This is a genomic window from Sorangium sp. So ce363 (assembly GCF_051520435.1).
In the GTDB taxonomy this organism is placed as follows: domain Bacteria; phylum Myxococcota_A; class Polyangia; order Polyangiales; family Polyangiaceae; genus Sorangium; species Sorangium cellulosum_B.
This window is the reverse complement of the sequence record NZ_CP150333.1, coordinates 11,974,637-12,032,307: the sequence shown is the minus strand read 5'-3', so window position 1 is coordinate 12,032,307 and position 57,671 is coordinate 11,974,637. Positions and strand designations below refer to the sequence as shown.

At 70.3% G+C, this 57,671-nt stretch carries 34 protein-coding genes (1 of these 34 cut by a window edge); 24 read left to right on the top strand and 10 right to left on the bottom strand.

The features are described from left to right. Positions 1-562 precede the first annotated feature (562 nt). From WMF12_RS45205 to WMF12_RS45170, 8 genes are all read left to right on the top strand, one after another. On the top strand, positions 563-1,861 hold the full coding sequence (locus WMF12_RS45205) for a ketopantoate reductase family protein (protein ID WP_437854958.1): 1,299 nt from the start codon (positions 563-565) through the stop codon (positions 1,859-1,861). 217 nt (positions 1,862-2,078) lie between these two features. After that, complete coding sequence (locus WMF12_RS45200; RefSeq protein ID WP_437854956.1) at positions 2,079-3,998, top strand: hypothetical protein; 1,920 nt, start codon at positions 2,079-2,081, stop codon at positions 3,996-3,998. 2 nt (positions 3,999-4,000) lie between these two features. Continuing rightward, on the top strand, positions 4,001-5,827 hold the full coding sequence (locus WMF12_RS45195) for an acetyltransferase (RefSeq protein WP_437854954.1): 1,827 nt from the start codon (positions 4,001-4,003) through the stop codon (positions 5,825-5,827). Between the two features lie 30 nt (positions 5,828-5,857). Further along, positions 5,858-7,345 (top strand): OmpP1/FadL family transporter, encoded by a 1,488-nt coding sequence (locus WMF12_RS45190; RefSeq protein WP_437854953.1) that lies wholly within the window; start codon positions 5,858-5,860, stop codon positions 7,343-7,345. Between the two features lie 99 nt (positions 7,346-7,444). Further along, positions 7,445-11,317: a protein kinase domain-containing protein gene (locus tag WMF12_RS45185; RefSeq protein ID WP_437854951.1), complete on the top strand. Its 3,873-nt coding sequence runs from the start codon at positions 7,445-7,447 to the stop codon at positions 11,315-11,317. A 459-nt stretch (positions 11,318-11,776) separates the two neighbouring features. Next, on the top strand, positions 11,777-12,058 hold the full coding sequence (locus WMF12_RS45180; protein WP_437854949.1) for a hypothetical protein: 282 nt from the start codon (positions 11,777-11,779) through the stop codon (positions 12,056-12,058). Between the two features lie 193 nt (positions 12,059-12,251). Then, positions 12,252-15,323, top strand: a complete 3,072-nt coding sequence (locus tag WMF12_RS45175) for a tetratricopeptide repeat protein (protein ID WP_437854947.1) — start codon at positions 12,252-12,254, stop codon at positions 15,321-15,323. Between the two features lie 252 nt (positions 15,324-15,575). Next, on the top strand, positions 15,576-18,443 hold the full coding sequence (locus WMF12_RS45170; RefSeq protein ID WP_437854945.1) for a kelch repeat-containing protein: 2,868 nt from the start codon (positions 15,576-15,578) through the stop codon (positions 18,441-18,443). 226 nt (positions 18,444-18,669) lie between these two features. Here the strand turns inward: WMF12_RS45170 and WMF12_RS45165 are convergent, their stop codons facing one another. Beyond that, positions 18,670-20,199, bottom strand: a complete 1,530-nt coding sequence (locus tag WMF12_RS45165; protein WP_437854942.1) for a sigma-54-dependent Fis family transcriptional regulator — start codon at positions 20,197-20,199, stop codon at positions 18,670-18,672. A gap of 732 nt (positions 20,200-20,931) precedes the next feature. Here WMF12_RS45165 and WMF12_RS45160 point away from each other — a divergent pair. Continuing rightward, positions 20,932-22,098 (top strand): hypothetical protein, encoded by a 1,167-nt coding sequence (locus WMF12_RS45160; protein WP_437854938.1) that lies wholly within the window; start codon positions 20,932-20,934, stop codon positions 22,096-22,098. A gap of 196 nt (positions 22,099-22,294) precedes the next feature. On the opposite strand, the gene WMF12_RS45155 is transcribed toward WMF12_RS45160, so the two are convergent. After that, positions 22,295-23,746 carry a peptidoglycan-binding domain-containing protein gene (locus WMF12_RS45155; RefSeq protein ID WP_437854936.1) on the bottom strand — a complete coding sequence of 484 codons (1,452 nt, stop codon included), beginning with the start codon at positions 23,744-23,746 and terminating at the stop codon, positions 22,295-22,297. 509 nt (positions 23,747-24,255) lie between these two features. Between WMF12_RS45155 and WMF12_RS45150 the strand changes: the two genes are divergently transcribed. Continuing rightward, entirely contained in the window at positions 24,256-25,356 is a 1,101-nt protein-coding gene (locus tag WMF12_RS45150) for an LLM class flavin-dependent oxidoreductase (protein WP_437854934.1), read from the top strand. A gap of 185 nt (positions 25,357-25,541) precedes the next feature. Here WMF12_RS45150 and WMF12_RS45145 read toward each other — a convergent pair whose 3' ends face one another. Beyond that, complete coding sequence (locus WMF12_RS45145; RefSeq protein ID WP_437854931.1) at positions 25,542-27,185, bottom strand: ATP-binding protein; 1,644 nt, start codon at positions 27,183-27,185, stop codon at positions 25,542-25,544. Between the two features lie 263 nt (positions 27,186-27,448). On the opposite strand from WMF12_RS45145, the gene WMF12_RS45140 reads away from it, so the two are divergent. From WMF12_RS45140 to WMF12_RS45120, 5 genes are all read left to right on the top strand, one after another. Next, positions 27,449-28,039 (top strand): Uma2 family endonuclease, encoded by a 591-nt coding sequence (locus WMF12_RS45140; protein WP_437854928.1) that lies wholly within the window; start codon positions 27,449-27,451, stop codon positions 28,037-28,039. Between the two features lie 210 nt (positions 28,040-28,249). Then, a complete protein-coding gene (locus WMF12_RS45135) occupies positions 28,250-29,944 on the top strand; it encodes an endo-1,4-beta-xylanase (protein ID WP_437854927.1) in 1,695 nt (564 codons plus the stop codon). Positions 29,945-30,193: 249 nt separating this feature from the next. Then, the gene (locus tag WMF12_RS45130) at positions 30,194-30,958 is read left to right on the top strand and encodes an ABC transporter ATP-binding protein (protein ID WP_012241252.1); all 765 of its coding nucleotides are present in this window, start codon (positions 30,194-30,196) and stop codon (positions 30,956-30,958) included. After that, entirely contained in the window at positions 30,959-33,079 is a 2,121-nt protein-coding gene (locus WMF12_RS45125; RefSeq protein ID WP_437854923.1) for an FtsX-like permease family protein, read from the top strand. Between the two features lie 534 nt (positions 33,080-33,613). Then, complete coding sequence (locus WMF12_RS45120) at positions 33,614-35,395, top strand: right-handed parallel beta-helix repeat-containing protein (RefSeq protein WP_437854920.1); 1,782 nt, start codon at positions 33,614-33,616, stop codon at positions 35,393-35,395. Positions 35,396-35,424: 29 nt separating this feature from the next. Here the strand turns inward: WMF12_RS45120 and WMF12_RS45115 are convergent, their stop codons facing one another. Beyond that, positions 35,425-36,099, bottom strand: coding sequence for an RNA polymerase sigma factor (locus WMF12_RS45115; protein ID WP_437854918.1), 675 nt, complete (start codon positions 36,097-36,099; stop codon positions 35,425-35,427). 514 nt (positions 36,100-36,613) lie between these two features. Here WMF12_RS45115 and WMF12_RS45110 point away from each other — a divergent pair. The 3 genes from WMF12_RS45110 (at position 36,614) to WMF12_RS45100 (ending at position 43,046) form a co-directional block, all read left to right on the top strand. Beyond that, positions 36,614-38,560 (top strand): YgiQ family radical SAM protein, encoded by a 1,947-nt coding sequence (locus tag WMF12_RS45110; RefSeq protein ID WP_437854917.1) that lies wholly within the window; start codon positions 36,614-36,616, stop codon positions 38,558-38,560. Beyond that, complete coding sequence (locus WMF12_RS45105; RefSeq protein ID WP_437854915.1) at positions 38,535-39,764, top strand: aminotransferase class V-fold PLP-dependent enzyme; 1,230 nt, start codon at positions 38,535-38,537, stop codon at positions 39,762-39,764. Before WMF12_RS45110 ends, WMF12_RS45105 begins: the two co-directional genes overlap by 26 nt. 573 nt (positions 39,765-40,337) lie before the next feature. Beyond that, positions 40,338-43,046: an FG-GAP repeat protein gene (locus WMF12_RS45100; protein ID WP_437854913.1), complete on the top strand. Its 2,709-nt coding sequence runs from the start codon at positions 40,338-40,340 to the stop codon at positions 43,044-43,046. 288 nt (positions 43,047-43,334) lie between these two features. Here WMF12_RS45100 and WMF12_RS45095 read toward each other — a convergent pair whose 3' ends face one another. The 3 genes from WMF12_RS45095 to WMF12_RS45085 all read right to left on the bottom strand — a co-directional run bounded on the left by WMF12_RS45095 (position 43,335) and on the right by WMF12_RS45085 (position 46,472). Continuing rightward, complete coding sequence (locus tag WMF12_RS45095; protein ID WP_437854910.1) at positions 43,335-44,630, bottom strand: PAS domain-containing protein; 1,296 nt, start codon at positions 44,628-44,630, stop codon at positions 43,335-43,337. 342 nt (positions 44,631-44,972) lie between these two features. Beyond that, on the bottom strand, positions 44,973-45,554 hold the full coding sequence (locus WMF12_RS45090; protein WP_437547506.1) for a hypothetical protein: 582 nt from the start codon (positions 45,552-45,554) through the stop codon (positions 44,973-44,975). Between the two features lie 39 nt (positions 45,555-45,593). Then, on the bottom strand, positions 45,594-46,472 hold the full coding sequence (locus WMF12_RS45085; RefSeq protein WP_437854908.1) for a hypothetical protein: 879 nt from the start codon (positions 46,470-46,472) through the stop codon (positions 45,594-45,596). 92 nt (positions 46,473-46,564) lie between these two features. Here WMF12_RS45085 and WMF12_RS45080 point away from each other — a divergent pair, with 92 nt between their 5' ends. From WMF12_RS45080 to WMF12_RS45065, 4 genes are all read left to right on the top strand, one after another. After that, positions 46,565-48,430 (top strand): bifunctional homocysteine S-methyltransferase/methylenetetrahydrofolate reductase, encoded by a 1,866-nt coding sequence (locus tag WMF12_RS45080; protein ID WP_437742910.1) that lies wholly within the window; start codon positions 46,565-46,567, stop codon positions 48,428-48,430. 75 nt (positions 48,431-48,505) lie between these two features. Continuing rightward, positions 48,506-51,169, top strand: a complete 2,664-nt coding sequence (locus tag WMF12_RS45075; RefSeq protein ID WP_437854905.1) for a M1 family aminopeptidase — start codon at positions 48,506-48,508, stop codon at positions 51,167-51,169. Positions 51,170-51,213: 44 nt separating this feature from the next. Beyond that, on the top strand, positions 51,214-52,002 hold the full coding sequence (locus WMF12_RS45070) for an enoyl-CoA hydratase-related protein (protein WP_437854903.1): 789 nt from the start codon (positions 51,214-51,216) through the stop codon (positions 52,000-52,002). A 113-nt stretch (positions 52,003-52,115) separates the two neighbouring features. After that, on the top strand, positions 52,116-52,991 hold the full coding sequence (locus WMF12_RS45065) for a hypothetical protein (RefSeq protein ID WP_437854901.1): 876 nt from the start codon (positions 52,116-52,118) through the stop codon (positions 52,989-52,991). Here WMF12_RS45065 and WMF12_RS45060 read toward each other — a convergent pair. Further along, positions 52,954-53,277 carry a hypothetical protein gene (locus tag WMF12_RS45060; RefSeq protein ID WP_437854899.1) on the bottom strand — a complete coding sequence of 108 codons (324 nt, stop codon included), beginning with the start codon at positions 53,275-53,277 and terminating at the stop codon, positions 52,954-52,956. The two genes, WMF12_RS45065 and WMF12_RS45060, sit on opposite strands and share 38 nt — an antisense overlap. Positions 53,278-53,333: 56 nt before the next feature. Next, entirely contained in the window at positions 53,334-54,485 is a 1,152-nt protein-coding gene (locus WMF12_RS45055) for an FAD:protein FMN transferase (protein WP_437854897.1), read from the bottom strand. 159 nt (positions 54,486-54,644) lie between these two features. Here WMF12_RS45055 and WMF12_RS45050 point away from each other — a divergent pair, with 159 nt between their 5' ends. Next, complete coding sequence (locus tag WMF12_RS45050) at positions 54,645-55,832, top strand: amidohydrolase (RefSeq protein WP_437854895.1); 1,188 nt, start codon at positions 54,645-54,647, stop codon at positions 55,830-55,832. A 6-nt stretch (positions 55,833-55,838) separates the two neighbouring features. Here WMF12_RS45050 and WMF12_RS45045 read toward each other — a convergent pair whose 3' ends face one another. Continuing rightward, entirely contained in the window at positions 55,839-56,423 is a 585-nt protein-coding gene (locus WMF12_RS45045) for a hypothetical protein (RefSeq protein ID WP_437742903.1), read from the bottom strand. A gap of 227 nt (positions 56,424-56,650) precedes the next feature. On the opposite strand from WMF12_RS45045, the gene hemE reads away from it, so the two are divergent. Beyond that, positions 56,651-57,671 carry the 5' portion of a uroporphyrinogen decarboxylase gene (hemE, locus tag WMF12_RS45040; protein WP_437547498.1) on the top strand. It continues 29 nt past the right edge of the window, so the window shows 1,021 of its 1,050 coding nt (coding positions 1-1,021); it begins with the start codon at positions 56,651-56,653; its stop codon lies off the right edge, out of view.

Here is a 57,671-nt window from a genome sequence, read left to right as displayed (position 1 = left end):
TTCGCGCCATCCCGCCGGGAAAGGAGGGCAAAGCGGTCGAGAATGTCAAGGGCGAATCGTCACGCTCACCTCAGATGACAGAAGGTTCCTTATGCTATTCGCCTCACTCCTGAAAAAGCGCCGTTGTATCAACAATTTATCCACGCATCGAAATGACCGCTTCCACGCCGCAGCCAGCCTGCAGGGCGTCCGGGAGCCGTTCATCTCGGCGCGCTGCTCACCGCGCTGATCGGCTCGGGTGTGGAGTTCATCGCGATCTCTCGACCCTGATCTTCGTGAAGGCGAAGGCTGGTCGTCGTAAGGACCAGATGGTCGCGCCGGTCCTGAGCACCACGCTTGATTGAGGAGCGGCGAGAGAGATCGAAGATGTCGTTCCGAGATCCCGGATTCCCCGTCTACGTCCGAAGACCCCGCCTGAACTGCGGGCTACTTGCGAGAGCTGCTCGCCCGGATGACGCGCTGCGAAAACCGCCGTGGCCTCCGAGCTTCTAACCCACGCGTCCTGCCGTCCCGCGCTCTCGAGCCATCGAGTCCGCGCCGCAGCGGTGGTAAGGGATCTCGCATGAGCTTCACCGATTTCTCCTCTGCCGAGCGTGCCCCTGGCTCGGCCGCTGCCCCCGCGTCCTCCGCCCCCCGGCTGCTCGTCGTCGGCTGCGGCGGGATCGGCGGCATCATCGCCGCGTACCTGTTCGAGCAGCGCCACGACGTCACCGCCTTCACGACGAACCCGCTCATCGCGGACGCCATCAACGCCGGCGGCTTCCGGGTGCGCGGCGAGACGAGCCCTGGCACGGTCGGCGGCCGCGCGGTGCGGGAGCTCGGCCCGGACACCCGACCCTTCGACTACATCCTCCTGGCGACGCAGCCGCCGCAGGTCGAGGAGGCCGCGCGGAACGCGGTCGCGCACCTCGCCCCGACGGGCGCGATGATCTGCCTTCAGAACGGCCTCTGCGAGGAGCGCATCGCGCGCATCGCCGGCCCGGAGCGCACCTTCGGGGGGATCGTCGCGTGGGGCGCCTCGATGGTGGAGCCCGGCGTGTACGACCGCACCTCGAGCGGCGGCTTCGTCCTCGGCCGGCTCGACGGGGCGAGCGACCCGCGCCTCGATGAGCTCGCGCGCATCCTCGAGGCGATCGGGCCGACGACCGTGACGGACAACCTCGCCGGGGCGCGCTGGTCGAAGCTCGCCATCAACTGCGCCATCTCGTCGCTCGGCACCGTCGGCGGCGATCGCCTGGGCGCGCTGCTCAGGCACCGCTTCGTCCGCCGCCTCGCACTGGAGATCATGACCGAGACCGTGCAGGTCTCGCGCGCGCTCGGCGTGCGCCTCGAGAAGGTCGCAGGGACGCTCGATCTCGACTGGATCGCGCTCACGGACGCCGAGCGCTCCGCCGTGGGCTCACCGGGGCTCTTCGCGAAGCACGCGCTGCTCCTCGCGGTGGGCGCGCGCTTCCGCCGCATGCGCTCCTCGATGCTCGCCGCCATCGAGCGAGGCCGCCCGCCGGCTGTCGACTTCCTGAACGGCGAGGTCATCGAGCGCGGCGCGGCGCTCGGCATCGCGACGCCGATCAACGCCGCGATCCGCGAGGAGGTGCTCGCGATCGCGGCGGGCAAGCGCAAGCCGAGCCTCACGCTGCTGCGCGCGTTCTTCGACCGGACGCGCGAGCTCGTGGGAGCGTCGTCGTCCATCCGGCCCCCGCCGCCGGCAACGCCGGCCGAACCGCCCGCGACCGCGCCGCACGAGCCGGCCGCGGCCCCGCCGTACGAGCCGCCCACGACCGCAACGAGCGCACAGGCGGACGCGTCGGGCGAGCCGTCCATGCCAGCAGAGAACGTCCAGAGCGATCTCGGGAGCGCGTAGACCAGGCGCGCCGAGCCGCTCGGCGACAGAGGACCGACAAGCAGACGAGCGGCCGACGGACACCGACACGTGTCCTGGCGCTCCTGGCGTCGTCGTGGATCGAGGTCGCCGCGCCGTCGCGGCGCGAACTCTTTGTCGCGCCGTGGCGTCGAAGTTCGGTAGCATCGGGCGTCTCTTCCTGCGGATCCTGAGAGATCCCTCGACGAGGAACCCTCGCATGACGCACTTCTCGCTCGCTCTCTCCTCCCGGCGCGGCGCCGCGCTCCGCGGCGCTTCCCTCGTGCTGCTCGTCGCGCTCGCCGCGTGCGGCGACGACGGAGGCGGAGGCGGCGGCGGCAGCGGGGCCGCGGGCGGCGGCGGCGGCGAGGGCGGCGGCGGCGGCGCGGTCATCGCGGAGCCGAACCGGTTCCGCCTGCGCATCGACGACGCCGAGGTCCCGTCCGTCGTGCTGGAGCTCGACAAGCAGAAGGCGCTCCAGGTCTTCGGCGAGGACGGCGCCAAGCAGATCACGATCCTCGACGTGGACACGACCGGGCTGCTCCAGAACGCGCTTGTGGAGATCCAGAAGGCGTGCGGGGAGAAGTGGCGGGTGGACAGCGTGGATCCCCAGCACGACTGCAGGCTCACCGACCTTGGCAAGACCTTTCCGGAGCCGTGGAAGACATCGCCGGAGTTCGCGCTCGTCCGGCTCCTCACCATGACGCCCGCCAACGCCGATGTGACGAAAACGTCCCTCGAGGGGTTTCAGAAGCTCATCGACGACCATCCTTCGACGTTCCGCTTCTCGTTCGCGGACATCCTCGCCGAGGCTCTCGGCATCGCGAGGACCGACGCGTTCGTGCCGATAGAGAAGCTCATCCCCGCGCTCCAGCAGCAGCTCCTTGCCTCACACCCGGCCATCTCCGATCCGGAGGGCGTGAAGATGCCGATCACGCTCTACGAGGCCCTGTACGATCTCGAGGCGCTCGACGAGAAGCTCGGCCCAATCGGCGATCATCCCGGCGTGCTCGTCCGCGACGACGAGACGTTCACGACGAAGAGCGATGTCCTCCTGCCCGATTTCCAGATGCGCGTGGTCGCCGAATCTGGCCTGCGCAGGGTCTCGGGTGTCGACCTCTCCAGCGGCGGCGGCGATATGTTCCTCCGCCAGAGCGACGCACCACTCAAGTTCGATTTCAACGATCCGGAGAAGCTCCAAATCAGCGGCATTGCGCAGAACCCGACCGTCGATATGCGGATAGCGCTGCGCGAGCTCCCCACCACCGTGTCTTCCTGCAGCGATACGCCAGCCTGCAAGGGGAACTACCCCGAGACCCCGGTGGGTACGAACAAGATCTGGAGTGTTTCGCCTTTCCTGCTCGAGCCCATCGTCGCCAAGGCAGCCTACCTCACGTACCAGGAGCGTCAGTACGGCCGTTGCTTTATCGGAGGGATGACGCCGCCGCCCGACCCCTCGTGCGACGTGGGTGTAGGGATCGGACAAGGGGGCGATCCTGCCGGTTGGACGTTCTTCCGCTCTGACATCGTGATTGGCGGGAACCCTGTCACGTCGCCGGTGCCTCAATTCCTCTGGGAGCTGCTCACCGAGGTTGGACAGGTCGCCATCCACGACCCGACCGGCGACGGCAACCCCGAGATCCTGGACGGCGCCGCCCAGCCGGTCTACGCGCTCCACAACGTCGGCATCGGCCTTACCGCCGACGAGATCGTGGCCGAGCTCCGCCCCACCCTGCAGAGCCAGGCCAACGAGATCGCGGAGATCATCCTGGGCCGTTACTGGATCAACAACGACGGGCTCGACTTCTTCTACGGCCGCGGCGCGCCCGACGGCGCGCCCACCTTGTTCTTCGTCGCCGAGGACGACCTCCGGCCTTCGGATCAAAGCTCGGAGGCCCCTCGCGCCTACTCCTACGAAAGTCCCGGCTTCTTCACGAGCCCGGATCTCAGCGAGGCGAGCAAGGTCTCGACGAAGGAGCTCGACGGCGTCGACGACACGACGCACGAGAAATACCGGCTGCCGCCGGGCGAGACCACGCTGTACATGCAGGACGACGAGGGCGCCGTCTACGAGGTCCGCTTCTACGTGCCCGAGAGCGACGATCCGGTGGAGATCACCGCCGACGTGGAGAAGCTCTGATCATGGAAGCGCGAGACCGCACCCGCCCCGCCGCACCCGCCGCCCGCCGGCTCTCCCGGCTCGGCCCCCTGCTCGCCGCCGCGCTCTCCACTGCGCTGCCCGGCTGCGTCGAGGCCGTCACGGTGGAGCAGGCGCCGCCTCCGCCGGCGCTCGGCATGAACGAGAGCCGCACCCTCACGCTCGAGTTCCTGCGGTTCGACGCGAGGGGCTTCGCCAAGACGCTCACGCTCGACGAGCTCAAGGCCATCCCGCGGCCCACCCTCGAGGGGATATGGCTGCTCGATCTCGACATCTCGACGCTCATCGAGAACGCGCTGCTCAAGGTCATGTACATGCCCCCCGCGGAGATCGCGGCGCTCCCGCCGGCGTCGCGGAACCTCGTCGGGCTCCTGAACATGACGCCGGAGAACGCCGACCTCCGCGGCACGAGCCTCGAGGGCCTGCTCGGGGTCGGCAACGCCGTCGGGCTCCCGACGTCGAAGATCCTCTCGGACCTCACGGGCGCGGCCGGCAACGAGCGGCTCATCCCCGTCCAGATCACCTCGCAGGCGGTCCTGGAGAACCTGGTCAGCACCCACCCGAACACCCAGCACCGGAGAGGGCCGCCGAACGACGAGCACCCGGACGGCGTCTACCCCGTCGCGCCGCACTCCATCCCCGTCACGCTGTACGACGTCGTCACCGATTTCGCCGGCCTCGCCGCGCAGTTCGGCCCGACGCCGCTCGATCCGGACGACCCGGGCGGCGCGGAGCACCCCGGCTTCATCAAGGCCGCGTCGGGGGTGAAGGCGGCCCTCGACGACTTCACGATGACGGTCCGCGTCGACGTCAACGCCCTGCCGTACAAGGGGGTCGACGCCACGATGGCCGATGTCGCGAGCGTCAACAGCACGCCGGGTCAGATAGACACCCTGTTCGATTTCAGCCAGGAGGACTGGCTCGTTCTGGACAACCTCGCCAGGAACCTGAGCATCGGCGAGCTCACGCTGGCCATCCCCGAGAACGCGATGCTCCTGCCAGGCGGAACGAGCCGGGAGCCCGCGCCGCGCGGCAATTCGCCCGTGTGGGAACAGCCGCTCTGGGAGTTCGAGCACATCCTCGCCCGCGCGGGTGAGCTCAGGGCAGCGCAGATCGAGGATCACTGCTCCAGCTACGCGCCCGCGGGCACCTCGACGAGCGACTTCGAGGCCGTGAAGGTCTGCATCGACGAGAGCGGGTGGACCGAGATCAGCGTCGACGAGAGCGTCGTCCTGGAAGACCCGCCTCCGGCGCCGTCTTACTTCTGGGACATCCTCCTCGACGTGGCCCAGGCGCGGCTCCATGACGGCGGCCTCGCCGAGGGGGAGGCCGACCTCGAGGTGACCCTGCGCGACGTGCCGGTCGGCGTGAAGACCGAGGATCTCGTCGCGAGCATCAAGGAGAACCTCGCGAGCGATCCAGCGGTCCTCAAGGACATGGCGCTCGAGCTCAACAACAACGCCGCCGGCGACGCGGACTTCTACCTCTACCAGCCGAGCACCGAGAGCGGCGTCGCCGGCCAGCGGGATTACCTCTACTTCGTCGCGCCCGACGACATCCGCAAGGACGCGGACGGCGTGCGCGTGCGCGACTATGCGTACGAGAGCCCTGGCTTCTTCTCCGACCCCGCGCTCGAGAAGAAGGTGTCGACGACCGAGGAGATCGACGGCGACGCGCTCCACGAGAAGGTGGAGGTCAAGGCGGGAGATACGCTGTACTTCGCGGACGACGAGGGGCACCGCTACGAGATCAGGATCGGCGACAAGCCGAGCCCCCATCGCCTCTCGCTCACCCTCACCCGGATCCAGTGATCGGCCCCCCCCACCGTGAGGACCCGTCTCATGCAAGGAGCTCTGCCGCCCCCGCGGCCCCGCGCCCGTGCGCGTCAACGAACACGACGTGAGCTCGCCGCGCTCTCGCTCGCGACAGGCCTCGTCTGCCTGACGGCGCGGGACGCGCACGCCTCGGGCATCGACGCGCCCTGGGTGACGAGCGGCCTCTCGGGCCCCACGACGTCCGACGCCGCGGCGGTCTACTGGAACCCGGCCGAGCTCGCGGGGGTCCAGCGGCCCGAGCTCGTCCTGGGCGCGGGCCTCATCGTCGGCCACGCGACCTACCAGCGCGAGCGGCGCGGCACGTACCAGACGCCGGACACGCTTCAGTTCAAGCTCCCGCTCGATCCGGCGAACGTCGACGCCAGCAAGCGCGGCCGCGCCGAGGAGGTGTCGACGACGCCGATCGCGCCGACGGGCAACGCCTTCCTGGCGATCCCGGTCCTGCCGAACCGCCTGACCGTGGGCGTCGGCCTGTACGTGCCTTATGCCGCGGCGCTCAGCTTCCAGGACGGCGCGCAGCGCTGGCAGCTCCGGCAGGCGTTCATCGTCTCGACGTCGCTCACGGCGGCCGCCGGGCTCAAGCTGACCGACCAGGTCTCGCTCGGCGCCGGCGTGTCCTACGTCAGCGGCCTCGCGGAGCTCTCGAAGGTGCAGGACTTCGGGAGCCTCAAGGAGTTCCACGACGGCCTCGACTACCTCAAGCAGGACAACGACTTCGGCCCGAACACGCCGTCCGAGCTGCGCGAGCTCGACGTCCTCGCGCGCTCCATCTCGATCAAGGAGGCCCTGTCGCACGGCGCCTCCTTCCACCTCGGGCTGGCCTTCAATCCCAACAAGGACCTTCGCTTCGGCCTCACGTACCAGCACAGCGCCGCGATGCGGTACAAGGGCAAGTTCGCCATCGACATGAACCACCCGTTCTTCACGCAGGACCTCGCCGAGCAGGGCCTGCGTTACAAGCCGCTGGTCGAGGGCGACGTGGAGCTCTCGTTCACGCTCCCCAAGCGGCTCACCGCCGGCGTCGGCTACCGGGTGAACGACAAGCTCAGCCTCGATGGGCTCCTCTCGTACGTGCTCTATTCGGACATCGAGGCGTTCGTCGTCGAGGCCTCCTCTCCGGACCTCGCCCAGCCGAAGCTCGGGATCACCGATCGCGTCACCGTGACGCTGCCGCGCAGGTGGAACGACACGGTGTGGGCGGAGATCGGCGCCAAGTACAAGCTGAGCGAGGCGTTTCTGGCGACGGCGTCGGTCGGGTATCAGTCGGCGGCCTCGCCGGACAGCACGATCGACGTGGCCTCGCCCGACAACCACCGGCTGATCGGGGACGTCGGGGGTGTCTTGAAGCTCAGCGATCGCGTGTCGCTCTCGGGCGACGTCCGCGTGCAGGGCATCCTGCCGCGCACGGTGACCGGCTCGGACTACGACCTCGGCAACGGGAAGTACTCGCTGGTGCTCGCGACGGTGGGCGGACACCTCAAGTTCGTGTTCTGACGGCGATTCGCTGACCACCGGCGGCACGACATCGTTGGGCAACGGCTCTGCGGCGCCGAACCGCTGTCAGGTGCCCGGCGCGAGTACATAGGAAGCGCCATGCACGTGCTGGACCTCGTCGAGGATCGGTTCGAAGTCGAGCGTTTCGCCGCCTCCGGCGGGATGGGGGACGTGTACCGCGCGCGCGATCGGCGGTCGGGAGAGGCGATCGCGCTCAAGGTCCTGCAGGGCGCCAGCGAGCGCGATCTGCGCCGGTTCGCGCGAGAGGCGGAGGCGCTCGTCACGCTGCGGTTGCCCGGCGTCGTGCAGTATGTCGCGCACGGCGTGACCGGCGCAGGGCAGCCGTACCTGGCCATGGAGTGGCTCGAAGGCGTCACCCTGGAGGAGCGGCTCGCCGAAGGACCGCTGACGTTCGACGAGAGCGTGACGCTGGCCGCGCGCGTGGCGGAAACGCTTGGCGCCGTCCATGGCCTCGGCATCGTTCACCGCGACCTCAAGCCGAGCAACCTGATGCTCGTCGATGGCGACGTCGAGCGCGTCACGCTGCTCGACTTCGGTATCGCGCGCAATCTCCGGATCGAGCTGAGCCTCACGTCGCCCGGAGCGCTCCTCGGAACGCCCGGGTACATCTCCCCCGAGCAGGCGCGCGGCGACTTGGCCGTCGACGCCCGCGCCGACGTGTTCGCGCTCGGATGCGTGCTGTTTCAGTGCCTCGCCGGGCGCCCGCCGTTCCTGGGCGGCAGCGTGCTCGCGCTGCTCGTGAAGGTCGTCCTGGAAGATCCACCGCGGCTCGGGGAGCTCCGCGGCGACATCCCCGAGCCGCTCGAGCGCCTGGTGACGCGGATGCTGTCGAAGGAGGCAGCGCAGCGGCCGCGCGACGGCGCCGCCGTCGCAGCGGAGCTCGCGGCGCTGGCCGACGGGCGCCCCGGCGGAGCGGGCGCCGTCTCGGCGCCGTCCGCGTCGAGCGAGGCGATCACGACGGCCGAGCGCAGGGTCATGTGTGTCATTTTGACCGCCAACGGCACAGACGAGACAGACGCCACGCACTCGGACGCCGAGGGCGCCGCGCGGACCCAGGCGCTGCGGGACATCGTGGCGCGCCACGGCGGGAGCCTCGATGTGCTCCAATCGCGCTGGCTGCTCGTCGCGCTGTCGGGCGCCGAGTCCCCGACCGACCTCGCGGTGCGAGCGGCCCACTGCGCGCTCGCGCTCCGGACGGTGCTTGGCGGCGCACCGATGGCCGTCGCGACGGGGCTGGCGGAGATCGAGGGGAGGTTGCCTGTCGGCGAGCTCGTCGATCGCGTGGCGCAGCTCATCGCCGGGCGTGACGGCCCGCTGCCCTCGGGCATCCGGCTCGACGAAGCGACGGCGAGCCTGCTCGCGAGCCGCTTCGATACGGCGCGCGAGCCCGAAGGATGCTGGCTTCGCGGCGCCAAGGCGGAGCCGGACACTGTCCCCAGGTTGCTCGGGAAGCCGACGCCCTGTGTGGGGCGCGAGCGCGAGCTCTCTCAGCTCGCGGCCGAGTGGCGCCACTGCGTGGACGAGGGCTCCGCGAGCGCCGTGGTCGTCGTGGGCGCCCCCGGTCTTGGCAAGTCGCGCCTCGCCTGGGAGTTCCTCCGCGCCCTCGAGGAGCAGCGCGAGGCCGCCGAGATCTGGATCGGCAGGGCCGATCCGATGGCGGCCGGCTCGGCGTTTGGCCTGCTGTCCCAGGCGCTCCGCCGCGCCATGCGCATCCTCGACGGCGAGCCGCTGGAGGTGCGGCGGAGCAAGGTGCGCGACCGGGTCGAGCAGCTCGAGAGGCTCGGGGCCAAGCGCCCGCACGTCGCGGCGTTCCTCGGCGAGCTCGTCGGGACGGCGTTCCCCGACGAAGGCGACGTGCAGCTCAGCGCGGCGCGGCAGAACCCGATGCTGATGGGCGATCGCCTCCGCGAGGCGTTCGTGGACTTCGTCAAGGCCGAGTGCCAGCGGCAGCCGGTGCTCGTGGTGCTGGAGGACCTCCACTGGGGCGATCTGCCCACGGTGACCTTGATCGACGCCGCGCTCCGGCACGCCAGGGACCTGCCCTTGTTCGTCCTGGCGCTCGCTCGTCCAGAGGTCGACGAGCTCTTCCCGGCGCTCTGGAGCGAGCGCCACGGCCTCCGGCTCAGCCTCGCTCCGCTGCCCCGGCGCGCGGGTGAGCGGCTCGTGCGGGAGGTGCTCGGAGAAGGCATCGGCGCCGAGCAGATCGAGAGGCTCCTCTCCTGCGCCGAGGGCAACGCGTTCATGCTGGAGGAGCAGATCCGCGCGGTCGCCGAGGGCAGGAGCGCGGGCACGCCCGAGACGGCGCTCGCCATGGTGCAGGCGCGGCTCGAGGCGCTGGACGTCGAAGAGCGGCGCGTCCTGCGCGCGGCGAGCGTCTTCGGTGAGACGTTCTGGCAGGGTGGAATCGCCGCCCTCGTGGGCGGCGCGCCGGTGGCGCCGCGGCTGGGCGAGCTCGCGCGGCGGGAGCTCATCCTGCGGCGCCACGAGGCGCGTGTCGCAGGCGAGGTGGAGTACGGGTTCCGCCATGCGCTGGTCCGGGAAGCCGCGTATGGCATGCTCACCGAGCGCGACCGCCGTGTCGGCCACGCGCTCGCGGGCGACTGGCTGGAACGGACCGGCGGCGCAGACGCGATGGCGCTCGCGGAGCACTTCGAGCTCGGCGGCGCGCCGGCGCGGGCGGCGGAGGCGTACCTGCGCGCCGCGGAAGAGGCGCTTCGCGGCAACGATCTGCGCACGGCGGTGGAGCGCGCCGACCGCGGCATCGGCTGCGGCGCCGCTGGAGAGACCGCGGGCAGGCTCCGCCGAGTTCAGGCCGAAGCGCATGTATGGAGCGGCGATTCCACGCTCGCCGTGGAGCGAGGCCTGGAGGCGATCGAGCGGGTCGAGCGAGGCTCGACCACATGGTTCTCAGCCATCGAGCAGCTGTGCCTGGCCTCGTCCAAGCAGGGATCGTTCGACGCGCTGGAGCGATGGCTGGCCATGGCGGCGGATGCGCCAGCCGCAGGCAACGCTCAGTGCGTCAAGCTCACGTGTCTCAGCGCCGGCGCGATGATGCTGACCATGAGTGGGCGTTATGCCGAAGGGGACGCTCTGATGGAGACCGTCGAGCGCACTCTCGCAAAATCAGGGATACAAGACCTGGAGGTGATTGGACGCCTCCACGACGCGCGCGCGTGCTACGCGATGTGCACTGGTGACCTCAGCGCCGCCGCGAACCGCCTGGAGACGGCGCTGTCCGCCTTTGACCAGGCTGGCGATCGTCGCAATACCTGCAGCGCCCGAGCAAATCTCGGCTTTTTCTACGCGGAGCTCGGCGACTTCGAGAGGGCGGAGTCGTTGCTGCGCGCATCCAGGGACGAAACCGACCGGTTGCAGCTCTGGGATCTGAAGATCGTTGTGGAGTCGAACCTCGCGCAGATCCTCACGCATCGCGGGCAGCTGGCCGAGGCGCGGAGGCTCGCAGAAGCAGGCGCCACGCCGAGCCGGGAAGCGAGCGGCGCGCGTGTGGAGATGATGTCCCGCTGCTGCCTCGGGAGGATCGCCCTCGCCGCCGGCGATCTCGAGGCCGCCGAGCGCGAAGCGCGCGCTGCCATCTCGCTCGCTCCCGGCATACCGACGCTCGGCGTGCAGGCCTTTGCGGTCCTCGCGCGCGCGCTGCTCGGACTCGGCCGCATCGACGACGCAGTCCGGACAGCAGCCGACGCCAACGCCACGCTGGAGTCGTTCGGAACCATCGAAGAGGGCGAGTCGTTCGTCCGTCTGACCTGCGCCGAGGTGCTCTCCGCGAGCGGTAGGCACGACGAGGCCGCCGCCGCGATCAGCGCGGCCAGGACGGCCCTGCTCGCGCGCGCCGAGAAGCTCGGCGACCCGGCCTGGCGCGAGCGCTTTCTCGAGCACGTCCCCGACAACGCCCGCACGCTCGAGCTCGCGCGGCGGTGGCTCGGCGGCTGATCCTCGCCGTGCAAGGCGCTTCTCTCTTGGTGGAGGGGAGTGGGGCTCAGGACGCTCTCATCGGATGATGAGCTCACGTCGTGGCTGTTCGCCGCGAGCCGGCGCGCTGTTCTCCGCGAGGAACAGGTGTCTCCTCCAGAGAGACAGGGGGCTCGGCAGCCTCGTGCTCAGCTCCGGAGATAGGGGAACGATACGCCTCGATTTCGGCGCAAACGAGGGAGCTCGCCGACGGACACCCGGCCCGCTCGCCGTGGCATGGCATCTGCAAAACCTTCCGCCGGACGCTTCGTTTCTCGCTGACAGCGCCGCTTCAACCCACGGGCAAGGCACGTTGCGCGCGGGTCGACGCGCAGAGGGCCGCTCACCGTGAGCTCCTGTCGACGTCAACGACATCGCAGTTCCACCTGTCCGGTCACCATCGAGGAGAGTCGAATGTTCACTCGCGTTGCCAAACGATCCATGTCCATCCTTCCCGCGTCGCTTTTCGCGAGCATCACCCTGCTCGGCTGTCAGGTCGAGGTCGCCGAGGAGCCGTCCCCCGACGTCGAGGTGGGCGAGGCGAGCCAGGAGTTGATCAACTGCAAGGGCCGGTGCGTCAGGTTCTTCTTGGCCTGCATCCGGTCGAGCGAAGAACCCGAATTGTGCACCGCCGAGCGGGATGCCTGCCTGGCGGACTGCGACGAGCAGACCTGCGAGCCCGGGGAGCCCGGGTGCTGCCAGGGTCAGCCGACCTGCTGGTAGTCGCCTCTCCCCCGCCCTGCCGGGATGATGGAACCGCCAAAGCGCCATAAGACGCCAAGATTATTGAGATTTTCTTGGCGTCCTTGGCGCCGTGGCGATTCAAAAGACCCACCGTCAGTCAAAGTACCCCACCACCCTGGAGAGGGCGACGCAGGGACCGCAGGCCGCGACGCGGCATGCTACACAGGGTCCTGTGAGCCTGGGCGAGAGCGTGATCATCTGCCCGGGGTGCAGCGCGGAGAACTCACCCTTCAACCCGCGTTGCACCCGCTGCGAGGCGCTGCTCTCGGAGGAGCCGCGGTCGCGCTCCACAACCGCCGACGAGCCCCCGTCGAGGCAGTCGACCTCCCGCGACGAGCACGTGTCCTCGAGCGTCACGATCGATCCGCTCGCAAGCACGGTTGTCGTCCCGGACGGGGGAGCGCCCGTGCCTCCGGCGCCGCCCGGGGCCGAGGCGTCGCTCGATCTGCGCCCGGGCACGAAGCTCGGCCGGTTCGAGGTGCTCGATCGCCTCGGCGAGGGCGGCATGGGCGTGGTGGTGCGAGCGCGCGATCACGTGCTCGGCCGCGACGTGGCCATCAAGGTGCTGCGGCCCGAGGTGCTGGGGCGATCGGGCGCGGCGACGGCGCTCGCGCGGCTCGTCCGCGAGGCGCAGGCCATGGCGAGGATCAAGCACCCCAACGTCGTCACGGTGCACGAGGTCGACGCCTCGGGCGGGCAGGTGCGCGTGGTGATGGAGCACGTCGACGGCCGGACGCTGCGCGCGTTCTGCGCGGAGAAGCGGCGGCCCGCCTCGGAGGTCGTGGCGGCCTTCCTCCAGGCGGGAAAGGGGCTGTCGCAGGTGCACCACGCGGGGCTCGTGCACCGCGATTTCAAGCCCGACAACGTCCTTGTCGGCGCCGACGGCCGCGTGCGCGTCACCGATTTCGGGCTCGCGGGGCTCGCGGAGGGCGAGGCCGGCGGCGGCGGCGCGGAGGCGGGGATCGAGGCCGCGCTCACGCGTTCGGGCTCGTTTCTGGGGACGCCCGTCTACATGGCGCCGGAGCAGCACCGGCGAGAGGCCGCGGATGCGCGGGCCGATCAGTATGCGTTCTGCGTGTCGCTGTGGGAGGCGCTCGCGGGCGAGCGTCCGTTCGCCGGCAAGACCTACGACGAGCTGCGCGAGAACGTGGCGCTCGGGCGGGTGCGAGAGCCGCCGCGAGGGTCCGAGATGCCGGCGCGGATCCGCCGCTGTCTCGAGCGCGGGCTCTCCGTCGACAGGGACGCTCGATACCCCGACATGGACGCGCTGCTCGCCGATCTATCGAAGGATCCGGCGGCGGCGTGGAGGCGCGGGCTCGTCGCGGCGTCGGGCCTCGCGCTCGCGGGCCTGCTCGCGTTCGCTTTCGCGCGGCAGCCTGCGGACAGGCTCTGCAAGGGCGGCGAGGCGAGGCTCGCGGGCGTCTGGGACGAGGCGACGATGGCGAAGGTGCGGGCAGCGTTCGCCGGCACCGGGCGGCCGCACGCGGAGGACACGTACCGGCGCGTGGAGAAGGCGCTGGGCGATCGAGCGCGCGCGTGGGTCGCGATGTACGCCGACTCGTGCGAGGCCACGCATGTGAGGGGCGATCAGTCGGCCGGGCTGCTCGATCTCCGGACGCTGTGCCTGGAGCGCCGCCGCCAGGAGATGGGGGCGCTCACGGCGCTCTTCGCGCACGGGGCGGACGCCGAGGTGCTCGATCGATCGATCGAGGCGTCGCTCGCGCTCCCGGGCCTCGAGCGCTGCGCGGACGCGGGCGCGCTGACCGCGGCGATCCCGCCGCCCGCCGACGCCGCGGCGCGGGCCCGCATCGACGCGCTGCGGGGTCGCCTTGCCGAGGTCAGGGCCCTCTATGAGGCCGGCAAGTTCGGCGACGCGCTCGCGCTCGCGCGGCCGCTCGCCGACGAGGCCCGCGCGGCGGACCACGCCCCGATCGAGGCGGAGGCGCTCTTGATGCTCGGGCGCGCGGCGCGGGACGCGCACGACGCCCCGGCCGCGGAGGCGGCGCTCCGCGAGGCGCTGCGCGCGGCGGCGCGGGCCAGGGACGACGCCCTCGCGGCGGAGGCATGGCCGCAGCTCATCTACGTGGTCGGCTACCTGGGAGGCCGGCACGCCGACGCGCTCGCGCTGCAGCTGGCCGCCGAGGGCGCGGTCGAGCGCACCGGGGGCGACACGCTGGCGAGCGCGCGGCTGCTCGGCACGCTGGGCAGCGTGCTCGACGAGCAGGGGAAGTACGGCGAGGCGGCGCAGCACGTCGAGCGCGCCCTGGCCGGCCTCGAGAAGGCCCTTGGCCCGAGCCATCCCGAGGTCGGGGCGACGTGGAGCCGCCTGGGCACCGTCCTCCTCCACCTCGAGAGGTTCGATGACGCCGAGCGCGCCTACACGCGAGCGCTCGCCGTCCGAGAGGAGACGCTCGGCGCCTCTCATCCGAGCGTCGCGCTCACGCTCAACAGCCTGGGTCGCCTCTTCAACACCCAGGGCAAATACCGAGATGCCTTGTCCCGGATCGAGCGCGCCATCGCCATCCAGGAACGGGCGCTCGGCCCCGATCACCCGTTTCTCGGGGCCTCCGTCAACAACCTCGGCAATGCGCTCGTCATGCTCGGCGAGACCGACGCTGCCAGGCGTGCTCACGAGCGGGTGCTCGCCATCCGGGAGAAGGCGCTCGGCCCCGATCACCCCGACGTCGCGTCATCCCTCAACAACATCGGGGCCGTCCTGGAGATGCAGCAAAAGTTCGCCGAGGCGACGCCCTTTTACGAACGGTCGCTCGCGATCCGCGAGAAGGCGCTCGGCCCGGATCACGCGAACGTGGCCGCCTCGCTCGGCAACCTGGGGAGCGCGCTCGTCGCGCAGAAGAGGTACGCCGAGGGCCTGGTGCGCCTCGAGCGCGCCGCGGCGATCCAGGAGAAGGCCTTGGGCCCGAGCTCGCATGCGGTCGCATCGATGCTCACCGGGATTGCCAGCGCCTACAACGAGAAGGGCGAGCCGGGAAAGGCGCGCCCGTTCGCCGAGCGGGCGCTCGCCATCTATGCGGCGAAGGGCGAGGGCGTCTCGCCGATCGAGCTCGCGGATACGCGCTTCCACGCGGCCCGGGCGCTCTGGGGCTCGGCGCGGGACCGGAAGCGGGCGGTCGAGCTCGCGACCCAGGCGCGCGACGCCTATGCGGCCGAAGAGGGGGAGTACGCGAAGCGCGCGCTCACGGCGGTAAACGGGTGGCTCGCAGCGCACGGCAGCGCGCGGTGACGAGGGGCCCGCGCTCGGGGAGGAGCTCCCGAGCGGGTGGCAGGGGAACTCCCCTATCCTGCGCCCTCACCTACCCGCGGCTCTCGAATCTCGAGCTCGCGATCGTCATCGACTTTGGCGAGGTGAGAGTGAGGCAGGGTATCCATCGCGTGGTCAACGGACTGCGGGAATGACTTCACCCCTCTCCCTCAGATTCTACGGAGGAGCCCATTTTTCTTGACAGCCAGAACATCGAGATTGCTATCGTCGAGCATGCGTTCAGCCTTGTTCTTGCGCCGCTTCGCCCCCGTCATCCTCGTCGCGCCGCTCGCTGCGGCGCTCGGATGCGATGAGGCCGATACCCCGCGAAGCCGCGTGAAGGAGCAAGGCATCGGGGCGGCTGTCGCTGCGCTCACGGCGCCACGCTGGGACATGGCGCCGCCGATGAACGTCGCCCGGAGCAGGCACACGGCGACACGTTTGCTCGACGGGAAGGTCCTCGTGGCCGGCGGAGCGAGCGAGACGGCCGAGGTGTACGACCCCGCCACGAATACATGGGTGCTCGTCGCGCCGATGAGCACGCGGCACACCGGCCACACCGCGACGCTCCTTCCGGACGGCAGGGTCGTCGTGGCCGGCGGCGTGACCGAGGTCGTAGAGATCTACGACCCCGCCGCGGATGCATGGACGCTCGCCGCGCCGCTCGTCACGCCGCGCGAACGCCACACCGCGACGCTCCTGCCCGATGGCCGGATCCTCGTGGCCGCCGGCGAGTTCGAAGAGTGGGTGATGGGCTCGAGCGAGATCTACGATCCCGTCACGAATACGTGGACCGACGCGGGCCCGTTGGCGCAGGTGCGCTCCTCCCACACGGCCACGCTCCTGCCGAACGGCAAGGTCCTCGTGGTGGCCGGGGTGGACGCATCCGGCGACCCCATCGGCAGCGCGGAGATCTACGATCCGATTACGGGCACGTGGACCGCCGCGGGCTCGATCCAGAATCGGGAAGGGCACACCGCGACGCTCCTCGCGAATGGCAAGGTGCTCGTCGCCGGCGGCTACACCGATTACGGTGGTGAGGGGTTCTCCTCCACGAACCGCAGCGCGGCGCTCTACGATCCGGCGAGCGATACCTGGACGACCGCGACGCCGATGAACGTCACCCACCACAACCACACGGCCACGCCGCTCGCCGATGGCCGGGTGCTGGTCGCCGGCGGCGGCGCGCTCACGGAGGTCTACGATCCGGCGAGCGGGAGGTGGTCGCTCGGCAAGTCCCTGAACATGGACCGGAGCCGCCACACCGCCACGGCGCTCGCAGGCGGGCGGGTGCTCGTGGCCGGCGGCGGGAGCGCGACCGTCGAGAGGCTCACCCTCGCGGCCCCGGGCGATTCCTGCCTCTTCGCGGGCGAATGCGCGAGCGGCTTCTGCGTCGACGGTGTCTGCTGCGATGCCGCGTGTGACGCGGGCTCGTGTGACGCGTGCGCGGTGAGCGCAGGCGCGTCGGCGAACGGCACCTGCACGCCGCTGAGCGGAGCCGTTTGCGGCAGCGCCGACGGCTGCACGGCGAACGGCGTCTGCCAGGCGGGCGCTTGCGTCGGGGCGTTGCCGGTCGGCTGCCAGTCCCCGTGGACGCCGGCCGGGAACATGCCCGTGCCGCGGCAAGACGGCACGTGGGCCGAGCTCGCCGATGGCCGCGTGCTCGTGGCCGGCGGGTACGACAACGACTGGAACGATACCCTGTCCGCGGACCTCTACGATCCGGCGACGAACGCCTGGAGCAGCGTCGCGTCGCTCTCGCAGGCGCGCCGCAAGCCCGCGTCGATCCGGGTCTCGACCGGCGAGATCCTCGTCGTGGGCGGTGATTCTCCGTCGACGGCCGAGGCATACGATCCGGCGAGCGATACGTGGACGCTCACCGGCGCCATGGTCGCGCACCACGATCCGAGCGTCGCTCTCTTGCGGCTCCCCGACGATCGTATCCTCGTCGTGGGCGGCGGGACGGCGGTCGCCGAGCTCTACGATCCGACGACGAAATCCTGGGACGCGACGGGCTCGCTCGGCGTCTCGCGCTCGGGGCACTCGGCGGTCCTCTTGCAAAACGGGAAGGTGCTGGTGAGCGGCGGCGCTGGCAATCCGGCGACGGCGGAGCTCTACGACCCGGCCACGGGGACGTTCTCCCCGGCGGGGACGCTGACCTTCGCGCATTCCGGGCACCAGGCGACGAGGCTGCTCGACGGCGGCGTGCTCGTGGTGAGCGGCAACGGCGCCGATCGGTATGACCCGGCCACGAACACCTGGACGCCGACGCAGGCGTTGCTCATGCCGCCCGCCGATTTCACGGCGACGCTGCTCGGTGATGGTCGGGTGCTGGTCATGGGCGCGCCGCACGTCCCGCACGCGCAGGTCTACGAGCCGGCGACGAATGACTGGACGGTGACCGGGCCCCTGGACGTCGCGCGCCGACGTCATACGGCCACGCTGCTCGGAAACGGAATGGTGCTCATCGCGGGCGGCACGGAATGGACGGGCGGCAGCCAGTGCGACCTCCGGAGCGCCGCGGTGTACGACCCCGGGACGAATGGCTGGTCGATGGTGCCGAACCTGAGCAGGCTACGCAGCTCTCCGTCGTCCGTGCTGCTCGATGGCAATCGCGTCCTGGTCTTCGGGGGGCTACTGGGAGGTTGCTCGTCCGGGGACGGCGACCCCGAGGCGCATGCAAGCACGGAGATTTACGAGGGCGGCGTCACCCCGGAGGGCAGCGGCGGAAGCGCAGGCGCGGGCGGGTCCGGCGGAATGGGCGGCTCCGGCGGAAGCGCAGGCGCGGGCGGGTCCGGCGGAATGGGCGGCTCCGGCGGCTCCGGCGGAAGCGCAGGCGAGGGCGGAAGCGCAGGCGAGGGCGGAAGCGCAGGCGAGGGCGGAAGCGCAGGCGAGGGCGGAAGCGCAGGCAGCGCCGGTGGAATGGCCGGCTCCGGCGGTCAGGGCGGTATGGGTGGCGTGAGCGGCACCGGCGGCTCCGGCGACGGCGAAGAGCCGGGCGACGGCTGCCGCGCCGCACGCGGATCCGCGGAGAATAGCGGGAGCGGCTTCGCGGCCCTCGTGGCCCTGGGCGCCCTGTTCGCGCGCCGCCGCAGGCGCTGAAACGCGAGAAGGCTCTCGCAGGCTGTGGAGTGAAGGCGGCCCCTTCGATGCATGGGTAAGTGCCTCCTCAGAAGAATTTGTGGGTGAGCCATTCGGGCTCCGGCAGGTTCCCGAGCGTCTGGTAGCTCTATTGCGGGAAGTCGGCCGGGGGAGCGGACCACCAGGCCGGACGCGCCGGTCAAGACCGGCGCATCCGGCTTGGCGGCTCAAAGGCCGGCGGCGTCCGTCACCCATCGAAGGCAGGGCGCCGGCCGCCTGCGCCGGCGACCCGGTGCTTCGCCAGGAGCTTCTGCAGGTAGGTCCGGTTGAACCCGGACTCCCGCGCCGCCTGCGAGACGTTCCCCCCGTGCCGATCCATCAGCGCCACGAGGAACGCACGCTCCAGCTCGGCGACGCCCGCCTCGCGCGCCGCATCGAGCTCGTCGGCGGAGAGCCGCGAGAAGCGCGGCGCCAGGGGCCCGGGGCCCGGAGGCCGAGCCACATCGGGCGGGAGCAGATCCACGTCGAGCTCCGGTCCCGTCGCCAGGATGCACGCGCGCTCCACCACGTGGGCGAGCTCGCGCACGTTGCCCGGATAAGCATGCTCGCGGAGCGCCCGCGCGGCGCGCTCGGTGAAGCGGGGCCGCTCGCCGGGGCGCTTCCAGCAGGTACGGAGGAAATGCTCGACGAGGAGCGGGACATCGCTCGCGCGCTCGCGCAGCGGCGGAATCTCGATCTCGATCACCTTGAGCCGGAAGTACAGGTCGCGCCGGAACTTCCCTGCCTCGACGAGCGCCGGCAGATCCTGGTGCGTCGCCGCGATCACGCGGACATCGACCTTGTCGGTCCGGTCGGAGCCCACGCGCTGGATCTCTCCGAACTGCAGGAAGCGCAGGAGCTTCGCCTGCACGTCGGGCGCGATCTCCGCGACCTCGTCGAGGAAGAGCGTGCCTCCCTGCGCCGACGCGACCCGCCCGACGCGGTCCCGGTCGGCCCCGGTGAACGCGCCTTTGACGTGGCCGAAGAGCTCCGACTCGAGGATGCTGCCCGGCAGCGCCGAGGTGTGCAGCGTGACGCAGGCCTTGCTGCGCCGCGGGCTGTTCACGTGGAGCGCGCGGGCGATGAGCTCCTTGCCGGTGCCCGTCTCCCCGCGGACGAGCACGGTCGCGTCCGAGTCGGCCACCTGCGCGACCGTCTTGAGGAGCGCGAGCATCCTGGCGTCCTGCGTGACGATGCCCTCGAAATCGTAGCGGGCGAAGAGATCGCGCTCGAGGCGCTGGCTCCGGCGGCGCAGCGCCTCGCGCTCGAGGGCCCGCTTGAGGAAGAGCCCTGCGAGCTCGGCGAACTCGGCGACGAAGCGGAGCGCCTCGGCGCTGGCGGCCCGGGACTTGTACTCCACGTAGACGGCGCCGTAGACGTCGGCGCCGTGGGCGAGGGGCGCGACGAGCGCGGCGGACGCGCCCGACTCCTCGAGGCTCTTGAGGAGCGACGAGCGCGGCTCGTCGGCGTCCCTGGAGAGGTGGACGATCTGCCGCGTCTCGATGGCCTGCCGCACGAGGCCGCGGCTGAACTTGCGCTCCTTGTCGGAGATCCTCGCCTTGTCGAAGTGGACCGCGAACTTCTGCTCGTAGGAGCCGTCCTCACGGACGACGATGAAGCCGCGGTCGGCGCCCGTGGCCTCGAGGACGCGGCGGAGGACGAGCTCGGGGGCCTTCGCGTCATCGTCCTCCGAGAGGAGGATCCTTACGATCTGAAGGAGCGAGGGGTAGAGATCCATGGGCGCAGAAGCGCAGGGTACGATGAGGGGGGAAGGGTGCACAGAGCGATTCCCCGTGGCGTCGGCGGTTCCGCCGGGGAGCGTCGCGGCCAATGGCTGGTCGCCCGCGCGCGCACTAACCTGGCACCGGTTGCTTGCCGAGGGCGTGGTCCGGGCTGCATCGGGTCGGGGAGGGGTCGGCTTGCGTTACCTCCTGCGGAACGCGCCGAGGGCACCGCCGGAAGCGTCACGGAATCGTCCGGCCGACCACAGATCGCGGGGTTAGCGCCCGCCATCGGCAGGTCCCTCTGTGCCAATGTCGGGGGAGACAGGCTGCCCCTGGAACTCTGTGGAGAGAGAGCCGAGAATGGAGGGCGGGCCCCTGGTCCTGCCCTCCGGGCCCGGCGCAACAAGGCGCATGGAAAGACCGTCTGAGGCGCCGTGCCACCGCAATTGCGGTGCTTGGTTGCGCAGGCCGGCCGGGGCGTTCCCTGGTTGACAGGGGCGGCGCCAGCCCCACGCATCGGGGTGCGAGTTTGCTCACATTCCGGGAGCATGCTGCAATGAGTGTCACGCGCGTGCACATCCCCCGAATGTCCAGATACACGCGGTGCGACGAGAGCGGATATCCCAACCACTGGCCACATCTCGCTCGTGCCCCTATTTCCCGGTATGCGCATTGCGAACGCTTACAAAGGCAGGACGCCGGAGGCTCGGCTCTTCGTCCCTGCCATACGAATGGGGGGATCAATTATGCTCTTCAAAAATCTGGTTCCGGCGACCTTTCTGGCGCTCGTTACGGTAACAGCATCCCCTGGTCATGCTGATAGGCGCGCTGTGATCGACGGCGAATTCCGGATCCAACCCTACGTATTGCCGAACGGTCAAGGGTATCGACATCTCACATCGATCATCCACGAAGAAAAGAACGAATTGGTCCTTTTCGGCGGCCTGGGCAACGGCCCTCCGTCGCCGCCAACGCCGATGAACCACAATGTGTACACGCTGAATCTGACGAAACCGCCGTCCCAGCAGGAGTGGAAAGATCGAGGGGCCGACGCCGCCGTGGCGGAACCGTGGTTCACAACCACGAATGGATTCGTCCAGTTCGACGACGAATATTATCTTACATGCGATGATTCCGGCACCGATTCGGTGTATTCCTTCAACGCGAACACGTACAAATTCAAACACCTCTCCACGTCATCACTCGGCCCGGAGCTCAAAGCGGAGGATTGCTGCGCGGTCGGAGTGGAGATACGCGAAGGCAACGAATTCGGCGGCAAGGCCGAAAAGAGAATCTATATCATGGGTGGACAAGACCCCAACGCCGAAGGCTCCCTCTCGATCGTCCGTTACTATTCGATCACGCATGACAGATGGGAGCAGGTGGCGAGCATGAACGTGGAGCGGAGGCATATGGGCTGTGCCGCTGTCGCGCGGGGAGGAAAAACGTCCATCTATGCGATATCCGGCGGCGATTCATCCATCGGCGAGTCGCTCCGATCCCTGGAAGCGTATGACATCACGCGAGACAAGTGGACGCTGTATGACAATTTTGGCGTGGGTCGAACCCGGTTCGGCGTACGGAACGTGGACGACAAGTATCTCTTGCTGATCGGCGGCGACGCGAATTGCACGGGCGGCGCGTGCCAGCCTGATCAGCCGCTCCGCCGGATCGATATCATTGATGTCCGGCATCGAGATCCTAGATTCATCTCCTCCGACGATTATGTGATCCCGGAGCTCAATAGCTCGAGGCAATCCCCCGCAACGAGCTTGAGGAAAATGAGGGGCAACAATCAAGAAGACAAATACATGCTTTACGTGGTCGGCGGCAGGACCCGCGACGACGCAGGCTTGGGCGTGTTGACGACGGCCGAGGTCTTGTCGTTCTCTAATATCAACCCGTCAAGGTGAAGGGCGCTCCGTAGCGATGTCCCCGGACCGGCCGGCGTCCCGGCGTCCCGGAGGCCAATCATTGGCCCAGCACGCGATGCTCGACGTCGGCCTCGCCGCAAAGCGCGGCAGGGCCGCCGTCCGAGCCCTCAAAAAAAACAAGATCCTTGACATTCACGCTTCGGCGAATTCGTAGCGTCCGGCGTCCCCGACAGGCTCATCCCCTGATGGTCGCGCCGTGGATATGCGCCGCAAGATCGGCGTACTTCATGCGAAACCGCCCGCACCCTTCCGGCAGCGGCGCGCGGGGCGGGATGCCCTGGCAGCTGTCCGACCCCGCAGGATTGCGCAGAATGACCGACGCGGGCGTGCCGTCGGCGCCACGCTCGATCTTCTCGCCCGCGACCCAGTGGTAGCCACCTTCCCACTTCAGGAGAATCGGCACCTTCTCCCCGCGCCCCAGGGCCCCGGCGACATCGTCAGCGACGGACGCGCCGCTGCGCAGCAGCGCCGACACGCTCGTGTAGCTGCCGCCCATGATGTCCTGAAACAGGCTCGTGAAGTTGCCGAGCGGGACGCGCGAGTCGCCCCCCAGAGCAGCCCAGAACGAGTCGTTGTCCTCGGGGTTGTCGTAATCGAAGATCCAGCTCATCAGGGTCGCGTGGTTCATGAGCGCGGACTGGAACAGCCGGTCGATGTCGATGCGGCCCGAGGCGTCGCGCTGGATCGCGTTGCGCGGCATCCTCAGCACGCGGCCGGAGCGCAGCGTCACCTCGCCCGCCTCCCGCGTGATCCCGTCGAGGAGCCGCGTGAACTCCGCCGGATCGGCGCGTAGCAGGACGTACTCCATCGTTCCCGCGCCGCAGGTGCCGTGGCGCGCCCCCTGCTTGACGCGCAGCGGGTTGTCCACGTGCCGGATCGCCTGCGCGAGCACGAGGTGCGGATCGATGCCGCCCTCGAGCACGAGCCTGCCATCGCGCCGGACGCCCGCCATGGTCGCGAGGTTCGGCAGGAGCGCCCCCGCGTGCAGCCGGCCCGCGGCGAGCAGCCTGCCGAGCGCGGCCAGCGCGCGCGCGTCGCCCACGAGCGCACGCCGGACCTCGTCGAGGCGCGCGCTCCGATCGGCGGCGAGCGCGCCAGCGGCGGCAGCCGCGGGCCCATCGCCGACGGAGTCCACGGCGGGCGGCGGCGTGTCCGGGTCCGGCTCGGCCCCAGGAACGACCCGCGGGAGCCCCTTCGCGTCCGTGAAATAGCCCTGATCGTGGCGCGAGGCCGCGGCGGACGTCTGGACCGCGGTCGCCTTGCGGCCGAGCGCCGCCACCTCCTCCGGGCTGAGCCCCGCGGCCCTGGCCATGGCCTCGTCGAGCGCCGCCGTATGCCGGACCCCGAGGCGCCTGTCGAGGGCGGCGATCGTCGCGGCGTCCACGATGCCCGTCTGCGGCAGGCCCTCCGCGGCTTGCAGCGCGACGATGGCGGCGTGCGTCTTCGGCCCGAACGAGCCGTCGGCCTTCATCGCGTCGCCGAGCGTGCTGAGCGCCTCTTGCAGGGCGCGCACGCCGTCACCGTGCGCCCCCTGCGCGAGCGTCGCCGTGCCCGCCGCGACCGCGCTCAACACCTCGTTCGACGCGAGCTCGGGGGCGCCGAGCCCTGTGTTCCCGCTGTCCCCCATGGGTCCCCTCCTGCGATCACCAGGCGCGCTGGATCCGTCCCAGGATACCACGCCGCGCCCGTCGGTGCGCGCGTCAGGCGGCGCTGCGGTGCGCGCTGGTTCGGCACCGCGAAGTCGTGCTCTCGATCGTGGGACTCCTTTCTATCTCTCTCCTCGGGTCGCGACGATCCGCCCGGTGCAAAGAGCCTTCAGCTCTTGCCGAGCGTCTGCTGGAGCTCACACGAGCGCAACAGCCGCCCTCTGTTCGGCGGGCATGGCATCCAGCGCCCGCAGCGCATCCATGATCTGGCCTCTCGCAAAGACCTGAGTTTGACCACTGAACGGATTCAACGCCGCATTCCGTCCCGCCAGGAGCGCGCGCCCGAGCCCACACAGCACGTCGATATACCGGTCGTCCAGCGTGGATCAGGCAGGCAACGCGCTCGCGCGAGCTGCGCCGCGCTCGGCCGCATGTGCCCTCTTTCGCGCGCAGCGCAGGGCGTGAGACGATGCCGGCCGGAGGATCAGCCATGAAACCGATCGCAGGAGCAGCAGCGGAGGGCGGGCATCTGGAGCTAGGGATGTTCGGCCCGAACGGCACGGGCCACTCGATGTCGAAGGTCCCCGAGCGCTGGTATCCCACCTGGGAGAACAACCGCGACCTGGCGCTCGCAGCCGAGGCGGCGGGCCTGGATTTCCACATCCCATTCGCGCGCTGGAAGGGCTACGGCGGCGAATCCGACCCTCAGGGCGCCACGCTGGACCCCATCGTCTGGGCGGCGGGCATCCTCGCGATCACGAAGCGGATCAAGGTCTTCACGACCGTGCACACGCCCTTCGTGCACCCCATCGTCATGGCGAAGCACCTGGCCACGATGGACCACATCGGCCCCGGGCGCGTCGGCCTGAACATCGTCACCGGCTGGGACAAGGAAGAGTTCGAGATGTTCGGCATTCCCCTGCGCGAGCATGATGAGCGCTACGAGTACACGAAGGACTGGCTCGACGTGATGCGCGCGCTGTGGACGGCAAACGGGCCCGGCCATCATCGGGGCAAATTCTTCGATCTTCCCGGGCTCATCGGGGAGCCGAAGCCGCGTGGCAAGATCACCCTGATGAACGCGGGGACGTCCAGCGCCGGCCGGGCCTTCGCGATCGAGCGCTGCGATCTGCTGTTCAACATCCTCGTCTCTCCCGAGGCGTGCCGGGAGGAGGTCGCGACGGTCAAGGAGGCAGCGCGCCGCGCGGGTCGCTCCATCGACGTGTACACGACGGCCTGCATCGTCTGTCGTCCCACCCGGAAGCAGGCCGAGGAGTACCACGATTATTTCTCCCGCGAGATGGCCGACTGGCCCGCGACCGACAACCTCATGCATCTGCTCGGGATGGGCTGTCAGTCCTTCTCCCCGGAGTTTTACGCCATGTTCCGGCAGCGATTCGCCGCGGCGCACGGGCACTACTCGATCGTCGGCGATCCGGGCCATGTGGCCGAGGAGATCCGGCGCATCCGTGACACGGGCGTCCGGGGCCTCACCCTCGGATTCATCGACTACACCAGCGAGTTCTCGTACTTCAAGGATGAAGTGATGCCACGCCTCGTCGACCTGGGCGTCCGCCGGCCGCCTGGCTGATCCCGCGGTCATGGTTCCTGGCCCGCTGAGCCCACGTCGAAGTGGCGCTCGGGCTCGGCATCGAGACATCCTGGCCAGGAAATCCGCTTGTGCTCGCTCGGCGAAGACACGCCCCGGCTTCACCTCCGAGAGCCGGCGTAGCTGGTTGCCTGTTCAAGGCGGCCGGCGGAGACGAGCAGAGCGCCTCACGTACAGCCCTGGGCCGGCCGCGCGTCCGCTGGCAGCCGCATCGTGAACGTCGTACCGCGACCGGGAGCGCTGTCCACATCGACGCTCCCGCCGTGGGCTTCGGCGCAGGCGCGTACCAGCATCAGACCGAGGCCCCATCCGTGTGCGCCGTGCTCGCCTGCAGCGCGCGTGAACGGATCGAACAGCGTCTCTTGCGCCTCCGGCGGGATCGGCGCGCCCTCGTTGTGCACGCTCACCTCGACCCCTTCCCGCAGCTTCGTGATGGCGACGGCGATCGGCGCGTCGTTCGCGCCGTACTTCAGCGCGTTCGAAATCAGGTTCCAGAGCGCGCGTCGCAGCTCCGAGGCACCCCAGATCCCTCGGACGCCCCCGTTTGCGTGCAGCACGATGCGGCCAGGGTGATCGGCCGCGATTTCGTCGACGAGCTCGCGGCCGAGGTCGCTCAGGTTGCACTCCTCCAGCGTGAGCGAGAGACGCCGGCCGGCGTGAATCCGATCGGCGTCGAGCAGATCGGTCACCATGCGGTCCGCCCGATCCAGGTTGCGGACGACGACCTCGACCCGCTTCGCGACGACCGGCCCGCTCGCGTCCGGCTGCGCTGCGAGCAGCGTCGCAGCCATCCTCGCGGCCGACAGCGGACCGCGGAGATCGTGCGCCAGGACCGAGACGAACTGGTTTCGTAGCTCGCGCGCGACGCGCAGGGCACCGAGCTGATCGAGCAGCTCCGTGTAGAGTCTGGCGCTATCGAGGTGGAGCGCGAGCCGCTCGCCGACCGCCGCGATGCGCCGCGTCTCACGGGCGGTGAACGTCCGCTTTTCACGGAGGCCGATGTACACGACACCCATGAGAGAACGCTGCGGCGGGAGGCGGATGCCGAGCAGCGAATGGATGCCGCTGTGCCGGAGTCTATCCGGCACGTCGAGCAACGTGGTCTCCACGTCGCGCATCGACATCGCATAGTCCTGCAAGGCGACGGCGCCTGCGAAGGACGATGCGTCGACGGTTCGCACGTACTCGACGAACGGCTCATCGGCCAGGCCCACCGAAGCGACCATCTCCAGCTTCCCGCTCCTGATGTCGTGCAACAGCAGCGCAGCCGTATCGGCGTCCATCGACTCCATGACGACCTCAAGGACCTTCCTCAAACGCCCCGACGACAGGGGCGCCTCTCCGCCGAAAGGCTGCAAGAACGGGTCATGGAGCAGCCGCAGGTAGCGCTTCTCGGCTTGCTCGTCCTCCAGGAGGTGTTGCCGGAACGCTCGCGCTATGAACACGGAACAGGCGTGGATCTCGGCGAAGAGGCGATCGATCTCCTCCAAGCTCGGCTGCTCTTCGGCGCCTGCGATGGCCCAGGAGCGCACGATCGCGCGCCCGAGGATGGCGAACTCTTCCAGCGCCTCCTCGAGGCTGAAGCCAGCACGCAAGCGTGAGGACAGATGGCTCTCGATGAGCTCGTCTCGCTCGCGGCGCACGTCCTCCCCGTCCCATCCGCGCTCGAGCGTCTGCACGTACTTGGGCATCATGTTCGTCAGCTCGGGGCTCGCCAGCCCCCGCGCCGCCGCTGCCCTGTTCGCTTCGCTGGCCCACGCTTCGACGATCTCTGATGCGCGCGCCGCGATGATCTGTTTGATCGTCCGCATCGACACCCTCACATCCTTGTCGAGATGATCCTTAAGAGGCTCGACGGGGCTCCTGCCAGTGCGCGTCACCGAGGCTCCGGATCACACCACCCGAGCGCTTGGACGCATTCCCAGATCTCCGGGTCAGCGAAACCCGCAGGCGCTCGGGGTCGCCCTGGTGATCGCGGTCGTCGCCCTGCCCCGGTCACCGCCCCGACCGGCGCGCCGACCTCGTCTGCTCTCACCGCCTTGCCTCGCCGCCCGCCCCCGGGCAGGCTTCGCCCATGGGCCAGCCCGCCGAGAAGCAGCGCCGCGCCACGTACGCCGACCTCGGCGCCGTCCCGCCGAACAAGGTGGCGGAGCTCGTCCGCGGCACCCTGCACGTGTTCCCCCGGCCGGCACCGCGGCATGCGAGCGCCAAGAGCGCGCTGCTGGGGGAGCTCTTCGGGCCCTTCCAGCGGGGGCGGGGTGGGCCAGGAGGCTGGCGTAGCCTTGTCGAACCCGAGCTCCACTTCCCCGATCCGGACGCGCCCGGGGAGGTCAACGTGCTCGTGCCCGACCTCGCCGGCTGGCGCCGCGAGCGCATGCCCGAGCTGCCCGAGACCACCTATTTCGCGGTCGCTCCAGACTGGATCTGCGAGGTGCTGAGCGCATCCACGGAGGCGGTCGACCGTGATGAGAAGATGCCTATCTACGCGCGCGAGGGCGTGCGGTATGCATGGCTGGTCGACCCGATCGCGCGGACCCTCGAGGCCCACGCGCTCGACGCGGATCGTCGCTGGGGACCCGCGGCCGTCTACCGCGACGCCGCGCGCGTTCGCGTCGTGCCGTTCGAGGCCATCGAGCTCGACCTGTCCGTGCTCTGGGCGGAGTAGCAGGCTGCTGCGCCGTAAACGCCCGGCCATCGCTATGGGCACGGCCAATTCTGGTATCCTGCGCGCCCCTCGCCCGGCCCGGGCGGGGCGAAAGCCCAGGACGCGCCAATGACCCATCCGCTCCGCGACATCGTGCTCCCCGACAGCCGGCCAGTCTTCCAGAACGAAGAGCGTAAGCGTCCCGCGAGATTCGGCGCTGCGCCGCGCGTTGTGAGCTTGGTGGCATGCCTCCTGATAGCGGGGGTTGCGTGCGGGGAAAACGACCCCGCTCCGGCTGCATCCGGGCAGGGCGGCGCTGGCGGAACCGGCGGCGACGCCGGCGCTGGTGGAACCGGCGGCCAGGGCGGTGCGGGTGGAGCCGGCGGCCAGGGCGGCGCCGGCGGCCAAGGCGGCGCCGGTGGAGCCGGAGGCCAGGGCGGCACTGGCGGAGCCGGCGGTGAGGGCGGCACCGGTGGAACCGGCGGCGACGAGCTCGGGGAGCTGCGGAGAGCAGCCGCAGCGGCCGGCAAGCTCCTGGGCGCCGCGGTGGACGCGAGCGCGCTGCGGGACGAGCCGGTGTATCGAGAGATCCTCGCCCGCGAATTCGACTACGTCACCGCAGAGAACGCCATGAAGTGGGGTCCGCTCGCGCCGACCGCCGACAGCTACGCCTGGGCGGACGCCGACGAGATCGTCGCGTTCGCCGAGGAGCACGAGCAGGCCATCAAGGGCCACACCTTCGTCTGGCACCAGCAGACCCCGTCCTGGCTCAACGAGGACATGAGCGCGGACGAGCTGAGGGCCGCCTTGAAGAGCCACATCGAGACCACCCTGGCCCGCTACCGGGGCCGCATCCGCGCCTGGGATGTCGTCAATGAAGCCGTGGATATCAACAGCGGCTCCAGGTACACCGAGAGCATCTTCTGGCGGAAGCTCGGGCCCAGCTACATCGAGGACGCGTTCCGCTGGGCGCGCGCCGCCGATCCCGACGTCCTGCTCTTCTACAACGAGGTGGGCATCGAGCGCATCGGGCCCAAGTCGGACTTCACGTACGAGATGATACGAGATCTCCTGGCCAGAGGCGTGCCCATCGACGGCATCGGTTTCCAGTCGCACGTCTCGATTCATCGTTATCCGGCGGAGAGCAACCTCCGCGCGAACATCCGCCGCTTCGCGGACCTGGGCTTGAAGGTCAACATCAGCGAGCTCGACGCCCGCACCCTGCTGTTGCCTGGCACGCGCGACAGCCGCTGGCAGGCGCAGCGCGTGGCGTTTCAGCAGATCGTGGGCGCCTGCGTGGCCGAGCCCGGCTGCGAGGCGGTGACGTTCTGGGGCTTCACGGACAAGCACTCCTGGATCAACGACGACGGCGATCCCGACGACGCGCTCTTGTACGACCGAGAGTATGTGGCCAAGCCGGCCTACGAGGGCACGCTGGACGGGCTGCGCGGTCTGCGCTCCGTCGTGGGAGACAACGTCCTCGAGAACGGAGATTTCGCGAGCGGCGACGCAAGCTGGGCGGCGACGGGCGGGGAGCTCAGCGTGGGCGCCGCGAGCGAGCGCGAAGGTGCTGCAGCCTGCGTGAGCGGACGGACCGAGACGAGCCACGGGCTCCGCCAGGAAGCCCTGGTGGAGCCGCTCTCCGCAGGGGGCCCGTTCACGTTCTCCAGCTGGATACGTGTGGGGGGCGCCAGCGGCCAGACCGTCAATGCCGCCCTGACGATCACCGAGGAAGGGCAAGCGCCGCGAGACCTCTCGCTCGCCACCATCGTGGCCGCCGACGGGCGCTGGATCGAGCTCGCGGGCAACTTCGGCCTCGGCTTCAACGCGGCGCCTGCCGCCGTCGAGCTCAAGCTTTACGGACCATCGGCGGACGTGGAGCTGTGCGCGGCCGAGGTGAAGATTCAGCCCTTGTCCGCGCGCTGAGCCACGCGCCGGTGAACGAGCGCTCGACCCGCGGCCCCGCCGGCGCATTGCCCTACCCGATCTCCTCGCCCGCCACGGCGACCGCGATCTCCGCGCCCTCTTCCCCGGTCACCCGGAGCGCAAGGCGCGCCCACTCCTCGCCGTCCTTCATAAAATGTTGTCTCCGTGAGCGGAGAGACACGCATCGTCGAACCCCCTGACGGTATCATCCACGCGGTAATTTCGACGAGCCCGGCACCGCGCACGCCCATGAGCACCCCCTCGACCCCTGCCTCCGACGAGGCCGTCCTCCGCGTCCGCAACCTCCACAAGTCCCACGCGCTCGGCGCGACGCCCATCGAGGTGCTCCGCGGCGTCGACCTCGACATCCACGCCGGCGAGATGTGCGCGATCATGGGCCCCTCCGGCGTCGGCAAGAGCACGCTGCTCTCGTGCGTCGCGGGCCTCGAGTCGCCCGATCGCGGCGAGATCCGCGTGCTCGGCGAGGACATGGCCGCCCTCGACGAGCACGGGCGGACGCTCCTGCGCCGCCGCCGCGTCGGCATCGTCTACCAGTTCTTCAACCTCGTCCCGACCCTCACCGGCTACGAGAACATCGTCCTCCCCTACCTCATCGACGGCGCCGCCCCCGACCACGACGCCGCGTCGCGCATGCTCGATCGCGTCGGCATGCGCGCCCGCGCCGAGCACCTGCCCTCGCAGATGTCCGGCGGCGAGATGCAGCTCATCTCCATCGCCCGCGCCCTCGTCCGCCGCCCCGCGCTCGTGCTCGCCGACGAGCCGACCGGCAACGTCAACGTCGCGACCGGCCGCCGCATCATGGCGCTGCTCGCCGACGCCCTCCGCGACGCCGGCAGCGCCATGCTCCTCGTCACGCACAACGCCGAGGACGCCGCCCGCGCCCACCGCGTCGTCTTCATGCGCGACGGCCTGCTCCTGCACGACGCCGCCCTCGCGGGCCCCGCCGTCACCTCGGCCGCCGTCCACGATCGGCTGAAAGAGCTCGGCATCTGAATGCTCCTCCTCCTCCGCGCCCTCTTTCAGCCGCTCGTCCGGATCCTCGCCCTGCGCAACCTGCGCGCCGACCGCTTCGGCGCCATGGCCGCCGTGCTCGGCGTCGCCCTCGGCACGGCCACCGTCAACGTCGTCCTCATCCTCGACGTCGGGACGCGCGCCGTCGAGGCGAGGAGCGCCGTCACCAACCCCGACCTCCCCGTCTTCACCGATCAGACCATCACCCTGCGCGGCCTCCGCCCCGACGGGCAGCCCATCGACGCGGAGGACGCCCAGGAGGAGACCCACGAGGACTACGAGATCATGCGGTCCGCGATCCGCCTCGGCTCGCTCTCCGCGTTCCTCGTCGGCGCCCTCATCGTCTTCTTCACGTTCAACGTCGCCGTCGAGCGCCGCCGCCGCGAGATCGCCCTGCTGCGCAGCGCCGGCGCGCTGCCGCCGCAGGTCGCGGCGGTCTTCGTCCTCGAGGCCTTGCTGCTCGGCGTCGGCGGCGCCGCGCTCGGCCTGCTCGGGTCGATCCCGCTCGCGTACCTCGCCGCGAAGGCGGGCATCACGACGACGGGCCGCGCGCGCATCCCGCTCAACGCCATCGTCCTGCCCTGGAGCGGGATGCTGCTCGTCTGCGGCACCGGCGCCCTGACCGCGCTGCTCGGCGTCCTGCGCCCGGTGCGCGACGCGCTCCGCCTCGACATCGCGCGCGCCCTGCGCCCGCGCTTCGTCGAGGGCGGGGCCGAGCAGCGGCGGCGCATGCGCGGCGTCACGCTGCTCGCGCTGCCGTTCATGGTGCTCGTCTACGGCCTGCTGCGCCCGTTCTTCCAGGAGTCCGTCCCGCTGTTCGCCTTCTTCGTCCTCGAGGCGGGCCTCGCGTGCGCGGCGTTCCTCGCCGCCATCGTCTTCGTCCCGGACCTCGTCGCGCGCCTCGGCGCGCTCGCCGTCCGCCTCGCGCCGCGCCGCTGGGCCGCCGAGCGGCTCCTCCTGCGGCGCCGGGTCGAGCACAGCGGCCACGAGCTCGCCTGGAGCGTCGGCGGCGTGATGATGGTGTTCGCCCTCCTGCTCGCGCTGCACATCGCCACGGCGGCGCTCAAGCAGGAGGTCTCGGCCTGGGCCGGCCGCGCCCTCGCGCCCTACGCGTTCCTCTACCCGGACGAGCCGCTCGGCCACGCCGAGCGCCTGCTGCCGCGGTTGCCCGAGCGCCTCGTCGCGGCGCGCTTCTCGAGCCGCACCCCGTGGCCCAACGTCGCCTACGCCGTCCCCGCCGACGAGCTCCTCGCGCTCGCCGAGGCCACGGGCCGCGCCGAGTCGATCGCGCTCGCCCGCCGCTTCGGCCCGGGCAAGGCGCTGGTCTCCACGATGATGGCCCGGCGCTTCGGCGTCGGCCCCGGCGACCTGCTCGAGGTGGGCGGCCGCGCCGGCGCGCGCCGCCTCGAGGTCGTCGGCATCACCGACGAGCTCGGCTACGTCCACGCGGCCGGCGCGTACCGCAACCTCCGCACGTACGCGGTCATCGACGCGTCCGACTTCCCGGTCATCTCCCCGTACGCGACCGCGATCGGCCACACGATCGCCCTCGCCGATCCCCGGACCGGCGCCGCGGCGGCGCGCGGCGGCTCGGCGACGCCGCCCTGGGCCGAGCTCCTCGCCGACGTGCCGCGCGCGCGCGACGTCCGGATGCAGACGGGGGCCGAGATCGAGGTCATCCGCCGGAAGGCGACGGGGCGCGACTTCGTGATCTTCGACATGATCCTCGGCTTCACGACCCTGCTCGCGGCGATCGGCGTCGCGAACCAGATGGTCCTGGCGCTGCACGCGCGGCGCCGGGAGCTCGCGCTGCACCGCGTGCTCGGCATGACGGCGGGGCAGGTCCGGCGGATGGTGCTGATGGAGGGCGCGCTGGTGGGCGCGCTGGGCGGCGCGCTGGCCGTGCTGCTCGGGATCCCCCTGGGCTCCGCGGCGCTCGGCGCGCTGCGCACGGTGTCGACCTTCGAGGTCGAGCTCAGCATCCCGCCGGAGTACGGCCTGTTCACGGCGCTCGGCGCGACCGCGGTGGCGCTCTTCGCGTCGCTCTATCCCGCGCGGAGCGCGGGGCGGAGCAACGCGGCGGAGTCGGTCCACTACGAGTGACCACGAGCAGGAGCGCGCGCCCGTCCTTCACGAAACTGGCCCGGCCGTCGCGGGCTCTTCTCCCCCGATCGCCCTCGGCGGGACGCCACGAAGCGCTCGGACGCGGCGCTTGCGCAGAGGCGTTCAGCATGACAAGCCACGTGGCATATCGTGGGCGCGACCACATCCCCGCGGGCATGTGCGACGGTGCTTCCGGCGCGTTCACCGCAACGGGCATGTCGCTCTCGAAAATAACTGTCACGGACAGCCTCGCTAGCCGTTGACGGCGAGCCCGCGCGCCCAGCGTCCCTGGCGTTGACGTGCGCTCTCCGCGCCCGCCGGGACGGGCCGCCGCGCCGCGCGGCGCGCCCGCTCATGAAAATCGCTCAGGCCGGACACGGAGAGCGGGACATCGGTGTGCTCGCGTCGCGGCGACCCCGGAGGAGGTGAGCCTCTCCTTGGCACAGCGGTGCTCCGCTCGACTTCTGCGCTCGCTCCTTGCTCCTGGTGGTGACTGACAGCGACGGATCGACCCTCGTCCGAGAGGAGGTATGTGTGTTATTGGACCAGCGGTTTTTGCAGATCTGGATCGGAGCCCTGCTCGCGCTCGCCTCCGCTCCAGCCGGAGCGACGGTGCCCCCGGCCAGCACCGCCCGCTCCGAGGCGGGCTGGGGATATCACCCTCCTCCGGAGGAGCGCGCGGTGTCCTCCCAGGGTTTCTGCAGCCTTGATCTGCCCTACACCGAGCCGCCCTTCCTGGCAGACCAGACGACCGGCATCTCCTGCCCCGGTTACGCCACGCAATCGCCGATCTGCACGGGGCCTTTCTGCCCCGCCAACGGCGTTTGCCCGGGGACGAGGACGCTGCACGAGGACCTGAATGCTTGCCAGGGGGCGGCCTGCTGCCTGCCAGGCTCCGTCGACCCGGACGGCGTGGTCAACGTCCTGCCCTACCTGGCGAGGCCGGCGGAATGGCCCTTCTCCGCCGACGCATCCGTCGACCGCAGCACGAACGTCGACGACAGCCCGGGCATCGCGACGGCCATCGAGTGCGCGGCGTCGCTGAGCGCCAGCAGGCGCACCGTGGCTTTCGCTGCCGGGCGTTACGTGCTGCGCACCCCGCTGCGGCCTCACCATGACGCGCTCACCCTGGAGGGGCCGGAGCTGTCTCCCGAGGCCAGCCCGGGCGATCCCCGGACCGCGACCCTCGTGGCGATCCCCTGCAATCCGGAGCAGTACCCCGGGGCCATCCAGGTCACCAGGGTCGTCAAGCCGGACGGGACCATCATCAGCGCGGTCCGGGGGCTCTGGATCCGCAATCTGCAGATCGCGATCACGGAGGGGCCACGCAGGACGGCGAACAGCGGCATCCAGCTGAACACCTGCTCGGACTGCAAGGTGGAGAACGTCATCATGCGCTACGCGCCCCTTGTTCCCCAGCTACCTTCCTGCAAGCCGAGCAACCTGGAGGGCATCGGCTTCACCTGGGGCTCCGGGGGCGTCATCCGGAACGTGCTCGTGGATGGCTTCTCGAAGAGCGGCATCTACCTGTCCTCCATCGCCGGGTACCACGACACGCCGCCCATCCTCGTGGAGAACTGCGAGATCAGGAACATCAACGGCCCGATCGGCGCCAGCGGGATCAAGATCGTCACCGCCAACGTGACCGTGCGAAACTGCCATGTCCACCACAACATGATCCATCCCGGCGACGGCTCCACCACGGTCAGCGGCGGGCATGGCCTCTGGATCTCCACCCAGATCTCCCCTGGGCCCGGGATCCCGAGCCCGGTGCCGGAGAACGTCGTGGTCAAGGACAGCTACTTTCATCACAACGGCGGCGCCGGCGTCGTGCTCGCGAGCCCCATCGAGGACGAACGTCCGACGGGGATCCTGATCAAGAGGGTCAAGTTCGCTTACAACGGGAGCCATGGCGTCCACGTGCAGGCAGGCGCCGGCGTGGCGTTCTGGGACGTCTGGTCCTGGGGAAACGCGCTCTACGGCGTGCTCCTGAGCTCGCGGACGACGCTGCCCGCGACCTCGGCCCGGGTAGAGGATGTGACCCTGGAGAACCTGCTCGTCTTCGACAATGCCCTGCGCTTCGCGTCGGGCTCCTTTCCCGGCATCAGGATCGAGGCCAGCGACGTCACGATCCGCGGCGGCACGGTGGCTCGCTGCGAGCCCTGGCGCGGGATGCAGTCGCGATCCATCCAGCAGCAATGCTGGCTGTCGGGGCCGGCCGGCGCGCAGGTGCTCTTTCCTCCGGAAGAGAACGTCATCTCGGACGTGAGCACCTACGGCACGAGCGCGCCGGAAGTGCTGGCGTGCCCTTATTGACGAGCGGCGGGGGCCCGCGCTGCGCCGCCTCACTTCCCTCGCCTGCGCCGCCGGGGGGCCGGCCGGCGGCGCGTCGTCGCCTCGGCGGCGAACGGCCTGTCGCCGAGGCGCAGCGCGCTCCGCTGCTCCGGATCGAGCCGCTTCACCGCCGCCCGGAAGTCCTCCCGGGCCAGCCGTAGCCGGTTCTGCCCCGTGTTCTCGTTGATCTGGAGCTCCCGGGCGATGTCCACCACCGGGATGTCCAGCATGTCGTGCATCACCAGCATGACCCGCCGCTGCGGGTCGAGGCTGGCGAGCAGCGCGTCGACCACCTCGGCCCGCTCCATCGCCTCCAGCCGCTGCTCCAGACGGGGCCGGCTGTCGACGCCGGCGGAGATCGCGGTGAGCCGCAGGCCGTCCGGGATCTCGCGGCGCCGATAGGCCCGGTCGCGGTAGTGGCTGACCTGCCGCCACGCGATCCCGTAGAGCCACCGGTAGAGCGAGTCCCACACCCGCCGCGGCTGCCCCTCCCCGATCCACGGGAGCACCGCGCTGAGCGGCACCGGCTCGTGGTCCTCGTCCTCGAAGTCGTCCTCGAAGAAGTCGTCCTCGTCGCGCCGCCCCTGCAACGCGCGCAGCAGGCGGCTCGCGTCGAAGGTCTCCAGATTGCGGTAAGCGGCGAGGAGGACGTCGTGCAGCACGTCCTCGCGATCGTTCGCCCCCACGCCAACCCCCCGGAGCAACCCGCGAAGGAAGGGAACGCCCACCTCGTGCACCACAGCGAAGCTGAGATGTTTGGCGCGGAGGTCATCCTCTGATCGTGATTCCACATATTATTTTTACTGACCCTCTTTCCGGGTCGTTTTGGAACCCTCCCCCGCGCGCCAAAACCTCTTATTTTGAAGCGTTTTTTGATGAGCTCACCAGCGACTGACGCGGTGTGAAACGCCGCGGCCCGCCGCGGTGGTGCGTGGTGCGCGCCAGCCCTCATGTCGCGTCCGGAGATCCGATGCTCCGTGACCAGAAGCCGTGACCTGCTGGCCGGGTATCGTGCAAGTTGTGCGTTTCTCCCGAGAAAACGCGGGCTGCGCCCTCCCGCCGGCCCCCCGCGCGCCGGCCTCGGCCGCGGCCCCGCGGGGCTTCCCCGGCGCCGTCACGCGGTCACCCGCCCACCCGTCGCTCCCCCGCCGGGGCCGCCCCCTTGCCGCCCGCTCTCCCGGCCCGTAGGGTGACGGCGCCGTGCCCCTCACCCAGCTCCGCCGAAGCGCCGGCGCCGCCCCCCGCGACCTGACCGCCTTCCTGCCGACGACCCGGGAGGAGATGCGCGCGCGGGGCTGGGACGCGCTCGACATCCTGCTCGTCAACGGCGACGCTTACGTCGACCACCCCGCGTTCGGCGCCGCGATCATCGGCCGCTTCCTCGAGGGGCGCGGCTTCCGGGTCGGCATCGTCTCCCAGCCCCGCTACCAGGACCCGAGCGACCTCCTGCGGATGGGCGTACCCCGGCTCATGGTCGGGGTCACCGCCGGCAACCTGGACTCGATGCTGAACAAGCTCACCGCGCAGAAGAAGGTCCGCAGCGAGGACCAGTACTCGCCGGGCGGGCAGGTGGGCCTCCGCCCCAACCGGGCCTCGATCGTCTACGCGAACCTCTGCCGCCAGGCGTTCCCCGGCGTCCCCATCGTCCTCGGCGGCATCGAGGCGTCGCTCCGGCGCATCGCGCACTACGACTACTGGTCCGACCAGGTCCGCCGCTCGGTCCTGCTCGACGCCAAGGCCGACATGCTCATCTTCGGCATGGGCGAGAAGGCCGTCTGGGAGGTCGCCGATCGCCTCCGGCGCGGCGAGCCCGTCCGGTCGATCCGCGACGTCAGGGGCACCGCCGTCCCCCTGCGCAAGGGCGAGTGGGAGCACATCGAGGGCTCGCGCTACGTCGCCGACGGCAAGGCGGTGATCCTCCCGAGCTACGAGGAGGTGGCCGCGGACAGGGGCGCCTTCGCGGAGATGTCGCGCGCGTTCCAGTTCGAGACGAACCCCGGCAACGCCCGCCCGCTGCTCCAGGCGCACGGCGCCGAGGCGGTGTACTTCAACCCGCCCGCGTTCCCGCTGGAGACGGGCCAGATGGACGCGCTCTACGACCTGCCGTTCACGCGGGTGCCGCACTGGTCGTACGACGCGCCGATCCCCGCGTACGAGACGGTGAAGCACTCGGTCGTCACGATGCGCGGCTGCTTCGGCGGCTGCACGTTCTGCTCGATCACCGAGCACGAGGGGCGGGTCATCCAGTCGCGCTCGGCGGACAGCATCCTGCGCGAGGTGCGGGCGCTGCGGCGCATGGACGGCTTCCGCGGCGTGCTCAGCGACCTCGGCGGGCCGACCGCGAACATGTACCAGATGCGGTGCAAGGACGAGGCGATCGAGAACGCCTGCCGGCGGCTCTCGTGCGTCTTCCCGGAGGTCTGCGAGAACCTGAACACCGACCACGGCCCGCTGCTCAAGCTGATGAAGGCGGTGCGCGAGGAGCAGGGGATCAAGAAGGTCTTCATCGCCTCCGGCGTGCGCTACGACCTCGCGGAGCGGTCGCCCGAGTTCATCGAGGAGCTCGCCGCGCACCACACGGGGGGCCAGCTCTCGGTCGCCCCGGAGCACAACAAGAAGGACGTGCTCGACAAGATGAAGAAGCCGGGCATCGAGAGCTACGAGCGCTTCGCCGAGCAGTTCCGGTGCGCGAGCGAGGAGGCCGGCAAGAACCAGTTCCTCGTGCCCTACTTCATCTCGGGGCACCCCGGCTCGACGCTGCGGGACATGGTCGACCTCGCGATCTACCTGAAGAAGAGCGGGATGAGGCCGCGCCAGGTGCAGGATTTCATCCCGACGCCGATGTCGATGGCGGCCTGCATGTACCACACGGGGATCGACCCGCTCACGCGGGAGCCGGTGTACACGGCCAAGGACCTGCGCGAGAAGAAGCTCCAGAAGGCGCTGCTCCTCTACTGGGACCCGGCGCACCACGACGAGGCGCGGGAGGCCTTGATCAAGGCGGGCCGCGGGGATCTCATCGGCACGAAGCCGCACTGCCTCGTGCCGCCGGCGGCCGGCAAGGGGGCGCCGCCGCGCTACCTCGCCAAGGTCCGCGGGGAGCGCCGGGGGAAGCCAGCCGATGCGACACACCGCCGAAATCGATAGGGATCGGGCGTTCACCGCGAAGCTCGGCGACCGCGGCCTGTTCCCGCACCTCGCGCCGCTCGTCTACGTGAACCACGCGGGGATCTCGCCGCCGTCGCGGCCGGTGCGCCTCGCGATGATGGCGCTGCTCGACCACTACGCCGCGCAGGGGGCGGCCGCTTTCCCGGCGTGGTACGCGCAGCGGCTCCGCCTGCGGGAGAAGCTCGGCCGGCTCATCGGCGCCGCGGCGGCTGACGACATCGCGCTGGTCCAGAGCACGACGCGCGGGCTCACGGACATCGCGCTGTGCCTCCCCTGGCGGCCGCGCGACCGGGTGATCCTCTTCGAGGGGGAGTTCCCGGCCAACGTGACCCCGTGGCAGCGCGCGGCCGCGATCTTCGGCCTGGAGGTCGTCTTCCTGCCGCTCGGCGGCTTCGCGGACGGCAGCGGCTCGGGCCTCGCCCAGCTGGAGGGCGAGCTCAAGCGCGGGGCGCGGCTCGTCGCGGTGAGCGCTGTGCAGTTCCAGACCGGGCTCAGGATGCCGCTCGAGGCGATCGGCGCGCTCTGCCGCGCGCACGGCGCCGAGCTCTGCGTGGACGCCGTGCAGGCGGTCGGCGCGACGCCGGTGGACGTGGAGGCGGCCGGGGTCGATTACCTCGCGTGCGGCGGCCACAAGTGGCTGATGGGGCTGGAGGGCACGGGCTTCCTCTACATCCGCCGCGAGCGCCTGCCGTCGCTGCGCCCCGCGGTGGCGGGCTGGCTGAGCCACGAGGACGCCGTGAGCTTCCTGCTCCAGGGCCCGGGCAAGCTCCGGTACGACCGGCCGATCCGGCAGCGCGCCGACTTCGTCGAGGGCGGCAATCTCAATGCTGCGGGCTTCGCCGGGCTCGAGGCGGCGGTGGACCTGATCCTGCAGATCGGGGTCGAGCGGATCCACGAGCATGCGAACCGGTTCCTCGACCCGCTCGAGGAGGCGCTCCGGGAGCGCGGATGGGAGAGCCTGCGGCCGGGAGATCCGGCGCTGCGGGGTTGCTCGCTCGGGGTGAGGCCGCCGGGCGGCGCCCCGGTGGTCGAGCTGTACCGCGAGCTCACCCGCCTCGGGATCGCCTGCGCGATCCCGGACGGCGTGCTGCGCTTCTCGCCGCACTGGCCCAACGCGCTCGACGAGTGGGAGCAGGTGCTGCTGTCGGTCGACGAGGCGCTCGGGCGGACAACGACGGGGTGAGTCGGCGCCGCGCGTGGCGCATCGTCCGATTCCATGATGACCATGACACGGCACAAGCACCTCAAGCTGTGCCAGTCCAAGATGGATCGTGTCCCAAAGCTCCTCGGCACGAAGACGGCGCAGGAGACGATAATGACGTGTTCATCGCGCTCTCGGCACGTTCCCTCGGCGCCACCGCCCTGACAGCCGACGAGGACGACGATGCGATTCGAGCCGTCCCCGACTTCAAGCTGGAGCGGATCGTCGCCTGAGCGCCTCGGCGGCGCTGCCCGCTGAGACCCTCACCCACACCGTCACGCCCGGGGATGTCGTTATCCGTTCCGTCGACATGTCGCATTCCGTGCGGCGGCGGTCTGACATCCACGCATTGAAGGGCCCACCTTCACACCACAGCCTATCGATATGGCGCCCTCCCCCAGCGTCATCGATGCTTGCCCTCCTTGACACGCGCGAAACCGAAGCGGACGATGAGAACGGCAAATAAGGACGGGACCGTCCTTCACGTGACCTAACCATCCGCGTGCGCTCGTGCGCTGGGGGGCTCCGCAAGGCGCTCGACAGCAGCGAGCCGCTGTGGACCGCCTTCCAATCCAAGTTCGGGTCATTGGCTCCGGCGCCGCACACGCCGCCGGTCCGTCAGGGTCTACCACCGACAGGGAGAGCCACATGCCGCGTCATAGAACATCCATTCATGCACTCTTGTTTTGCATCACCGCCGTCACGTCGTGCAGCGCGGAGGTTGATCCAGCGAGCACGGACAGCGACGAGGAAACTCGGCCTCACGGGCAGCAGGGGCCCGACGCCGCGTCCCTGGAGCGCCGCGCGGCGTTCATCGCGACAGTTCAGAGACAGGCGTCTTCTGCGTACAATGTAAGCCTCAACACGGCGGGCGCGCGCGCCGGGGTGAGCGCTCTGAATCCGGCGCACGGGCTCGTCTCCGAGTTCACGTCGGCCGGCGTCGCCGTGACCCGCGAGAGCTCGGTGAGCGCGGGTCGAATCACGATGAAGCTCGCGCGTTATGGCTGCGAGGGGGAGCTCGTCCCCCTGGACGTCGCGGCCGAACCGCGCGGATCAAACAACCGCGTCGAGCTCAGGCACCTAGCCCGGTCCGCGGGCCTGAGCGTCACGGAGTGGTACCTGAACGGCCCCCTCGGGCTGGAGCAGGGCTTCTCCCTGGATTCGCCGCCTCCATGCCGTCGCGACGGCGAAGGCAAGGTGGAGCTCGAGATCGCGCTCGGGGGGGATCTCTCGCCGGAGCTATCGGAGGACGGCCAGTCGGTGGCGCTTTTGGACGAGGCCGGCGCGGCCGTGCTGCGGTATGCCGATCTCGTCGTTCAGGACGCGCGCGGGAGCGTGCTTCCGGCGGAGATCAAGCTGAGCGACGCGAGCCTCTCGATCGTGGTGGACGACACCGGCGCGGCCTATCCGCTCGAGGTCGACCCGCTCATCGCCACCGAGCAACACGTGCTCTACGCCAGCAATGCTGCGAGCAACGACGGTTTCGGGTGGTCCGTGGCCATCTCGGGGAACACCGCGGTGGTTGGCAGCCTGGACGCCGAAGCAGCCTACGTGTTCGTGCGCAACGGCGCGTCGTGGACCCAGGCGGCCGTGCTCACGCCAAGCGATGGTCTGCCGGGCGATCGCTTCGGCGCGTCTGTCGCCATCGACGGGGATACGATCGTCGTCGGAACCTTCTCTTATCCGGCGAATCACGGCGCTGCGTACGTGTTCGCACGCAGCGGCAACGTGTGGCAGGAGCAGCAAAAGCTCGTCGCGCAGGACAACCCGCGCCGCGACAACTGGTTCGGATATGCCGTCGCCATATCGGGCAGCACGATCATGGTCGGGGCGCCCTACGACAGCGGCCTGACGCATGATGGTCCCGGCGCTGCGTACATCTTCGCCCGGAGCGGGGCCGCGTGGGCGCAGCAGGCCAAGCTCGTACCCAGCACCGACACCTTCGACCAAGGCTCGACCGTCGCCCTGGACGGCGACACCGCGGCCACGGGTGGAGAATGCGATGATGGGGTTGACTTCAACGCGGGCTGGGATCGTCCGTGTCAGGTTCACGTATTTGCCCGTGCCGGCAGCACCTGGTCCGAACAAGCCGTTCTTTACCCACCGATCGGAGCGACACCACACTACAGGTTCGGAGCCTCGCTCTCGTTGAGCGCGGAGACGCTGGCGGTCGGCACCACCGTCTACGATGAGCGCGGCCCCGACAGGACAGCCGCCGTGGTCTTCGCGCGCAGCGAGGGCGCGTGGACCCAGCAGGCCATGCTGTACCGCAACGAGGTCGACACGCCGGACTATGGCGGCTGGGGTCGCAGCGCCAGCGTCGCCGTGTCCGGGGACAGGTTGATCCTCGGCGGAAGTCACGACGGCGGGCAGGGACCGAGGATCTTCGCCAGGACCGGCGGCGTATGGACGCCGCAGAGCAAGGTCGAGAGCTCCACGTGGAACACGTGGGATGTTCGTGTAGCGCTCTCGGGAGACACGCTGATCGCCGGTACATGGGCCGATGGCGTTCGCGGCGAGGGCGCAGGCGCCGCTCACGTCTTCCAGGTGAAAGAGGTTCTGCCGGCTCACCTCGTGGGAGCCCGCGCGTTCGTCGAACATGCCGCCGACACGCCGTTCGTGCTCGACACCCCCGACACCAACAGGTTCGCGACGCCGAGCAGCATCAACTGGACGAACTTCACCGGGACCACGCAGGGCGCGTCGCTGTTCGCCTTGTCCCTCTTGCACGAGGATCCCACGCTGACGACCTCGATCCTCCGCGGCTGGTGGGGCTCCACGAGCCCTACCTCCACGAGCCTGTACGGCCACGTGGTCGCCGGGAACCACTTCAAGCGGATCTCGAAGATCGGCGACATTCTGCCTGGCGATCTGCTGGTCATCAACTACACGGACGGCGGCTCAGGACACACGGCGATCGTCGATGCGTACCCGACCGCCATCGCGCCGGCCATCGAGCCCGTCGTCTCCGGCACGACCCAGTATTCGCTCCGGGTCATCGACTCGACCAGCACCGCCCACGGATGCGCCACGGACCCGAGCACGGGAGACACGCGATGGGTGCCGGCCGATCCAACCAAGCCGTGCCGCGGCGGGAGCACGGATGGCGGGGCGGGCAGGGGCACCATGCGTCTTTACGCCATCTCCCCGGGCCAGGCGAACGCCGGGGACCTCACCGGGTACAGCTGGAGTCTCACGCCGAGCTCCGCGTACTTCCCGCAAACCGGCGCGCGGCCCCACGCGATCGGCCGGCTCGTCCGCTAGAGCTTCGCCGTCACCTCGACCTTCCCGATGCCCGACAGGTCGCGCCGGAGGCGGGTGAGCTCTACCGCGAGCTCACCCGCCTCGGGATCGCCTGCGCGATCCCGGACGGCGTGCTGCGCTTCTCGCCGCGCTGGCCCAACGCGCTCGACGAGTGGGAGCAGGTGCTGCTGTCGGTCGACGAGGCCCTGGGGCGGATCGCGACAAGGTGAGCGGTGAATCCGTGGTTCGCTGGAGCGCGGTTGGGCGTGCCAGGAGGTCGCCGCCGTTCTGCCTTGCCGCCTGGCTGGCCTACCCGACCACGCCGCGGCGCTTCTCCATGGCATAGGCGATGCCTGCCTTGAGCGTCCCCCGGGTGGTGAGCGCGCCGAGATTGGCGTTCAGCGTCACCAGCGTGCGCGCCACCTCTGCGCGAATGCCCGTCAAAACCACCTCCGTCCCGAGCAACGATACAGCTCGCGCCGCTCGCAGGAGCGCCTCGGCTGTTTGCTCATCCACCGCGGACGCTCCCGTCACGTCGAGAATGACCGTACGCGCCCCCGATCGAACTACTCCATCGAGCAGAGCGGTGATCACCAGCTCGGCCCGCCTCGCGTCGAGCGTACCGACGAGAGGCATCGCCATGAGCTCGTCGTCGATGGGGACGAGCGGAGTCGAGAGCTCTTGCAATGCCTGCGCCTGCGCTCGGATGATCTCCTCGCGCCTGTGGGTCTCGGCACGTTCCTCGTCAGCCTGCTTTGCATCGGTCACGTTGAGCGTGACCCCCCGAATGCCGATGGGTATACCCGCCTCGTCCCGGATGAGCGTCATCCGGGTCGACACCCACAGGATCGGACCATCCTTGTGGATCCACCGATACGTCGACGAAGAGCTGCCCTCTTCAAACATGCGTCGAACGCTGGCGTCCGCCGTCTCTCGATCCTCCGGGTGAGTAACCTCGACCCAGAAATTGGGACGCAACCACTCCTCAATCGTGTAGCCGGCGAACGCCTCGACGCGATCGCTCACGAAGGGGATTTGGTTTTTCTCAGGGCACAGCTGGAAGTAGTTCTCCCATATGATGCCATCAATACTGGAAACGGTGTACTCGAAGCGCTGGAGCAGCAAATGGTCCCTCTCCAGGCGCCTCCGCGTTTCCTCCTGTGCGCGCACGTGGTGGTCCACGTCGAGCAGAACCCCATGGATCTGGTCCGGTGCGCCGTTCGTCCCCTCGCGGAACATGAGGTGGGACTCCACCCAGACCTCGGACCCGTCCTTCCGTAGGAGCCGATAGGGGCGCAGATGAATCTCGCCGCCCGGTACGAGTGCTGCATGCTCTGCCCTCACCCAATCGCGATCGTCCGGATGGATGATCGTCATCCAGAAATCGGGCTGAGCCACGACCTCGGCGACGGAATAGCCCAGCAGCGACTGCACTCCGATGCCGCCCACGAGCCCGGTTCGGAATGTGTCCGTGCCTCGCTCGCGCTGGAGCTCCACCACGATGCCGTGCATGCCAGCCATGAGGGCCTCGAGCATCTCGGCGCGTGCCTTGAGCACTCCGAGCTCTGCGCGCATCGCTTCAATCGTGTTCTGCGTGTCCGTCATCATCCACCTCCCCAACATGGTCGCGCCGTCGGATCGGGGAGGCCCAGGATGGCGCTCATGCTCCTCCCGCGATCACGGTCGGCGCCGTCGATGACGCCGATAGCGTTGCGCGTAGCTCCGCTTACAGCTCGTTGCCGTTCAGCTTCTCGTCCTGTCCTCGCCGGTTCCTGCTGCCTTCTTCCCGGTCCGGCTGAATAACCTCCTTCGAGGCGCTCGACTAGAACGCATGCGCCAGCGCATAGAATCGACGCACGTCAGCGAGGACGCGGAAGGAGGCGATCTGTCGGCCTTTCTCGACCAGCTCGGCCTCGGCGGCGCCATCGAGCGGCCGGGATGGCCAGATCACCGCCCCCGCTCGTAATCGAGCGCGGCCTTCTCCACGACGTCCCAGTCCCGCGCGGCCCGCTCGGCCTCGGCCACGAGGTCCGCGGTGAACAGCGTGAGCCCCCAGATGCCGTTGTCGCGCCGCCGGAACGGGTACCGCGTTCCGCGCGCCGTCTCGACCGTGGCCCGCTCGCCCGTCACCTCCACCTTCCCGATGCCGGACAGGTCGCGCCGGAGGCGCGCGATGAAGCCCTGCTTCGTGGCCATGTCGACCCACACGTCCGCCCCGTCCTCGGCCATCGCGTGCGCGCGGTACTGCTCCAGCAGGCGCGCGCGCTCCGGCTCCGGGTAGCTCGCCTCGATCCGCTCGCTCGCCTTCCGCCGGTAGTCGCGGATGGTGTACGCCGCGTGCTGCGCCCGGTCCTCGAGGTACGAGAAGCACGCGCGCGGATCGCTGACGCCGATGCTGTACGCGATGCGGAGATAGGCGCCCTCGGGCGTCGTGTCCGGCGGGAACTGGTTGAGCTTGAGCCAGACGAGCACGAGGGCCAGCACGCCGACGGCGGCGGCGCCCCAGGCGATGGCACGGCGACGGGTCATGTCCGGCTCATCTCTCGCTCTCTCGAACCGCCCGGCACGCTAGTCGATGTGCCCGCCGAACTGCAGATAGAGGGACGTTACCCGCCCCCGGTCGAACGCGGGCCCGAGCGGCGCGTCCAGCGCGAAGAGCAGGCCGGCCCGCATGAAGAAGGTCTTCTGGCTGTCGTACACGAAATACGGCAGCAGCGAGACCTGCCCCTGATCGTCGTAGACCGACGACGGCACCCACACCGTCTGGAGCGCCACGCCGCCGCCGAAGCCGGAGCGGCTCTGGAGCTCGGGCTCGACCTTGGCCTGGAACACCGCCTCGAGATCGTCGGAGTCGTCGATGAAGCCGCGCCGGACGCCGTCCCCCACCGGGATGAAGAACGTGAGGTCCCCGCCCGCCCGGAGCACGAAGGACCTCCCGAAGCGGTACTCGATGCCGCCCAGGCCGCCGACCGGGAGCGCGTTCGCCGCCCAGAGGTGCAGATCGTAATAGGCCATCGCCGACGCGCTGAAGCCCCTGGCCACGTGCCAGTCGTAGCCGTCGACCGCGCCGAGCGGCAGCCCGGCGCGGCCGCCCGCGTACCACGTGAGCTTGCGGGCAATGTCCGAGTAGTAGAGCGTGAACGTCGGGTTGCCGAGCGCGGCGCGCGACTGGCGGCCCGGATCCTCGAAGTCCCCCGGGCCGTCGAACGAGAGCGCCAGCGGGAACTTCAGGTTGATGAACAGATCCGGCGACGGCTCGAACTGCACGAACGGGACGGCGGCGAGCGAGGTGCCGAGATCACGGGCGCTCCACAGGTAGAGATCCACGCCTGCGTCCGAGCGGTGCACCGGCGGATGCCAGGCGTGCGCCTCGGAAGGGACGGCGAGGAGCGGAGCAGCGGCGGAGACCGCCAGGGCGAATGCTTGAAGCCATCGGGGCGTGCTCATCTCGAGAACTGCCCTACCGAGATCCTCGCCGCGCCGTCAACCGCGTCGAGCCCCCCTTCCTGAGAAGCCGGAGCGCCCCTACGATGCGCCCCATGTCCCGCACGAGACCAGAGGCCCCGTTCCTCGACGCGCTCCGGCGTTCGATCCTCGTGTTCGACGGCGCGATGGGCTCGCTACTCTACGAGCGCGGGGTGTTCGTCACCCAGAACTTCGAGCAGCTGAACGTCGCGCGCCCCGATCTCGTGAAGAAGATCCACGCCGAGTACGTCGCGGCGGGCGCGAACGTCATCGAGACGAACACCTTCGGCGCGAACAGGTTCCGGCTCGAGCGGTACGGGCTCGTCAACGAGGTCCGCAACTTCAACCTCGCGGGCGCGCGCCTCGCGCGCGAGATCGCGGGCGGCGACGCGTACGTCGCCGGCTCGATCGGCCCGACGGGGCTCGTGCCCGGCGTCGCCACGCGCGACGACCTCGCCGCCGCGTCCGCCACGTTCGCCGAGCAGGCCGGCGCGCTCGCCGAGGGCGGCGCGGACCTCCTGATCCTTGAAACATTTCGACATCTTGACGAGATCAAGCTCGCCATCGACGCGGCGCGGTCGGCCGCGCCGGGGCTCCCGGTCCTCGCGTCGATGACGTTCGACACGAGCGGCGTCGCGGCGGACGGCAGCGAGCCGGAGCGCGTCGCGCGGACGCTGCGGGACTGGGGGGTCGAGCTGCTCGGCGTCAACTGCGGCGACGGCCCGCAGCTGTCGCTCGCGATGGCGGAGCGGATGGCGACCGCAGGGCTCCCGCTCTGCGTGCAGCCGAACGCGGGCCTGCCGCGCACGGTCGACGGCCGCCAGCTCTACATGGCGACGCCCGAGTACTTCGACGTCTTCGCCCGCCGCATGATCCAGGCCGGCGCGGCGATGATCGGGGGCTGCTGCGGGACCACGCCGGAGCACGTCCGGTGGATGGCCAAGTCGGCCCGCATGCTCCGGGGCGGCGCCGCGCCCGAGGTCGCCGCGCGCCCGCACATCACGATGGACGCGCCCACGGGGCTCGAGCCCACGCCGCTCGGCGAGCGGAGCCCCCTCGCGGCGAAGATCGCCGCGGGCAAGTTCGTGGTCTCCGTCGAGGTGAACCCGGCGCCGGGCCTGAACCCCGAGAGCGCGCTGAGCGCCGCGAAGATGCTCATCGACAGCGGCGTCGACGTCGTGAACGTCGCCGACGGCCCGCGCGCCACGGCGCGGATGACGAACCTCGCCTTCTGCTCGCTGCTGGTCCAGCGCTACGGCATCGAGCCGATCCTGCACGTCTGCGGCCGCGACCGGAACCTCATCGGCCAGATGGCGCACCTGCTCGGCGCCCACGCGATCGGCATCAAGAACCTCGTCATCATCACGGGCGATCCGCCGAAGGTCGGCGACTACCCGGAGGCGACCGCCGTCTACGACCTCGACTCCATCGGGCTGCTCCACATGGCGAGCACGATGAACCGCGGCCTCGACCCGGCCGGCAAGCCGATCCCGGGCGGCAAGACGTCGTTCCTGCTCGCCACGGGGCTCGAGCCCGGCGCCCAGGACCTCGACAAGGAGATCGCGCGTCTGGAACGGAAGCGCGCGGCGGGCGCCGACATCATCATGACCCAGCCGGTCTTCCACCAGGATCTGCTCGAGAAGGTGCTGCGGCGCATCGATCACCTGGGGATGCCGGTGCTCGTCGGCGTGCTGCCGCTGGTCAGCCACAAGAACGCCGAGTTCCTCCACAACGAGGTGCCCGGCATGCAGATCCCGGAGGAGATCCGCGAGCGCATGCGCAAGGTGCCGGCCGGCCCCGAGGCGCGCAAGGAGGGGGTGAAGATCGCCCGCGAGATGCTCTTTTCGGTGCGCGACCGGGTGCAGGGGGCCTACCTGATGCCGCCTCTCGGCAAGTACGAGCTGGCGCTCGAGGTGCTCGACGGCCTCAAGACGGGCTGATCTGCCCGGCGGCCCGCCCCCGCGCACGAGTTCTTGCTTGCAGCGCCGGGCGCCGCGCGGGGAAACTCCGCGGAGATGTCCATAGAGTACCGGCTCCACTCGCGCTGCGCCTGCGGCTCCGTGCTGTCGTCGTCCGAGTTCGCGGCCGCGTCGCGGCCCTTCACGCTGGCCGGGACGAGGCGCGTCTACGAGCGCTCGCGCCCCTTCACGATCCGGCACATCGCCCTCGATCTCGCCCTCGACGTCGAGGCGCGCTCGATCCGCGGCACGGCGCGGCTCGACGCGGTCCGCGTCGACCCCGGCGCGCGCGAGATCGCGCTCGACGCGATCGGCTTCGACCTCGAGGCGGTCGAGATCAGCGCCGGGGCCGGCCGCGCCGCGAAGCCCAAGCGCGGCGCGGGCAAGGCGGCGAGCGGCGCGTTCCACCCGGCCGAGCACACGTACGACGGCGAGACGATCCGCGTCGCCGTGCCGCTCGACGAGGCCGAGGTGTCGATCCTGGTCCGGTACCGGGCGACGCCGCGCCGGGGGATCTATTTCCTCCAGCCGGACGAGCACGTCCCCGACCGCCCGCGCCAGGTCTGGACGCAGTGTCAGGACGAGGACGCGCGCCACATCTTCCCGTGCATCGACAAGCCCCATATCAAGCAGACGACCGAGCTCCGCGCGCAGGTGCCGCCGGGCTGGTACTGCCTGTCGAACGGCGAGCTCGCGAGCGACGCGAGATCGCAGAAGGAGGGCGTCTATCACTACCGGCTGGACGAGCCTCACCCGAGCTACCTGTTCACGCTCGTGGCGGGCGAGTTCGCCCGCATCGACGACGCGGCGCTCGACGTCCCGCTCGCGTACTTCGTGCCGAAGGGGCGCGAGGAGGACGGCCGCCGCACGTTCGCGCGCACGCCGGACATGATCCACCACTTCAGCGAGAAGCTCGGCGTCAAGTATCCCTTCCGCCGCTACGCGCAGGTGGTGGTGAGCGACTTCATCTTCGGAGGGATGGAGAACACGACCGCCACCACGATGTACGAGCACATCCTGCTCGACGAGCGGGCGGCGCTCGACATCTCGTCGGACGATCTCATCGCCCACGAGCTCGCGCACCAGTGGTTCGGCGATCTGGTGACCTGCCGCGACTGGTCGCACGGCTGGCTCAACGAGGGATTCGCGACGTTCATGGAGCACGTCTATCGGGAGCACCACCTCGGCGCCGACGAGTACGATCACGGCCTGAAGGCCGATCTCGACTCGTACCTTGGCGAGGCGCGCGGGCGTTACCGGCGGCCAATCGTCTGTCAGGACTACGACGCGCCGCTCGACGTCTTCGATCGACACCTCTACGAGAAGGGCGGGCTCGTGCTCCACTTGCTCCGCCGGGAGCTCGGAGACGAGCTCTTCTGGCGCGGGGTGAGCACCTACCTGACGCGCCACGCGCGCGGGGTCGTGGAGACACGGGATCTCGCCCGCGCGCTCGAGGACGTGAGCGGCAAATCGCTGGAGCGCTTCTTCGAGCAGTGGGTCTTCCGCGCCGGGCACCCCGAGCTCGACGTGAAGATCGAGATCGAGGGCGACCAGTGCACCGTGACGGTGAAGCAGGCGCAGGCGGCCGGGCAGCCCAGCCGGGAGCACGCGCTCCAGCCGGACGCCTCGACGCCGCCCGTCTTCGCGTTCGACCTGGTGCTCGATTTCGGCTTCACGGAGGGCAAGGGCTCGATCACGCGGCGCGAGGTGCGGCGCGTGGATCAGGCGGCGCACACCTTCGTCATCCCGCTCCCGCGGCGGCCTCGCTTCGTGGTGGTGGATCCGGACCTCAGGATCCTGGGCGAGGTCCGGGTCGACGCGCCCGGCGATCTCCTGCGGGCGCAGCTCGCCCACGCGCCCACGGCGCGCGGCCGCATGCTCGCCGCGAAGCCGCTCTCTCGGCGGGACGACCCGCCGACGGCGCGGGCGCTCGGGCAGTCGCTCTCGGACGCGAGCGAGTTCTGGGGGGTGCGCGCCGCGGCCGCGGCCGCGCTCGGCGCGCTCCAGTCGAGCGCGGCGTTCGCGCTGCTCGAGGGCAGCGCGGGCGTGGAGCACCCGAAGGTGCGCCGGGCGGTCGCGAGCGCGCTCGGCAGCTTCCGGTCGGCCAAGGCGGCGGAGGTCCTCGGCAAGCTCGCCCTGCGCGACGCGAGCTACCTGGTGCAGGCCGAGGCGGCGCGCGCGCTCGGGGCCACGCGGCAGAGCTCGGGGTTCGAGACGCTGGTCGATCTCCTGGATCGCCCCTCGTGGGGCGAGGTCATCCGCTGCGGCGTGATCGACGGGCTGGCCAACCTGCGGGACGAGCGCGCCGTGCCGCACCTGACGGCCCGCACGCGCTACGGCGTCCCGACGCGGGGGCGGCGGGCGGCGATCATGGCGTTGCCGAAGCTCTCCAGCGATCGGCGGACGCGCGAGCTCCTCGAGGAGCTCCTCGATCAGCCGGATCCGTACCTCCGGGTCGACGTCGCGCGGGCGCTGGGCGATCTCGGCGACGGCCGGGCGCGTGGCGCGCTCCAGCGGCAGCTCGACCGCGATCTCGACGGGCGGGTGCGGCGTCGGATCCGCGAGGTGCTCCGCGACCTGGGCGGGGCGGGCAAGCGCGAGCTCGACCGGCTGCGGGACGAGCTCGAGGCGCTGCGCCGCGACAACGCGGAGATCAGGGCGCGGCTTGGCAAGCTCGAGGCGGCGAGCACCAAGGCCAAGAAGGCGGCCGACGCCAAGTGAGCGAGCCTCTTTGCCGCGCCGCCGCGGTCGGCTAGGCAGGCTCCATGTCGGAAGCCACTCCCGTGAAGCTCGACCGGCGCGGCGCGGTCGCGGTGCTCACCATCGATCGGGCGGATCGCCGCAACGCGCTCTCCCGGGACGCGCTGCTCGCCTTCGGCCGCCTCGGGCGCGAGCTCGTGGACGACCCGGAGGTGCGCGCGATCGTGATCACGGGCGCCGGTGACAAGGCGTTCTGCGCGGGCGCCGACCTCAAGGAGCGGCAGGGCATGAGCCCCGACGACGTCCGTCGCCAGGTGGGCCTGTACCGGACCGACCTCGGGGTGCTCGCGCGGAGCCCGAAGCCGGTGATCGCGGCGATCAACGGCGTCGCGTTCGGCGGGGGGCTGGAGCTCGCGCTGATCTGCGATCTCCGGGTGGCGGCGCCGCACGCCGAGCTCGCGCTGCCGGAGACGTCGCTCGGCATCATCCCGGGCGCGGGCGGCACGCAGCGGCTGCCGCGGGTCGTCGGCGAGGCGCGGGCGAAGGAGATGATCCTGCTCGGCAGGAAGCTCACCGCGCCCGAGGCGCTCGCCTGGGGCCTCGTGAACCGGGTGTCGCCCGAGGGGACGCCGGTGGTCGACGACACGATCGCGTGGATCGAGCCGATCGCGAGCGGCGCGCCCATCGCGCAGGCCGCGGCGCTCGGGGCGATCGACGACGGCTATGACGTGCCGCTCTCGCTCGGGCTCGAGATCGAGCGGGTCCACTACGACGAGACGCTGCGCAGCGAGGATCGGCTGGAGGCGCTGCGCGCGTTCGCCGAGAAGCGGAAGCCGGTCTACAAGGGGCGGTGAGGGCAGCGACCGGCGGTGACGGCGCGCCTCTGCTCGCTCTGGGAGCGGCCCCGCGGCGCGCACTGGCCCGGCGGCGAAGCTCGTGTGACTGCCTTCGTGCTAGCCTTGTCCGCATGGATCCCAAGCCGACCGGCGCCGCGCTCCTGCTCGCCCCGGCCGCCCGGGGCGGCGCGGCGGTGAGGCTCCCGCCCGCGGAGCCGCAGCGGGCGCATTTCCCGGCCGTCGATGAGCACCTCGTGGCGCCCGAGGTGACGCGCGACGAGCTGATCCGTGGGCGCAAGGTCGTCGCGGCGCCTGCGCTCGAGCCGCACGCCGAGCAGCAGGTGCGGCTGGATTTCCTGATCGCGCCGCACCTTCGGCCCGGCTACATCGGCGCGGCCGATCTCATCACCCGCGTCGCCGAGAGCTCGGATTTCGCCACCGACCTCTCCATTCGCAGGGCGGGGACCGATCCGGCGACCGGGCGCCGGTATCTGGAGGAGCTCTCGTTCGAGATCGTCAACGAGCAGTCGATGCGGGACGCGCGCGAGAAGGCCGAGGATCTCGTCGCCCGGGGCGTGCGCCGCGTCTTCGTCATCTTCGTCAAGCGTGACGAGATCGCCGAGTGGTCGGCGGCTGAGGGGCGGTTCGTGCCGCTCGCGCCTGACGCGACCATCGAGGATCCGTGCTTGATCCGTCCGATCCCCGTCCGCGCGTTGCTCGACGGCGCGGCGGCCGAGCGCGAGGTCGTCCGCGCGCTGGAGCGCAAGGGCAATCCTGAAATCGAGGCCATCAAGGCCCGCGAGCGAAAGGCAGCGCTCGATGAGGGGCGGCGCGCGGGGCTCGACGAGGGCCAGCGAGCCGTGCTGCTGCGCCAACTCCGGGCGCGGTTCGGAGAAGTGCCCGAGGCGAGGCGGGAGCAGGTCCTCGCTGCGTCCGGGGAGCGGCTCGCGGTATGGGCCGAGCGGATCCTCACGGCCGGGACACTGGACGAGCTCTTCGAAGGCTGAAACGCCGCACATCGCAGGCGGCTCCTGCGCCTGAACCCGTGCGCGTGGAGGCGCTCGCCAAGGCGGCGGCCGCATCCGGGATCAGATCGGGGCTCGTCGAGGCGCTCTGCTGCGTAGCGACGATTATCGCTTCGCGGCACCTGGCATCTGCAAAAATAAAATCTCCAGCAGATGCATCGACATCTCCCTCGTTGAGAAGGGCAATTGCAACATTGAATTCGTCTTGATGTTTGATGGCCCGAAGCTCCTCGGAAAGCGCGCGCACGCCGCAAGTTTCCGAGAGCACGATTGGCTCCACACGCAAAGCGCAACACCTAAAACCTAGCCTCAGGGCCGAGACCACTACAGCCCATCGGTCGGCTGCCGCAGCACCTCGACCTTGCCCTCCAGCCGCTTCGACACCCACACCTTGTTGTTCCGGTCGACGATCACCGCGCCGCAGTCCTCGATCGACTCGACGAGCGCGAGCCCCTTCTCGGCCCCCAGGATGAACGCCGCATCATCGACGGCGTCCGCGGTCAGCGCGTCCTTTGCCCAGATGGTCACGCTCCGGCTCCCGGTCGCCGGGAATCCGGTCCGCGGATCGATGATGTGGTGATAGCGCCTGCCGTCCTTGATGAAGCTCCGCTCGTAGTCGCCCGCCGTGGAGAAGGCGTGGTCCTCCACCTCGATCATCGCGAAGTAGTCGTTCGCGTCCTTGCCGCGCGGGTCCCGCACCCCTGCCCTCCACGGCGACCCGTCCGGCTTCTTTCCGGCGATGTACAGGTCACCGCCGGCCTGCACGAAGAACGACGTCAACCCCTCCACGCGCAGCACCCGCGCCGCGGCGTCGACGGCGTAGCCCTTCGCGATCCCGCCGAGGCTCATCCGCATCCCGGGCTTCCCGAGCATCACCGTGCGCCGCGCGCGATCGATCTTGATCTGCCTGTGATCGATGAGCGCGCGCGCCCGCTCGACGTCTTCCTTGCGCGGCACGTTGTCGTCGATGTCCTCGTCGAACTTCCAGAGCCCGTGCATCGCCTCGAAGGTGACGTCGAAGACCCCCTCGGAGCGCTCGCTGATCCAGAGGCTCTTCTCGATCACGGCAAGAGACTCCGGGCTCACCTCCACCGCGCCCTTCCCGGCCGCCGCGTTGACCCGCGACAGCTCGCTGTCCGGCCGCCAGGTCGTCATGAGCCCCTCGAGCCTGCGGATCTCGGCGATCGCCTTGTCCAGCCGGGCCCTGATCGCCGCCTCATCCATCGCCTCGCTCGTGTAGGCGGCGAGGAGCAGGCTCGTGCCCATCGCCCTCGCCTCGACCGCGACGCGGGCGGGCCCGGCCTGCGGCGGAGCGGCCTGGGCCGGCAGAGGCGCTGCGCTCGAGGCGGCCGGCCCGGCCTCCTGGCGCGCGCGTGGGGCCGCGTCGCAGGCAGCGAGCGCGAGCGCCGCCGCGAGGCAGGGGCAGAAGCAGAAGCAGAAGCAGAAGAGGAGCGGAGAACAGCGCGGTCCGTGCATTCGAGGGTCCTGGCTCCATGAGAAGTCCCGACAGCGTGGCGGCGCGCGAGCGCGCGAGCGCGCGAGCGTCACCACCGGGCGGCGTCGGCGGAGCTCCTCCGCCAGCGCCACCATGGCCCGGGCGAGCCGCGCGGATCCAGAGTAGTATCGCTCGCCGCTATGAACCTCGACCCGAGCCGCATCCAGCGTGACATCGACGACCTCTCCCCGGACCTCCGCGAGATCGCCGCGCGCATCCACGCGAACCCCGAGCTCCGCTTCGAGGAGCACAGGGCCGCGGCCTGGCTCGCCGAGGCCGTCGAGAAGCGCGGCATCCAGGTCGAGCGGGGGCTCGCCGGCATGCCCACCTCGCTCCGCGCGCGCATCGGGCGCGGCGGGGGTCCCCACCTCGCCATCCTCGCCGAGTACGACGCGCTCCCGGAGATCGGCCACGCTTGCGGGCACAACCTGATCGCGGCGGGTGCGCTCGGCGCGTTCCTCGCGCTGGCGCGGCAGAAGGACGCCGTGGCCGGCACCATCGATCTGGTCGGGACGCCCGCCGAGGAGGGGGGCGGCGGCAAGATCAGGCTGCTCGAGGCGGGCGCCTTCGAGGGCGTCGACGCCGCGATGATGTTCCACCCGTTCGATCGCGACCTGCTCGCGCACGACACGCTGGCCAGCGCCTGGCTCGAGCTCCAGTTCCGCGGCAAGCCGTCGCACGCCGCGCTCGCGCCGTGGGACGGCAACAGCGCGCTCACGGCCTGCCTCGACACCTTCCGGCTGATCGACGGCCAGCGCGTCCACTTCCGCGACGGCGTGCGGGTGCACGGGTTCATCAAGAACGGCGGTCAGGCGGTCAACATCATCCCGGAGCTCGCCGTCGCCGAGTTCTCGGTCCGCGCCCTCGACACCGAGGAGCTCGCCCGCGTGCGGGCGATCGTGGAGCGCTGCGCCCGCGGCGCGGCCATGGCGAGCGGGTCCGAGCTCACGCTCGTCGATCAGGGGGGCTACAAGAACATGGTCAACAACCGGAAGATGGCGCGCCGCTTCGGCGAGCACCTGCGCGCCCTCGGCCGCTCGCCGCTCGAGATGGACCCCGCCGTCGGCACCGGCTCGACCGACATGGGCGACGTGTCCCACGCGCTCCCCGCCATCCATCCGTGGATCGCGATCTGCGGCAAGGGAGAGACGACCTGCCACCAGCACGCGTTCGCCGCGCGCGCCGCGAGCCCCGCCGGCCAGGACTCGATGCTGATCGCCGCCAAGGCCATGGCGATGACGTGCGCGGATCTCCTGCTCGATCCCGAGCTGCGGCAGGGCGTGCGCGAGGAGTTCGCGCAGCGGAAGGCCGGGGCGAGCGCGCGCTAGGCGCGTTCAGCCGTCGTCCTGAAGGGGGTTCCCGAGATCGTCCATCAGCCCGGTCCCCCCCTCGATCGGGATCGCCCGCGCCAGGGCGACCCGCTCCAGCATCACCGACAGCGCGATCTTGTCTCCGACGTCCGGCAGCCAGGTGCGGGACCCATCCCAGAGATCGAGCCGGATGTTGCTCGCCGGCACGGTCCCGCTGACCGCCGCCGCGCCGCCGGCGCTCGCCTGCGCGGAGGGCACCGCCATCCGGTCGATCTGCGACCAGGCGAAGCGCCGCACGCGCGGCACGCCGAAGGTGAGCAGCTCGCGCAGCTCGATCCCTTCCGGGTGCACGACGACCCCCCGCATCTGCTCGCGCAGCACCATCGCCAGCGCGCTCGCGCACAGGACGATGGCGCACACGCTGGAGGAGACGAGCCGGTGGCGATCGCCCTCGACGACGTACTGGAAGATCCGGGAGCTCGAGGGAGCGTTCTGGCCGTAGAAGATCACCGCCGAGACGCCGAGGGCGAAGGTCAGGTAAAGCAGCGCCGGGAGGCGCTCCTTCAGCGGCGGCCCAAACGCGATGCGCTTCTCGGGCCTGTACGTCATGTCAAAGCCGGGAGGTCGGGAGGGACGCGCCATAGACTCCTAGTCTACACGGCGGGGGAGCCGACGCTTGGGTCCGCCCCCTCGACCGGGCCGCCTCGTGCCGGGCCGCGCCGCGCTCCCGGCGACCCACGTGCGGGCGAAGGGCTGAAACCCATTGCCGGGCGATGGCTGAACGGACATGAAGGGGCGTCCCGACGGCGTCCCGTCGGCCCCTCCTGGAGCCTTCCATGCACGATCGCTTCCTGCGCGCCTGCCGGCGAGAGCCGACCGATGTCACGCCCGTGTGGTTCATGCGCCAGGCCGGCCGGTACATGGCCGAGTACCGGGAGCTCAGGAAGAAGTACACGCTCCTCGAGATCTGCAAGACGCCCGAGCTCGCGCTCGAGGTGACGCTCCAGCCGCTGCGGCTCGGGATGGACGCGGCGATCCTCTTCGCGGACATCCTGCTGCCGCTCGAGCCGATGGGCGCCCCCTTCGAGTTCGCGAAGGGCGAGGGCCCGGTGATCCACGAGCCCGTGCGCGATCGGGCCGGCATCGAACGGCTGCGGGTGTTCGAGCCCGAGGAGGGCCTCGGCTACGTGCTCGACGCCGTGCGCCTCATCCGCAAGGAGCTGGACGGCAAGACGCCGCTCATCGGCTTCGCCGGCGCGCCGTTCACCATGGCGAGCTACCTGGTCGAGGGGGGCAAGTCGAGCGACTACCGGCTCACGAAGCAGCTGATGTGGAGCGACCCCGAGGCGTGGTCGGCGCTGATGGGCAAGATCTCGGAGGTCGTCCGCCGCCTGTTGCGCGCTCAGGTCGCCGCGGGCGCCCAGGCGGTGCAGCTGTTCGACTCGTGGGTCGGCTCGCTCTCGATCGACGACTACCGCGAGCACGTGCAGCCGCACGTGCGGCACATCCTCCGCGACCTCGAGGCGACCGGGGTCCCGGTCATCCACTTCGGCACGAACACGGGGGCGCTCCTGGAGGCGCAGCGCGACGCCGGCGGCACGGTGATCGGCGTCGACTGGCGCACGCCGCTCGACAAGGCGTGGCAGCGCATCGGGTACGATCGTGCGGTGCAGGGCAACCTCGATCCGCTGCTGCTCTGCGCGCCGCGCGCCGTCGCCGAGCGCCGCGCGCGCGCGGTGCTCGCGGAGGCCGGCGGGCGCGCCGGGCACATCTTCAACCTCGGCCACGGCATCATCCCGGAGACGCCGGTCGATACGGTCAAGGCGGTCATCGATCTCGTCCACTCCATCCCGCGCG

Bases quoted from the DNA above. Each gene is read 5' to 3' on its own strand.
- WMF12_RS45050 (WP_437854895.1), top strand. From the start codon at position 54,645: ATGAACCTCGACCCGAGCCGCATCCAGCGTGACATCGACGACCTCTCC.
- WMF12_RS45105 (WP_437854915.1), top strand. From the start codon at position 38,535: ATGCGACACACCGCCGAAATCGATAGGGATCGGGCGTTCACCGCGAAG.
- WMF12_RS45085 (WP_437854908.1), bottom strand. From the start codon at position 46,472: ATGAGCACGCCCCGATGGCTTCAAGCATTCGCCCTGGCGGTCTCCGCC.
- WMF12_RS45070 (WP_437854903.1), top strand. From the start codon at position 51,214: ATGTCGGAAGCCACTCCCGTGAAGCTCGACCGGCGCGGCGCGGTCGCG.
- WMF12_RS45150 (WP_437854934.1), top strand. From the start codon at position 24,256: ATGAAACCGATCGCAGGAGCAGCAGCGGAGGGCGGGCATCTGGAGCTA.
- WMF12_RS45125 (WP_437854923.1), top strand. From the start codon at position 30,959: ATGCTCCTCCTCCTCCGCGCCCTCTTTCAGCCGCTCGTCCGGATCCTC.
- WMF12_RS45095 (WP_437854910.1), bottom strand. From the start codon at position 44,630: ATGACGGACACGCAGAACACGATTGAAGCGATGCGCGCAGAGCTCGGA.
- WMF12_RS45155 (WP_437854936.1), bottom strand. From the start codon at position 23,746: ATGGGGGACAGCGGGAACACAGGGCTCGGCGCCCCCGAGCTCGCGTCG.
- WMF12_RS45180 (WP_437854949.1), top strand. From the start codon at position 11,777: ATGTCCATCCTTCCCGCGTCGCTTTTCGCGAGCATCACCCTGCTCGGC.
- WMF12_RS45130 (WP_012241252.1), top strand. From the start codon at position 30,194: ATGAGCACCCCCTCGACCCCTGCCTCCGACGAGGCCGTCCTCCGCGTC.
- WMF12_RS45090 (WP_437547506.1), bottom strand. From the start codon at position 45,554: ATGACCCGTCGCCGTGCCATCGCCTGGGGCGCCGCCGCCGTCGGCGTG.
- WMF12_RS45055 (WP_437854897.1), bottom strand. From the start codon at position 54,485: ATGCACGGACCGCGCTGTTCTCCGCTCCTCTTCTGCTTCTGCTTCTGC.
- WMF12_RS45205 (WP_437854958.1), top strand. From the start codon at position 563: ATGAGCTTCACCGATTTCTCCTCTGCCGAGCGTGCCCCTGGCTCGGCC.
- WMF12_RS45200 (WP_437854956.1), top strand. From the start codon at position 2,079: ATGACGCACTTCTCGCTCGCTCTCTCCTCCCGGCGCGGCGCCGCGCTC.
- WMF12_RS45195 (WP_437854954.1), top strand. From the start codon at position 4,001: ATGGAAGCGCGAGACCGCACCCGCCCCGCCGCACCCGCCGCCCGCCGG.
- WMF12_RS45140 (WP_437854928.1), top strand. From the start codon at position 27,449: ATGGGCCAGCCCGCCGAGAAGCAGCGCCGCGCCACGTACGCCGACCTC.
- WMF12_RS45165 (WP_437854942.1), bottom strand. From the start codon at position 20,199: ATGGATCTCTACCCCTCGCTCCTTCAGATCGTAAGGATCCTCCTCTCG.
- WMF12_RS45190 (WP_437854953.1), top strand. From the start codon at position 5,858: ATGCAAGGAGCTCTGCCGCCCCCGCGGCCCCGCGCCCGTGCGCGTCAA.
- WMF12_RS45160 (WP_437854938.1), top strand. From the start codon at position 20,932: ATGCTCTTCAAAAATCTGGTTCCGGCGACCTTTCTGGCGCTCGTTACG.
- WMF12_RS45185 (WP_437854951.1), top strand. From the start codon at position 7,445: ATGCACGTGCTGGACCTCGTCGAGGATCGGTTCGAAGTCGAGCGTTTC.
- WMF12_RS45080 (WP_437742910.1), top strand. From the start codon at position 46,565: ATGTCCCGCACGAGACCAGAGGCCCCGTTCCTCGACGCGCTCCGGCGT.
- WMF12_RS45065 (WP_437854901.1), top strand. From the start codon at position 52,116: ATGGATCCCAAGCCGACCGGCGCCGCGCTCCTGCTCGCCCCGGCCGCC.
- WMF12_RS45170 (WP_437854945.1), top strand. From the start codon at position 15,576: ATGCGTTCAGCCTTGTTCTTGCGCCGCTTCGCCCCCGTCATCCTCGTC.
- WMF12_RS45075 (WP_437854905.1), top strand. From the start codon at position 48,506: ATGTCCATAGAGTACCGGCTCCACTCGCGCTGCGCCTGCGGCTCCGTG.
- WMF12_RS45045 (WP_437742903.1), bottom strand. From the start codon at position 56,423: ATGACGTACAGGCCCGAGAAGCGCATCGCGTTTGGGCCGCCGCTGAAG.
- WMF12_RS45145 (WP_437854931.1), bottom strand. From the start codon at position 27,185: ATGCGGACGATCAAACAGATCATCGCGGCGCGCGCATCAGAGATCGTC.